Below are 57671 nucleotides of genomic sequence, written 5' to 3' on the forward strand. Positions count from 1 at the left end.
AGTGGTGTTACTGGGTCATGGCCAGGCTGGGAGGATGGAAGCCACATGAAAAGAGAGCAGGTGTTATCACCCTCCACCGCGGATACATGGAATTCTGTAAAATCTTCGATGGGTGGATGCTCGCGCAAAAATTTGTGTCCTAATCGTAGCCTTAGACGTAGAGGGGCAGTTGGATATATAACTGGCGGCCTAAACTGATCTGCTAAACACTAGCGTTGTCGGCTTTGCCTCCCACAGCCGTGCGTCAAGGCACATGGCGATGTTGCGCAGGAAAGGCCTTCCCGCCGGAAGTACCTGTATATAACCTTTGCGGCATTCCACAAAGCCATCCTCAGCTAATGGCTGAAGACGAACGAGCGCATCCACAAAATAATCTTCCTCTGTCTTGCTCCAGGAGGTGTGCAGACGGCACATCAGGTTCAGGATGTGCCGCCTGATGCGGCTATCTTCCTGTGTTAGCTCATGGCCTTTGAAAATTGGCAGTTGACCTGTGGCAACAGCTGCTTCGTAAGCTTCCACCTCCTTTATATTCTGCATAAAGGCAGTACCGGTATCAGAGATGCTGGAGGCACCCAAGCCAATAAGAAGTTCTGTGTGTCGGGGTGTGTAGCCCATGAAATTGCGGTGCAGTCTGCCCTGTTGCGCGGCAACATATAGTTCATCCTCCGGCAACGCGAAATGGTCCAGGCCTATTTCTACATATCCGGCTTCTTCCAACAGGTTACTGCCTAACTCATATAAGCCGCGCTTCTCAGCTGGCTCCGGCAGGTCGGCTTCAGAATAGCGGCGTTGTGCTTTGCTTTTCCAGGGCACATGGGCATAACTGTAAAAAGCGATGCGCTCCGGGCGCAGTTCCTTTACTTTCTCAATGGTATGGCGCACGCTGTCAGCAGTCTGGTAGGGCAGGCCATAAATGATGTCACCGTTTATGGAAGTATAGCCGATGGCGCGGGCGGTGTCGAACGTCTCTTTTGTCTGCTCAAAGCTCTGGATGCGGTTAATGACAAACTGCACGCTCGGGTCAAAGTCCTGAATGCCTACACTTAGTCTTCTGAATCCGAGATCATACAGTACCTGAAGCTGCGATGCGTTGGTGGCGTTTGGGTGCACCTCCACGCTAAACTCCGCCTCAGGAGTTATTTCTGCCTTGCTAAGCAGGGACTGAAGCAGTTTTTTTAGATTTTCGGCGCTGAAGAAGGTGGGCGTGCCGCCGCCAAGGTGCAACTCCGTAATGCGCGGCTTCTCCCCAAACGCCGCTAGGTACTGGTCCCATTCCTGCAGCAGGGCCTGCATGTAAGGCTCTTCTACCCCGTGGTTTTTGGTGATGCGTTTGTTGCAGCCGCAGTAGGTGCACAGTTGCTCACAGAAGGGCAGGTGCAGGTATAAGCTGATGCCCTCGGAGGTGTTGGTTTTCTGGAAAGCCTGTTGCACATGCTCCAGCCAGCGTTCCTGTGTAAGCGGGGCATCGTCCCAGTAAGGCACGGTGGGGTAGCTGGTATAGCGTGGCGACGGCACATCATACTTGGCCAGCAGCGCAGCAGGGGCGGTATATGTAGGGACACAATTCATATTTTCTCTCTTCATCCTTGAATTTCTATGTGCAAAATTCGGTTGTGCAAGGGAGACAGGAAATGATTATTGTCAGCTAAAAGCCCTCTTTTTCGTGACTTTTAGCATAAACCTGTGTAATTTCACAAGATTTGCTACAAAAACTGTGTTTTTGATATATGAGATTAACCACACCAACACTACTACTGGATAAGAAGAAAACCTTGAACAACATCAGGAGGATGGTGCAGAAGGCTAAGGAGAACGGCGTCCGGTTGCGTCCGCATTTCAAAACGCATCAGTCGGCGCAGGTGGGCGCGTGGTTTCGTGAATATAACGTTGATGCCATTACAGTATCGTCTTTAAAAATGGCCCGCTATTTTGCCAACCAGGGCTGGAAAGACATTATGGTGGCATTTCCAGCCAATGTGCTGGAGATGGACAGCATGAATGAACTGGCCGCCCACATCAAGCTACATGTGCTGGCTGTAAACGTGGAGACGGTGGAGGCGCTGGCCATCGGCCTGAAGCACCCAGTGCAGATATGGGTTAAAATAGATACTGGCTATCGCCGCACGGGTGTTCTGGCGAATGACCATAAGGCCCTTGATACTATCATACAGAAGATAAAGGAAAGCGATAAACTACAGTTCGCAGGTTTTGTGGTGCACGATGGCCATACCTATAAACAAACGGACGTTTATGCCATTCAAACCATACATAATACTTCGGTATACCTCCTGCAATTACTCCGGGAGCGTTATATCGGGCAGTTTCCGAACCTGCAGCTCTCTATCGGTGATACGCCTTCGTGCAGCATTCTGGATACACTGACCGGAGTAGATGAAATCAGGCCAGGTAACTTTGTTTTTTACGATGTGATGCAACAGCGCATCGGCTCCTGCAGCTTCGATGATGTTGCCGTATGTATGGCCTGCCCGGTGGTGGCCAAACACCCCAACCGTGGGGAAATTATTATTTATGGTGGCAGCGTACATTTCTCTAAAGATGCGCTACCGCTGGAAGACAGCTCGGTGATATATGGCCGCGTAGTGGAGTTTACGAACGATGGCTGGACAACTCCGGTGAACGGCATCGACCTCGTGTCGCTGTCGCAGGAGCATGGCGTTATAAAAGCCTCCCCTGAGCAATTTGAGAAATACCACATTGGGGATATGATCGGAATTCTGCCGGTGCATTCGTGCCTGACAGCAGACTTGATGAGGGGCTATATGACAACTGACGGTGAGATACTGGAGCATCTGTCTGGGGTGCCGCAACGGGAACTGGAAATACTGTAAACGTTGAGCCGGAAGGGAAAATCTACAGCAGACGATGCCTGGGGTGCTATTCCAAAGCAGCCTCCCAAACGTGTTATCCGTGCTAAGCCAACAGCTAAAACTGCCGTTAAGCCCGTGGGCAAGCCCAGGCCCAGATTAAAAAAGAATTCGCGGCCGCCGTCGCCCTATAAGTTCTGGATAGGAGTGGCGGTGCTGGCAACGCTGGCGCTGGTAGTGCTTTACGTGGAGTTTTTTGTGGAGAAGCCCAAGCCTGCCTGGCCTGAGGGCTATAGTGTGTATGGTGTAGATGTGTCGCACTATCAGCGGGAGATTGACTGGCAGCAGGTGCGGGAAAATGAAGTTACTTTCGCTTTTGTAAAAGCGACGGAAGGCAGGAGCTTAAAGGACAAGCACTTCCAGGATAATTGGAAAGGTGCCGGTGCAGCAGGTATAATGCGTGGAGCTTATCATTTTTATCTGCCTTACCTCAAGCCAGAAGTGCAGGCTGAAAACTTTACTTCCACGGTTACACTTGCGCCGGGAGACCTGCCTCCTGTGCTGGACGTGGAAGTGCGGGGCAGGCAATCTGTGGCGCAACTGCGCAAGGACCTGAGGGTATGGCTGACGCAGGTGGAAAAGGCCTATGGCGTCAAGCCTATCATTTATACCGGCTATTATTTTTACAAAGATTATCTGGCCGGGCATTTTGATGAGTATCCCCTCTGGATTGCACATTATAAGGTGCCGAAACTAAAGCTTGAGAAGAGCGATACGCTAAAGCTAGCTTTCTGGCAGCATACCGATGAAGGTGCCATCAAAGGCATCACCGGAAAAGTAGATTGCAATGTGTTTAACGGCAGCATGCGTGAGTTACGCAGTCTGCGGATAAAGCAACCATCCCTATAACAGAAAGAGGCGCTATCATGTAGCGCCTCTTTCTGTTATAGGGGGTGTAGGTGAAGGCTTACAACTGAGTTAAATAAGCTATATACGCTGCTCTCCGTTTGCCCTTCTTAGTCCTACTGGTGTTTGAAATTTAGTATCTGCCTTCAGAGCTCCGGTCGCGGTCGTCGCCACGATCACGGTCAAAGGTGCGTCCACGGTTGCGGCTCGCCAGGTAGTTATTGTCAGAACTGACAAAGCCCTTGTTGAAATTTCTGTCGCCGTAGGCGCCGTCGCGGTTGCTGGAGCCATACTCGTTTTCTGAGCTTCGGTTATAGCCGCTACCCATGTAGCTGCCTTCAGACCCGCCAAAGTTAGCCGAATTATACCTGTCTGAGCCATAGCTGCCTCTTTTGTTGCTGCTACTGTAGCTGCTGTTACCTTTATACGATCCACTACCGGAGTTATAATCGTCCTGGTTAAAATCGTAGCGCCCCTGATCTGAACCCTCGAACCTTCTGGAAGTATCGGAGCCATAAAGGTCACGGCTTCCTGAAGAGGAGGACTCATTTCTGTCATTGCCCCGGCTTCCACGACGGTCATGGCCGAGGAATCCTCTGTTCTTATCATTGTCAGACTTATCCCTGTCCCTGTCCGGGGTATAGTTAGAGCCGCGGCTTGGGCTGTTCAGGTTACTCTGTCTGGATTGGTCTGGTGAGCCCACTCCTTCGTAGTAGTTGTAGTCTTTCTGATTAGAGTCATAATTTCCGCGATTGGTATTCCGGAACCCCCTGGTGCTGCCAGAGCCATACCTATCATTGTCTGAGCCATGGCTGTCGTAATCGCTCTGGTAGCCATAAGCGCGGTGTCCGCTGGGGCTGTAGCCACTGTCGCGGGCTTCACTAGGGTTGCCCATGCCGCTCACAAAGTTGTAGTTGGTATCTTCAGTACCGTAGTGGCGTTGTGCTATATTACCCGCTCTGGAAGTGCCGAATCCCTGGGCGCCGCCATAGCTACCCATATTGCCGTAGTTACGGGAGGTGCTATAGGTGCCGTATGTATCTTGGTTAGCAGTGTTGCGGGAGCCAGCCATTTCGTTGCCCTGGTTGCCCCAGGTACCGGAGTGTCCCTCGTTGCCATAGCCACCGCGTGCAGAGGAGCCATAGTCGTCGAAGCGGTAATTGTTGTCTCTCTCAGGATGGCGGTAACGTTCAGAACGATGTGTCTGGAAGCCACGGGAATTGTCCTGGCGATCATTTTGGTTTCTGTTCATAGCTTTTTTGGTTTAGTTACGGTAAAAATAAAATGTACCATTTCTAACGAAGAGAAACATGAGTAGTTTTAAGAGAGGGTATTAATCATGAAATTCCGCAGTTTCGAACGCTGTGTAACCTTGGCTGCCGAAAGGATGAATTGGCCCTGGAAATGGTATAGTATTGTCTCTTCACCTCATAGGTAAGAAGTTTGACATTAGTTGAATGTGTTCTCCTCTTTAGGAAAGTCGCCATCTTGTTAACTCACCCTGCTTAACCTAGCCGCTTTATTTTTTTTGAGATTCAGCTGGTTCTGATTTCAGTATCACGCTATCCCACCAATTAGCAGCTTGTGTGGTTGTTTGTTCCTTCAGGTTAGCTTTTTCATCAGGCCTCACTAAATAGACAAAGGCCTGATCTCCTAAAAAGATAAAACTGATGGAAACGATGGCTGCAACAATCGTAATAAATATCGCTACATGCCGGATAACACTATAAAAGCCGTGCCTTGTGCGTCCGAACCTTTTTCTGATAGGTTTTAATACAGGTTGCAGCGAGGGCGCCTCCAAGAACTTTCTGTTAAAGAATGCTAAAATCTGTTCCTGCCCAATCAGGACCACACTGCCAAGAATTAAGAAGTTTACCAAGGCAAACATAGTCATCATTTGCACATAAGGATTATGGAATAAATAGCCATAAGTGCTCTGGTAATAGTAGATGGCCCATAGGGTCAGGACGCAAACGATTATGTTTGGTAAACTAAGTATAAAATTGTTTTTCGGCTTATCATCTTTGGGAGTAGGAATATAAGGTACCTTTATTCTTAGTATTGAATATACCAGGCCGAGGCAGAAGACCCACCAGGTGCCAGTGCGGAGAATCCCCCCAAATAAATGAAACCCGTTTTCCTTTTTTTCAAGCAGCCACCGTTGGGCATAGTGCCTGATACAGATAGAAACACAGAAAAACGGACCAAACATGACGAGGAATTCCCCCAGGGAAACATACCAGGGAAACTCCGCCAGCACCAATGATAAAACAGGTATCAGGAAGTCGATTAAGTTGAAAACACCAAAGAAGTAGTAGAGTGGTAGCGTCAGGTAGTGTGTTTTCTGAGCCCAGGTAAAGCTGCTGAATAATTTAGGATATACCGTAAAGAGCAACTCGAAAGTACCACGCGCCCATTTTATTTGTTGTTTGTAATAAGATGCCAGTGTGGCAGGGACAAGCCCACGTGTCAAAATTTTTGGAACGTACACAGACTTCCAGCCTTTCGCATGCATGAGCATGGCAGTGTGCATATCCTCCGCCAGTCCTGCGGCATGGCCTCCAATTGAATCCAGGGCCTCCCGCCGGAAGGTGCAGTTAGCTCCGATGGCCTGTACGGTTCCATAGCTGTTCATGCCCATCATGATGGGGCCATAGAAACTGTAAGTCTGCTCTGCAGCCCCATAGGCAACAATGCTTTCCTTGTTATTGCTGTATGCCTGTACTACCTGTACAAAGCCTATCGCCGGATCTTCGAAGTAAGGCAGCACCTCATCCAAAAATTCAGGCGCAGGTACATGGTCAGGGTCCAGAATCAGGCATATATCGCCGGTGGCATGCTGGAGTGCGTTGTTTATATTGCCGGCTTTGGCGTCTATCTTTTCAGTACGGGTAACATGGATTACCCCAAGGCGCCTGCAAACTTCTTTTAGTATTGGGTCATCTCCCTCATCGCACAAGTAAGACGTGTGTGGGTAACGAATTTGCTGTATGGCCTCCAGTGTATTGATGATCATGCTGTGAGGCTCTCCTGGGTAAGAGGTAGTAAATACATCCACCGTGAAGTCGGTTTTTAAGTCGGGCTTCAGGGGCTTGCTCACATTAAAGTAATGATACCACTCATGCAATGTACGCAGCAGCTTGAATCCGAGAGCGGTGGTCAGCATCCAGTACAGGGGCGCATACCCTACATGGCTGTCATCAAAAAACCAAAAGAGGAATATAAACAGCGTGACAAGCCCCAAAACGATCATGATGCGTATGGTCGTTATCTCTTTGCGCTTAAGAGATTTATCAGGGCCAATTATGTTTTTTTCCTTCTGGTATTTTGTATACATATACATCGTGTAGATGCAAAGATAAAGATCTAGATTGTAAGGTGTCACATTCTACCTCACGCAGCATCCAGTGGAGGTGAAGAATCCTTTTTAAAGGAACATGCTCCCCGATATACTCATACCTAGCTTCAAATGTTTTAATTGTAAAAAGTTGGTTGGTTTAGTGCGTTCCTGTACAGTTCCATTTTTCTCCTGGATTTGAATTCATTCTAAAAGAGTCACATTTCCATTCTTTATTAGAAAAGCTTCTATACTTTATGAATGTGTTTTTTTTATTGCCACTGGTTAATTCTTAACCAGTTGTGGAGAGCGTGCAAACGTGACAGAAAAGTACGGAGTAAGGGAGGAAAGGTATAAACTGTTAAAGAAGCTGAACAGTTTATACTGCTGCGCAATGGAGAGCCCTACTTCATAAAGGGAGCGGGAGGTTATACAAACTGCAAGGCACCGGTAAAAGCCAATGCGCTCATGCTGGATGGCGGCAGTGTGGTTGGGTGAGGTAACAGGAACAGACAATGCATTTTAATTACTATATGGGGCATGATTTTTACATAGATAGCTTTCCCAGAAAAGCCCTGAAAGAAGAAGCGCTTTCTTCATTTAGAGAAAGAAAGCGCTACATAATTTACAAAATCATCTATGGTATAAACGGGTACTTCGTCCGGAATAACAATACTGTATTTCTTTTCGACGGCCAGAATAATATCCACCACATCTACTATATCTATACCATATTCCCATAGGCCTTTATCGGGGGACAAAACACTAGAGTCAATATGCTTTAGCCTACCTACAATGTTGGAAACAGCTTTCAGGATAGTATCACGCGTTATGGAATTACTTGATACACTTATCATAATTATAAAATTTAAATCTATTGCTAGCCTGGTATATCAGTAATAATTCCCCTTCTACACCTGAAATGCTATTCCATGAGATAGACCATTCCAGATATAGAAGGGGAAATTATTTATATTAGAAGCGACGCACTATGCATGAGTCATTTTCTGCTCTTCGAGCATTGCGGTCTCGTGCTCCAGTTCCTCTATTGTCTTTTCTTCCAGTTCAATTACTGTTTTCTTGTCCCAGCCAAACTTAGCCAGTACGCGGTCGAACAGGTAATAGATAACTGGCACCACAATCAGCGTCAGGAACATGGAAGAGCTCAAACCACCGATCAGGGCCCAGGCCAGGCCGTTTTTGGTAGCAGCCACTGAGCCACCTGCCAGGGCAATCGGCAGCATACCTATCACCATGGCCAGCGTCGTCATCAGGATTGGGCGGAAACGGATTCTCACGGCCTCAGTCAGCGCTTCTTTCACTTCCACACCTTCTGCTTTCAGGTTATTGGTAAAGTCGACCACCATAATCGCGTTTTTGGCAACCAGACCGATCATCATGATGATACCCAGAATAGAGAAAATACTCAGCGATTGGGCAGCCAACGCGAGTGCAAGCAGGGCACCGATAATGGCCAGCGGAATAGAGAATAATACCACCAGCGGGTACACATAAGAATCATACAGCGCCACCATAATCAGGTATACAAAGATGATAGAGGCTAACAAGGCTATACCCAATGTGCCAAAACCTTCGCTCTGGTTTTTCAGGTCACCGCCAAACTCAACACTCACACCTTTCGGTATTTCCACCTCTGCCATCTTCGCCTGGATATCAGCACCCACCGAGCCAGACGGACGGCCAATTACTTGGGAGTTCACATTTACAGAAGTTACGCGGTTGTAACGCTCCAACTGTGACGGACCAGTTGACTGGCGTATATCCGCGAACTGCGCCAGGCGCACCAGTTGTCCCTGGTTGTTCACGAAAGGCAGGTTACCAATATCGTTTACGCTGCGGCGGTCAAACTCATCCAGGCGGATGTTGATGTCATAGTCTTCAGTGCCGGAGCGGAACGTAACGTCGCTGTTACCGCTAAAGGCCAACTGCATACTGGCACCCACGCTTTCTAGCGAAAGACCAACATTCGCCATTTTGTCACGGTCCACTACCACTTCAATTTCAGGGTTACCACCTTCCACTGAAGTCTCCACGTCCACAGTGCCATCCACATTTTCTGCAATCTGCATCACCTGCTGCGAGAAAGTCATTACAGAATCCAGGTTTGAGCCGGAAATGATGATCTGAATAGGAGCCTGTGCGTTACCCACCAAACCTACAGGTACCGGCGTTACTTCCACATCTGGAATTTTACTTTCGATGTCGGCTTTGGCCTGGCGGCTGAACTGGTTTGTGCTGAAAGCGCGCTCCTTTACATCTACCAGCGTTACAGAAACATCCGCTTTATAAGCTGTATTCTGGCCAGCCTGTGCCGATGAAGTGGTACCGACGGTGGTGAATATTTTCTCTACTTCAGGTATGGTTTGCAGATATTCCTCTACCTGGCGCGTGGCAAAGTTAGTTTGCTCCACTGTGGCGTTCTTCGGAAGCTCCAGCTGTAAACTCACTTCTCCGCGGTCGCCGGCAGGTATAAACTCTGAACCGATAAAGCCAAATGGCACCAGCATGAACGAAGCAACGAGCATAACAAGTGTCACGGCCAGCGTGATAAACTTATGGTTAAACGCCCACTTCAAGGTAGCAGTAAAGCCATCTATAATTCTATCCAGGAAACGCTCAAACGAAAGTATAAACCTTCCAAAGATGTTCTTGTCCGAAATATGCTCCAGGCGAGAGAATCGGCTGGCCAGCAGTGGAATCAGGGTAAAGGCCACGAACAGGGAAACCATTGTTGCTACGGCTACCACCACCGCAAACTGGCGCAGGATATCTGACACCAGACCTGTTGAAAGTGCGATTGGGATAAACACTACCACAATTACCAGTGTAATGGATGTTACGGTAGCCATGATTTCGCGAATACCATCATAGGCAGCCTGGGCTGGTTTCTTACCCATCTCCATGTGGCGGTGAATGTTCTCGATTACCACAATGGCGTCATCCACCAGGATACCCACCACCAGCGAGAGCGCCAGCAACGACATTAGGTTTAGCGAGTAGCCCAGCAGGAACATGGCTATAAAAGTGGCTACAAGAGATGCCGGGATAGAGATCATAACAATCACGGCGTTGCGGAGCGAGTGCAGGAACAGCAACATCACGATAGCCACCAGTATAACCGCAATAAATAAGTCGTGTATTACAGAGTCAGCAGCTTCCAGTGTGAAGTCAGAAGAGTCGCTGGCAAGGTTGAAAGTCAGTCCTTCAGCAGCATAGGTTTGTTCCAGTTCAGCCAGCGTTTCTTTCGTCAGGCGGCTAACTTCCACAGCGTTGGCATCAGACTGCTTCTGTATCGTGATACCTACCGATGCTTTACCGTTAATGCGGTTCAACACCTCAGTATCCTTCTGGGTATCCTGCACCTCGGCCACATCAGCCAAACGAACGATGCCGTTCTGGTCTTCGCGGAGGATGAGGTTGCGCAGTTGGTCCAGCGACTCGTACTTACCAGCCAGGCGGATCTGCGTCTGACCGCTCTCCTGTTTAATCTTACCGGTTGGGAAGTCCAGGTTCGAATTGCGGATTTTCTGCTGCACCTGCAGAATAGAAAGGCTATAAGCCTCCAGCTTATTGGCATCTACGTTCACCTTTATTTCACGCTCCTGACCACCCAGTACTTTAATAGCCGCCATACCCTGTATGCGCGACAACTCAGGTTTGATTTTTTTATCAATAAGGTCATAAAATTCTGTAGGTGACATATTGGCCGTAGCCCCCATTTTAATGATAGGCAGGTCGTCCAGGTCAAACTTATTTAGCGTTGGCGCATCCGCATCTTCCGGTAGTCTGGCCAGTATGGTGTTAATCTTCCGCTGCGCCTCCTGCAAGCTCAGGTCCACGTCAGTGCCCTGGTTCAGGTTGATCACGATCATGGAAAAGCTCTCCAAGGAAGTGCTTTTCATCTCCTTCACGTTTTCCAGCGAGGCAAGGGCATCTTCGATCTCCTTCGTCACGGAGTTCTCCACCTCGTTAGGCGATGCACCCGGGTAAATGGTACTCACGGTGAGTACCGGCGGGTTGAACTTCGGCAGCAGCTCGTAGTTAAGCGATTGGTAGCTGACAAGCCCGAGCAGCGTGAGGACAGTAAAAACCACCACCACCAGGGACGACCGCTGTATAGATAATTTGGTTATGTTCATTTTCTGGTTTTCTCTTTAAAAGAAATTGTTCTTGTCTTGATTTAAAGCGCTGTCACCTTCATGCCTTCGCGCAGGTTAATCTGGCCGCTTTGTACAATCTGCTCGCCCGGCTGCACGCCATCCAGTATCTCTACCTGGTCTTGCGTAACCGTACCCACTCTTACCTGGCGGAGGTAAGCTTTCTGATCTTTCACCACATAAACACTAGGATTCTGGATGCTGCCTACAATGGCCTGGCGAGGTAATAAAAGAGCATCGCGCTGCTCTGCCGCCTCAAAGAACGCAGTACCATACATACCGGCTCTCAGGTTGTTGTTAGCGGCGTTTTTAACTTCCACTTCCACATCAAACTTCAGGGTTGGGTCAGCCTGAGCAGCAATGGCTGTAACTGTTCCTTCATATTCCTGTCCGGAACCTGCATCTGCTTTTACAATTACCTTGGCACCTTTCTCCACCAGCAGCACTTCGCTTTCAGATACTTTTACTTTCAGCTTCAGCTTGTCCACGTTCACGATATCATAAAGTTTTGTTCCGGGGTTCAGGAAAGAACCGACTTCCACATAAATCTCGTTGATTTCGCCGCTGATGGGAGCCGTGATACGGGTTTTGTTCAGACGCTGGCGTGCAGCTACCAATTGGCCCTGCGTTGACTTAGCGGCCAAACGGGCATCTTCCAATTGTCTTTTGGTGATGGCATCGCCGGCAGCCAGGTTCTCAAAGCGCTCCAGGTCTCTCTTTGCTTTCTCGGCGTTGGATTGTGCTGTAGCCAGGTCGGCAGCCATTGTATTGTTCTCTACCTGCACCAGCAGCTCGCCTGCTTTTACTTTATCTCCTTTGCGCTTTGCAACGGTCTGAATCTGCCCCTGCGTTTCAGACAAAAGCGTCAGGCTTTGAATAGGAGCGAAGTTGCCCTGTGCAGTAAAAGACTTGTCCAGCTTCGCAGTTTTTATTTCGGTGATAGTAACCGGAATCGCATCGCTTTTTATTTCTGCTACTGCGGCCTTTGCTTCCATTTGCTCTTTATTGCTCATTAGCTTAAAGCCGATAGCACCTAAAATGGCAATAACAACTACAATATAAATCAGCTTTTTCATTTCGTTATTTTAAATACTAATTAATAAGTGTTTTTAATTCTCCTGTTGCCTGCAGGTAATTCAGCTGGGCAATTTTAAATTTCAGTACTTCGTTGTTGAGGTTGGTTCTTGCCTCCCTGAGCTGCACCTCTGCCTCGAGCAGGTCAGTCAGTGGGGAAAGTCCTTCCTTGTAAAGCTGGTTAGTGGTGTCGTACACGTCCTGCGCCAGCATCACGTTTTGATTCTGTGCCTGTATAGCAGCCTCACTGTTTTGCAGCTGGCTAATTGCGTTTGTCAGGGTAGCCGCTGTGTTGGTGTTGAACTTGTCGAGGTCTTCGTCCAGCTTTTTCATCTCCAACTGCACCTGCTTTGCCTGCGCATCTTTCTTGAAGCCGTCAAAAATCGGGATGTTGAGCTGTAAGCCTACCACAGAGGTTTTGAAATAAGGAATGCTGTTGTCGAACAACTCGTTACGCTGCGTCTGATAACCATACTGCCCGTATGCAGCCAGGGTAGGATAGTAGCCTGCTTTGATGTTTTTCTCCTGCAGGGCTGTCAGTTGCTTCTGCGTGTTCAGTAACTGGAACTGCGTTTTATTTGTAGAGGCAGTCGCGGCATCCACTGTTCCTGGCATTACTTTCTCGAGGGAGATAGTGGCGTCCTGCAACTCGATTTCCTGCTCCAGCGGCATGCCGATGAAGAACTTCAGTACATTTTTCTGCTGTTCGAAGGCCGTGCTCAGGCTTTGCCGCTGGGTCTTCAGGTTAATTCTGCTTACCTGAATCCGGTTCACGTCTACCTTTTTCACCAGGTCGTTCTCGTACTGCAGCTGCATAATTTTCTCCAGTTGCGTCAGCCTTTCTAGGTTCGCCTCAATGGTGTTAAACTGCTCTTTTGTCTGCAGTGTCTGCAGGTAAGCCGCGCTAATGTTGTAGACCAAATCTTCCTGCACCATTGCTGCTCTTAGTCGGTACAGGTCTTGTGTGGTTTTGGCAGCCTGAAGGCCTACAAAGTAAGATTGGTTAAAAAGTAGCTGCGTGAACTGTACATTGCCCTTTACATTGTAGTCTTTACCAAACTGCACCGGAATATCCGTGCCGGGCTGGCCAGCCAGTTCACCCGGTAAGATTTGTGTTGGCAGTGCCGGAAAATAATCCAGGCCACCACTCGCCGTTACCTGCGGAAGTCCCACGCTTTTAGTTTCCCTAATTACCTGACGAGCAATCTGCTCATCATAAGATGCCTTTTTGATGTCCTGGTTGTTACTCAGGGCATACTGGATGCTTTCCTGCAGCGTCAGTTCCTTCACCTGTCCGGTGACCGGTGCCTGTGCAAAGGCGGGCGTCATCCAGGTAAGCAGCAGTCCGAGTGCTAAATATTTCTTAATCAAGGTATTTGTTTTTATGGTTTTTAACTATTTAGTAAGTTCTGAATTTACAGAACTGCAATGGCAAAAAAATTATTCTTTTTCCTTTCTCCAGTTCTCAATCAACTCAGGTAACTGCTGTTTCAGGTAATCCAGGAAACCAATAAAGTCTTTGAGTTTGACGTCATATTCCGGATTTTCTCTTTTCCTAACTTCCAGCACACGTTTCAGCAGGTTGTTGAGCCCGCTTAGATCTTCCATTTTCTTATTGAACAGTTCGCGCCAGTTGGAAGATCTAATCCTAAAGTATCGCTTTCTGTCTCCTGAGAAGGTAGTATAGTCTATATGCCCTGTGTTAAGTAGCATGTTCAGCGCATTACTTGTGGCGCTCTTGCTGATATTAAGTGTTTCACTGATCTCGTCAAAAGTAAGCTCAGGCTTGTCAGATACCAGCAGAAGCCCCATAACACGCGCTACAGCAGGCTGGAAACCGTTGTTTTCGTGGTAGATACCGATTTCTTCTATCAGTTCTCTTTGTTTCTCGCTTAAGGCCATTTATATATCTGTTACTAATGAAGAACGCTGCAAAGGTATATGTTAGTTTCATTAGTTCATAATTTGCAGAACTAAAAAGTTGTTTTTTCTATAATCCAGATATAGCCCAGGAACAGGCATCGTAACGCAGCAGTGCAGGCTGTTGAAAGTGTGATATTTACACTGTAAGAGTAAGGTTTTAATCTTTCATATTCAGAATGCCGTAGTATGAACTTAATGTTATCTAAAGATTTGTACTTAGTGCAAAATTTATACTTAGTATGAAGTGTAAATATACCTATATTAACGAAAAAAGTGTCACGGAGACAAATTGCCTTCAGACACTTGAAGGTGTTAATTTAATTATATAAATGAAATTCAGCTTATGTCCAAAACATATAACAGGTGGTATCACCCTTATGATTCAAATGACAAATATACCCGTCGTGTTGCTTACTTCTGCATGGAGTATGCTATCCATCAGTCTCTTAAAATTTACTCAGGTGGCTTAGGCTTTCTGGCTGGATCTCATATGCGCAGCGCCTTTGACCTGCGCCAGAATGTTATTGGTATCGGAATGCTGTGGAAGTACGGATACTACGATCAGGAGCGAAACGAAGATCAGAGCATGCGCCCGCATTTTACCCAAAAGTATTACAGCTTCCTGCAGGACAGCGGCATTACCGTGCGGGTGGTTGTGAACAATCACCCGGTGCTGGTGAAGGCATTGGTGCTGAAGCCAGAGGTTTTCGGAACGGCTCCTATTTACTTTCTGACAACGGATGTTCCCGAAAACGACCACCTGGCCCGCACCATCACAAACCGCCTGTATGACCCTGAGCCGAACGCCCGTATTGCGCAGAGTATTGTGCTGGGTATTGGCGGAGCCAAAGTGGTGGAGGCCCTGGGTGGAGCCGAGGTTTATCATATGAACGAGGGCCATGCCCTGCCGCTGGCGTTCCACCTGTACCAGGAGTACGGACAGAAAGAGGAGGTGCGCCGCCGGATGGTGTTTACCACCCATACCCCTGAAAAAGCCGGTAATGAGGAGCATGATATTCAGATGCTTCACAACATGAGCTTCTTTAACGGTATAACGTTAGAGGAAGCACGGGACCTGACAGGTACCACCGGGCATATGTTCAACCATACCCTTGTAGCCCTGCGCCTCTCTAAAGTGTCTAATGGGGTATCACAGTTGCATGGGGAGGTAGCACGCGATATGTGGTATGGCAACGAAGGCGTATGTGAGATCAAATCCATCACCAACGCTCAGAATGTGCCATTCTGGATGGACAAGCAGTTGTGGGAAGCGCAGGAGCGCAATAAAGACATGACCATGCAACAGCGAAAAAAGGAGATGAAGCGAAAACTTTTCGATGTAGTGGCGGATCAGACAGGCAAGATTTTTAAACCGGATGTGCTCACTATTGTCTGGGCCAGAAGGTTTGCTGCCTACAAACGCGCCGACCTGCTGGTGCGGGATATGGAGCGCTTTCTGAGACTGGTGAACAAAAGCGACATGCCGGTACAGGTTATCTGGGCAGGTAAGCCTTACCCTTTCGATCTTAATGCAGTAAACACGTTCAACAAACTGGTGTACATCTCCCAAAAGCAGGACAATGTAGCCGTGCTGACAGGCTATGAACTTGGGCTGTCGCGGAAACTGAAGCATGGCGCTGATGTGTGGCTGAACACGCCACGCCGCCCACGGGAGGCTTCGGGTACGAGTGGTATGTCAGCCGCTATGAACGGTGCCGTCAATTTCTCGGTGCAGGATGGCTGGCTACCGGAATTCTCCCGCCACGGAGAAAATAGCTTTGTGCTGCCGATTGTGGATACGTCCTTGCCTGATGATCTGCAGGACGAGGAAGACTATAACAACATGATGCGCATACTGGAGCAGCAGGTGATACCGACCTACTACCGCGACCGGGAGCGCTGGCTACGGATTGTAAAGCAAAGTATGCGCGATGTTATACCGGCTTTCTCTTCTGACCGAATGGCGCATCAGTATTATGAATTGATGTATAACTACCAAATGAGAAGCTGATGTTGAGAATCAAGGACAAAACATTAAAGCCGCTGTAGTATGTTCCCACTAACAGCTGCATGATCTAGGAGTTATTATAAAAGAAAGAGCCGTTCCGGATTTCCGGAGCGGCTCTTTCTTTTATAACAGGACTGAAAGTTTACCTTAAACTTTGTTTGGAATGCGCTGCAGCGTGGCGAGCAGGAAGTCCCAGTACTTCTGCACAGAGCTTATCTGTACTTTTTCGTCAGGGGAGTGGGCGCCGCGAATGTTGGGGCCAAAAGATATCATTTCCATGCCTGGATAGTTTGCTCCCAGTATACCACACTCTAAACCAGCATGGCAGGCGTTTACATCCGGTTCCCCCTCAAACTTGGAGCGATACAGGTCGCGCATCAGTTGGATGATAGCGGCATCCGGTTTAGGCGTCCAGCCCGGATAGGAGCCACTTAACTCTACAGAAGCGCCTGCCAGTTCCAGTGCACTTTGTATAGCCTGCGCCAGGTCTGTTTTCTCACTGTCCACGGAACTGCGGGTAAGGCAGAGAATAGAGTAATTACCGTCCTTTACCAGTACACGGGCCACGTTATTTGATGTCTGCACCAGGCCCTCTATATCGGGGCTCATGCGATAGATACCATTTGGGCAGGCGTAGATGGCGCGCAGCAGTCTACTAGTAAAATCTTTTTTAACTACCTGGGCCGGAACTTCTGCTGCCTCTGCCAGCACCTGCAGCTTTGGATCTGTGGATTTATACTCCTGCTGCAGCACAGCAGCCTGTTCTTTCAAAAAAGCCTCAAAATTTGCTTTGTCTCCCTCTGCTACGGCAACGACGGCAACTGACTCCCGCGGGATAGCATTACGTAGACCTCCGCCGTCAATGCTGCCCACACGCACATCAAACTGTGAAGTAGCTAGGTACAGCAAACGGTTCATCAGCTTGTTTGCGTTTCCCCGGCCAAGGATAATATCCATGCCGGAGTGGCCGCCTGTGAGGCCTTTAGTGCTGAGCCTGTACCCTGCCATGCCTGCCGGAGTGCCTTCCTGCGCGTATGTTCCTGAGGCGGTAGTATCTACTCCGCCTGCGCAGCCGATGGTTAGTTCCCGGTCGTCTTCTGTGTCCAGGTTCAGGAGGATACTGGCGTTCAGTAAGCCACCTTTCATACCCAGGGCACCTGTCATCCCTGTTTCTTCGTCTACTGTGAACAGTGCTTCAATGGCTGGGTGTTGTATGTCTTTGGAGGCAAGAACAGTCATCATGGTTGCCACGCCAATGCCATTGTCAGCGCCCAGCGTCGTGCCTTTTGCCTTTACCCAATCATCCTCCACATACATTTCTATTCCCTGCGTTTCGAAATCAAAGTCTGTGTCTGCATTTTTCTGGTGCACCATGTCCAAGTGACTTTGCATCGCCACTGTCTGCAGGTGTTCCATACCAGGTGTAGCAGGCTTTTTGATGATGACGTTGCCGGTTTCGTCTTCGTAGGTTTCCAGGCCAAGGCGCTGGCCAAAGGTCTTGATAAACTGAACTACGCGGGCTTCTTTTTTGGAGGGACGTGGTACAGCGTTTAAGTCAGCAAAGTTCTCCCAAAGTGCTTTGGGCTCGAGGTTGCGTATTTCTGAGCTCATTTTGTGATTTTTATTTGTTTTGCACGGCATCTGCCGCCGCTGCCATAAAGTTACACATTTCAGAAATAAATACGGGAGTAGCCTTTTGCTCCTGCTTTACAATAATGCTATCAACAAACAGCAGCTTCGCTAATGTTGCCTTGTACTTTTATAGGTGGTGGCGTGGGTGTATATTTAGGGCTTTACATGCATACACTATACTTCATTAGCGAAGAGAAGAACCATGGCTGTACAAAAAAAAGTAGGTGTTGACATTGGTGGCACGCATATTACAGCAGCACTTGTTGATTTGGAGAAAGGCACTCTGCTGGCGGATAGCCTTATACGGGAGCACGTTGATGCGAAGGGAAACAAGGCTGACATTATTCACAGCTGGGCACAGGGGATAAGAAACGTAACAGGAGGTAGTACGCCAGAAGAACTGCGGGTAGGCATCGCCATGCCAGGTCCTTTTGATTATGCCGAAGGTATTTCCCTGATGCAAAACCAGGATAAGTATGATGCGCTGTATGGCATAAATGTGAAGGAGCTATTAGCTGATGCACTGCAAATGCCACCTGCACATTTTCAGTTTATGAACGATGCTGCCTGCTTTTTACAAGGCGAGGCTTTCGGTGGGGCCGCAAAAGGAGCCGAACGTGCAGTTGGCCTGACGCTGGGCACCGGATTAGGTTCAGCTTTTTACCGTGACGGAATGGCTGAAGATGCTGCACTCTGGCGTTCCCCTTTCAAAGAAGGAATTGCCGAAGACTACCTTAGCTCCAGGTGGTTCACGAAGCATTACTGTTCCCTCTCCGGAAATGAAGTCAGTAATGTGAAAAGCCTGGTAGAGCTTTTGCCGTCTGATGCGCTGGTGCAAACTGTATTCAATGAATTCGGGCAGCACTTAGCGCAGTTCCTGCTCCCTTACATGGAGCGAGAGAAACCAGAGGTAGTAGTGATAGGAGGGAACATCGCGCAGGCCCTGGACCTGTTTGAGCCTGCGCTACTGCAAACGCTTGTGTCACAAGGAATCACCGTTCCTGTAAAACAAGGGGAGTTAGGAGAAGAAGCAGCTTTAATTGGCGCAGCATGCCTTTGGAAGTAACCCTTCATGTGTAGAACTTCTCTGGACGAAATAAAATAATAAATACCTAAAATATACATCCATAAACATGGCGCTGACCTATAACCGGATAGTAGTAAAGATTGGCTCAAACGTACTGACGCAGGACAACGGTATGCCGGACCTGGCACGGATGCAGCACCTAGTAGAGCAGGTGTCCCAAATTAAAAGCCAGGGCAAGGAAGTCATTGTGGTGTCTTCGGGAGCAGTGGCATCAGGGCGCAGCCTGATAAAAGTATCCGAGAAAGCCGATGCAGTTGCTAGTCGGCAGTTGTTGGCTTCTATTGGGCAGGTAAAACTAATCAACACGTACTCTGAAATGTTTAGTCATTTCAAATTACTGTGCGCCCAGGTACTTGTTACGAAAGAAGATTTCCGCGACCGCCTGCATTACCTGAACATGCAGAGCTGCTTTAAAATCCTGCTGCAGAACAACGTTATTCCTATCGTCAATGAGAACGACGTGATATCAGTTACCGAGCTGATGTTTACAGACAATGATGAGTTGGCCGGGCTTATCGCTTCTATGCTTGATGCTGATGCTTTAATCATCCTTAGTAATGTGAACGGCATCTACAACGGCGATCCGAAAGATGAGAAATCAGAAGTTATCCGGGAGATTGCCTCCGGCACCACTGGCTTTGCATCTTTTGTTTCCACGCAGCGGTCGCAGTTTGGGCGGGGCGGCATGATAACGAAGTGCCATATGGCACAGAAAGTGGCGCAATTGGGCATCGCCGTGCACATAGCCAACGGTAAAACTGAGAACATCCTGCCCAAAGTGCTGAACGAGGAGGTGGTAAACACGCGCTTTATTCCAAAGAAAACAGCATCGGGCAAGAAAAAGTGGATTGCCCATTCAGAACATTCTGCCAAGGGAAAAGTGCTGGTAAACGAAGGTGCCCACGCAGCCCTGACCTCCTCCAAAGCCACCAGTTTGCTGCCCGTGGGCATCATCCAAATCATCGGTGACTTCCAGAAGGGCGATATCATTAAGCTGGTGGATGAACAGGAAAAGCCGATTGGCCTTGGAATTGCGGAGTATGGCTCGGACAAAGCACTGGAGCGTGTAGGGCAGGTAAACCAAAAGCCCCTCGTGCATTACGATTATTTGTTTCTGACTCCTGAAACTTCTTAAGCATCAGGAGTATAGTGCTATGATGAAGGAGCCTGCAACTCCTTGGGTGAATCTGGTAATTTATATAGCAGGTATGGCGTTGTACCTTTATAACAACGCTGGAAATGGTATTACCTGGAATCTGAGGCACCGCTTTGTTGCGCTACAACATTCCGTTCCAAGCTATCCAAGCGCTGTTTAATGTTGTCGGCTGCCATGGCAAAGGGCATGAGAATATCATCTGGTTCACTATTCCTTAGCCGGAATTCGCTTTTGGGATTTGTTGCGGTTACAATTATTTTCCCTTCATACCCTGAAGCCCGAAGTTTCTTTATCATGCTCCGGGAGAGCTCCACGTCCGGTACTGTGTTGATAATATAGTCAGTGTTCTGGTACGGGAGCCTGTCAAATATTTCCGGATCTTCCAAATCTCCGTATTCCACATACTTTCCCTGCTTTCGCAGGTTTTCTACCACCTGTGGGTCAAAATCAACGCCCATTGTCGTGATACTATGCTTGCTCAGGTTGTTGGCTATTGAATTTCCAAATCTTCCGAGACCAATCACAATGGCTTTAATAGGAGGCTGTTGTTCGGTTCCTATTTCACTCTCTCTGTATGGGTTTTTTCGCTCAAACACCTGTAGCAAAGGAGCCATCCAGCTATACAGTATGTGGGAGTATAGAATCATATAAGTGGATAAGCCGATGGTAATAAGACCAACCAGTGTGATTAAGCCAACAATCTCGGCGCTGATGTGGCCTACCTGATATCCCATGCCTGCAAAGATGAGGGAGAACTCACTGATTTGCGCCACCGTAAGCCCTGCCAGAAAGGAAGTTCTCTTCGTATAGCCCATCACGCCCATAATAACAAGTACAATGATGGGGTTTCCGATGAGTACAAAGAAGGAAAAAATCAGTGCGGCCGGTACCTGCCCTCCTAAAGCAGAAAGGTCGAGTGTGGACCCGAGGTTGATAAAGAAAAACAGAAGAAGAAAATCCCGCAGGCTCACCAACCTGCTGCTGATGGCTTCTCTGAATGGTGTTGAAGCAAGGCTTACACCTGCCAGAAACGCACCAACTTCGCTGCTGAAGCCCATGAGTTCACTTACAGAAGCTAAGAGTATGGCCCAGGCAATAGAGAACAACGTGAGCAGTTCCTGCGACCTTGCCAGAAACGCACTTGTCTTCGGGATAACCCACTTCATCAGCAGGAATACAGCAACCCCCAGGATAGCACCGTTCAGGAAGGTAAGCGCAAAGTCCTGCAAAAGAGATTCTTCGCCACCTTTGCCTAAGGCAGAAAGTATAACCATGACTAAAATCACCACCAAGTCCTGTACTATCAGAAAACCGATCGCTATCTGCCCGTGAAGGGAATCGATTTCTTTTTTATCTGTAAGTAGCTTTACGATGATGATAGTACTGGAAAAGGTTAGGGCCACGGCAATATAAAGGCTTTGGAGAGCCGGAAAGCCCAGGGCCAATCCTATCACGTAACCTGCCGCTGAAGTAAATACAACCTGCCCAAGCCCGGTAAGCAAAGCTACTCTACCGGTTGATTTTATAAGTTGAAGATCCAGTTTAAGGCCCACAATAAAGAGAAGTAGCGCAATACCGATTTCGGCGAGGAGGTGGATTTTATCTTCTGAATGTATGATGTTCAGCACAGATGGCCCTATGAAAATTCCCAGGGCAATAAACATCACAATAAGTGGTTGCCGGAGGAGTTGCCCTAAGCTTCCAGCAGCTGCAGCCAAGAACAGAATGACAGCAAACTCAAGAAAAGGGTCACTGGTAATATCTGCTAGCCAGTTCATGACGGAAGAATGATTAAAGGTGAACTTGCATCATGCACGAGCTCATTGATAAAAAACTCCCTGAATAGGTGATCAGATAAAGCCCTGGAACCTCTCTGGGCCACTAGCACCCCATCTTCCTGCTCTATCATATAGGCTTTGACCAGCGCAAAAGGGTCATTGCCCTCAAAGAGGCGGCTTGTGACAGCGGCTTGTTCTGAAAAAGAATCTTCCAGTTTTGCCAGGTGATAGGTCGCCCTTTGCCGATCATCATCTTTTGTTAGTACAGAAATGAAAACCAAGGCTTTTATTTTCTGTCCCATCAGTTGTAGAATTTGCCGCAGGTGAGTGGAGCTGAACGCGTAGTGATAACTGACGGCAACATGTAAGGTCAGGTGCTTAAACTCATGTATCTTTTTAGGTATAGCTACAACAGGAGTAATGGTTTGCTCCAGAAGTTTCAGTATAGTGCTTCCAATAAAAATTCGCTTTAGTACCCCATTGCCTTTCAATCCGGCAAACAGCAGTTGCGTATGATGCTTCCTTACAAGCTTTTGGATGGCGGAGGTAAAGCTTGCTATGGAGATGTGCACCCTTTCAGGACGGATAGGCTTACCTGTAACATCCTCATAATCGCGTTGCAGCTTGTTAAAAGCTTCTGATCTGGAGCCGGCTTCTACCTGTTGCCTTACCTCCTGGTTTGCCATGGCAGGAATATACGCAGCCTCCAAGTTATGAAGCAAATGAACGTCAGCTCCTGTCCATAGGCTCCACTGGTGGGCAACCCGGAGTGCCTGCCGGGCATAAGAAGAGAAGTCATAAAGAACTAAATAGCTATGTGTCATTGTGAAATATTTTTAGCAGGTCTTCATAAACCGATCTACAGATTATCTTTCATGCTGTGTGGCTGACAACCCCAGACTGACTGTCTTGCGTCCGCCCTTTGCAATGGCGTGCAATGGATATAGCGTGTGAGTAGACAGCGGGTGTTTGCTGATTTATATTATACGACGTGTTGCTAAATTTATATAATGATTAAATCTATTTATTCCTTACTTGGTGCTTCTGAATTTATAGCTTGTTCAAACTTTGTTTTTGACAGCGGAAATGCATGATCTTAGGTTCTTACAAAGCTATTTTTTGAGTGTAATAGCATTGCTATTACACTCAAAAAATAGCTAAAGTCAAGTGCTGAAAGCGCGCATTTGCAGCTCACAATATATAATTTAAGCAGCAGCGCTCTTTTAATGCTATCAATGTATCAGACTTGAAGAGCTTTATCTAAAGAAAGAGCCTCCCAAAGAAGCTAGGTGGCTGAGCTATCAGGGGTGTGCAGCCACCCAAACTTCACCATCTTCAAACACTTCTCTTTTCCAGATGGGAACGGTTTCTTTAAGGGTGTCGATGGTGTAGCGACAGGCATCAAAAGCAGCAGCACGGTGGGCGGCCGCTACAGCAATTATTACCGGTACTTCGCCTACCTGTAGCACGCCGGTGCGGTGATGGATGAGGAGTTTCTGAACAGGCCACTTCTCTAAAGCCTGCTCAGCAATCTTCTGCATTTCGTTCAGGGCCATTTGCCTATATGCCTCAAACTCGAGGCGTGTCACTTCCTTGCCTTTCGTAGCGTTTCGTACAGTGCCAATAAATACATCAATGCCGCCGCAATCCGGCGACATTACCCAATCGATACAGGAGGAAATGTCTAAGGGTTTATCTGAAATCTGGATATCAATCATGTGCTGCTTTGTTAACCGCCGCTAACAGGTGGAATAATGGCAATTTCATCGCGTTGCTGCAGGGCGTTGTCGGCTACGGCATACTCGTTGTTTACGGCAATCATAAAAGAAGCCAGCTTTGCCAGGCGTGGATATTGCTCCTCCAGTTCTGCACGCAGTTCACCCACTGTGGCGTCGCTTGTTAGTTCTACCTCAACCGTTGAGCCTCCTACAATCTCTTTTGCTATTCCGAATGCTAAAACATTTACCTTCATCTTCGATGCTTAAATTCAACTCAAATGTTTATATAATACTTCGATACCCGCTACAAAAATAAGAATAGCTGTCATACGTCTTATTACGAGCGGGTTAAACTTCTTTATAGCCATACGAGAACCAAGCTGTCCCCCGGCAAATACTGCCACACATAAAAACAAGATGAGGCTGTAATTTAAGGTGGAAGGCAATTGCGTCAGCTGGCCTGCTATACCTGAAATAGAGTTCACCAGTATAAAAACGCTGGCTGTCGCTGCAATGCGCTTAGGGGTGTCCCAGCCACTCAGGTTCAGGAGAGGAGACAGGAAAATGCCCCCGCCAATGCCAATCATCCCAGACAAAAAGCCGATGCTGCCGCCCAAAGCGCCGTCCCGTGCATAGCTTGTATTTCTTTGTTTCTTGCTTTCATGCGTCTCCTGAGGTCGTTTCCTGAACCACAGCAAAGCTGCCGCGGTAAGCAAGCTACAGCCGAGCAGCACATAAAAAGTATGCTGTTCGATGCGTAGCATCGCACCTGCAAACGCCATCGGAATACTGGCAATGGCTAGCGGAACAATCTTTCGCCAGTTCACCTGCTTGTTCTTGATAAAGAGAATGGTGCCACCTGTTACAACTACTACGTTGCATAGCAGAGCAATCAGCCGGAGTTCTTTAAAAGGCAAGCCATAGAGAGCTAGTATGGCCAGATAACTGGAACCGCCGCCAAAGCCAACAGAAGCATATACAAAGGCAATGACAAAGAAAAAGAGCATGAGCTCCCAATGCAGCATTACTGTTTCTTTAATGTAAAAGGCGGTTTACGGCCCGTGTCTCAGGTTGAAGACTTTAAATTAATCAACAGGCGTCTCATTCGCCAAAGACTGGCGAAATGTTTTGCTGAATACTTCATTTATTATTTGGTGCTGCGCATATATGGTGAGTGGATTTTTTTGCTTAGTCACTCATACATGTTATGTAAAACCTTATTTAATTGACTTTAGTCCCAGCGGGACGACCTGTTGATAGCCTTCTAATCTATAAGCACCTCTAGCTCCAGCGGAGCGGTTTGTTTGGGTCATATTTACAGGTCGCTCCGCTGGGACTAAAAAAGAATCTAATTTTTTTTTATCAACAGGTCGTCCCGCTGGGACTAAAGACGCAGTATATGGGATGAGGGAATAAATCATTTATTTATTCAGTTATTTAAAACTGATTTTATCTTGGGAAACACTAATTCGAGCTAAACTTTAAGATGGTGGCGATGCCTATTCTGAAGCCAAGTTCCTGAAAGTTGCGGTCGTGGAAAGAGGCAGCTGCCTCTATTCGTAAAACTCTGAATACATTGTCTAGGGAATAGCCCAGTTCGTAGTAATGTGGGGAGCTGCTTGTTTTGAGGTAATTGAAGAATATGTTTTCTTTTATGCCTGTAAAACGCACCTCCGGTATCTGCGTGAGCAGAAACTTGCGGAATTGAAAATGTGTGTGGCCTGAAAAATAACTGTCCTTGGTGCTGAAGTTGTAGTAGTCCAGCAACCTGAAGGCGCCTGCCGGTCTTAGGCTGCTCAATATGGTGCGGTTGCCGTCGAAGTGCTCGTAGTCCATAAAGTACATGCGCTTGTTATTCAGAAAGGCACCGCCGCGCAATTCAAACTCCAGCCTGCCCCGCACACCAACAGAGATACCATGGTTTACTCCCACTTCCAACTGGTCGAAATTCACGTCGCTGCCCAATACGCCCGATATACCTTTACGGTACATGAGCAAGAATTCCGGCGACTGCTCCAGGAGCGGTACCTTTTTGCCGTTGTACAGGCGGTAAGCCGTGCCGGGCCGGTAGCTGACATTAACTTTTAAAATAAGCGCTTCGTTTGTTGGAAAACCAGTGTCATTTAACTCAATGCTTTCCGGTAAGCTTGGCGTCATAGGCCTTTCTTCTTCAGAATAAAATAAGCTATAGTCGATGTTGTTGTACAGTTGCGATCTCCTGGCCCACTCCAGACTTCCGCTGAACTTCAGGAAAGGGGATGCTTTGTAATCGTACCCTGCCCCAACGTACAGTTTCTCATAAAGCTTCATATAATTTCTGCGAAACAGGAGCGTGCTCAGCGTATTAATATGCGGATGAATAGGATTCTCCTCATTAAACTGCTCCACAAATTTACCTCCCTGCACATAGAGCATACTGACTTTCTCGCCCTGCTTTACCTGGTGCGAAATGCGTGTTTTGGCATAAAAGTTTTCACTCGCAAAGCCATAACGCACAACAGGTGCTATTTCAAAAACACGGCGCAGGCTGTCGTAGGAATGGCGGAGCTTGCCGCCCATATTCACGTTTACGCCTTCCACGGTGTTATAAAATACGTTGATGAGGGTAGGGTCCAGCGACAGGCGCGTTCTGGGGGAAAGGTTGTAGCTGCCGCCCATGATTAAATCAGCGGGGTTAAAGCTTTTTTTCTTAATAACGCCAGTTGAGTCTTTGCCCGTTAACCTGGCCGACTGCACCTGCGCCAGGGAGTCGTCGCGCTGGTAGCCTTTGACTTCTTTTACGCTTAGCGGCACCGGACGCTCCTGCGCCCAGTAACTGGAGTCGCGTTTAAATGCCATCGAGTCTACTTTAACGCTTCTTTCGCTCACTACCTCAGGGTTCTCCCGCTCTTTAAGTGATTCTTTCTCGTACTCTACTATCATTTTCCGGAACTGCTTGCGCGTCAGTTGGTCCTGGTTCGCCAGCAGTTCAATGGGTTTGTCTTCTTTGGCGGGTTTGATAGCCGCAACAGATTCGGGCACTTCCTCTACCTTCTCATCAATGATTTCGGTTTTTGCTAGTAGTTTCTGGTTGAGTTCTACCTTATAGTTAGAAATGGAGGCGAGATACTTAAACTCTCCGGCAAAGCCCATCACCTTTCCGGAAAAAAGGTACTGGTGCGTAGTAGGCAGCCAAACAGCAGGGGCCACCTCTGCATAATTTTGTTTTATAGAAATAGGAAAGCCCATCAGGCTGGTCTTCAAATCGAGGCTGTGTATGGCCCAGTAATCTTCTATGATATAAATGAAGCCCTCGAAAACATTGTCGCCCCGGGAGCGCGGCGTAACCTTTATTTTGTTTACTGTGATATTGCCCTCATCAAAATTGCCGACATACTCAAACTTATAGTAGCCAAAAGCAGCCCGCGACAAAGGGGACACTGCTTCTCCGAACTCGTCGTTGTAAAAGCTAAACATTATATAGTTTACAGGGGAGGGGGAGCCTTTGTCATCGCCGGAGGTACGCACAGAGAGAACCCTTTCTTCTACTTTGTTAGGCTGACTAAACTTAACCTGCCGAACCGACTCATGGGTATAAGCCTCGTTCAGCTTTACGCCCTCATCTTTTAACTTCTTTTTCAGGAAGAATGGGGCGTTGGTGAGCTGGCCGGTCCCTTTTATGTACGCCTTCATCTGATAGCTGTCGTACTGCAGCAGGTGAAACTTCTTTTTGGCTATGGCTTTGCGCATGATAGTATAAGCCGGGTCTTCGCCCTTGCCTTTCACCTGCACTTCCTTCAGCGCAAACGTCTGGGCCTTCAGTTTGAAGTTCAGTGTCTGCCACTCGTTTTTTACTTCTACCTGCACCTGCTGTGCTTCATAGCCTATGTATTTTACCTGTACTGTGTGGGTGCCAGCCGGTAAGTTAAGTTTATACTGGCCGTTAGCGTTGCAGGATGAGCCATTCTTGAGGTTTACAATAAAGATGGTAGCAAACGGAAGTGGTTCTCCTTCCTGGTTCATCACGGTACCTTCTATCCCCTGCGCAAAAAGCGGTACCTGTAAAAGTATAAAGGCAGTGATGAGAAGGAGATATCTGGTTAGCTCTGTTTTCATGTGCTGGTATATGTGGGCTTTGTGATGAAGCAAAAGATATCTGGTCCCAAAGTGAAACAACATCTATGTTAAGGTAGATGCAATAAAAAGCCACATGGTTGCATGGAGGAAGGGAGTTGGCAAACAGAAATGCCTTCTAGAGCATCAACACTTATTACTGACAGATTGATGCTTTATGGTTAATTATCTTTACTTAAAACCAACAGCAGGACTTTTAGCTCTCTAATTGTCCTGCTGTTGGTTTTCTTTTATAGTATGATTCGGGAGGCTGTCTCGCAAAAAACTACTTCTTCTTTCTTACCTCTGCTACCTGCGCAGGTGTAACAGCAACTTTAGCTTTATTGCCAAAGTTGTTCTGCACGTAGTTCAGTACATCGGCTATCTGCTCATCGGTTAAATGGCTCTGTGCAGGCATGACCATGTTATAAGTTTGGCCGTTTACAGTTACTTCACCGCTTAGCCCGTGAACTACCACACCTACAGCGCGTTTCTGGTCTTTCATCAGGAAATCAGACTTCGCTAATGGAGGGAAAGCACCTGGTATGCCTTCTCCTGTGGCCATATGGCAGCTTTGGCAGGTCGTGCTGTACACTTCCTTTCCTCGTTTCACACTTGCCGTCAGGTCATCCTGCGTCGTAAATAAGTAGCCACTCGTAACGAAGGCAATCAGTAGTAAACTCTTCAACATATCTTTAAGATTAAGCAGCTAAAATAGGCATTTCTATATTTTTTCCCATAACCTTACAAAAGAAAAAGCCGCCGGAAATTTACGCTCCGGCGGCTTTCTTATACATAGACTTGAGAGAGCTGATACTATACCTGCTCTTCTAAAACTCTTTGCTATTGCTTATAGAACCTGGCGACATAGCCACCACCCGGTGCCATTGCTATTTTCAGCTTTCGGTCTTGTGGTACATCGATGATTTCGCGTTTGTAGTCAGAAGCGTTTCTGTCGGCATTTACACCATCTTTGAAAACCTCTGCTTTGTAATTTCCATCACCCAGAAAAGAAAGGTCGAGCACCATCTCGCGTGGTGTCCAGTTTGTGAGAGCACCCACATACCACTCGTTTCCCTTTCTGCGCGCAATAGCAACATGTTCTCCTATTTTGCCATCAAGGGCAATCGTATTGTCCCATACTTCCGGAACAGCGGCCATGAAAGTGGTGCTTTCCTGCTCTTTCTTATAGTTGGTAGGACTATCGGCCAGCATGTTTATCGGGGATTCGAATATGACATATTCGGCTAACTGGCGGGTACGGGTACCCTGGCTCATCGGCTCCGAGTTGATGGGGCGGTAGGTGCTGCGGGTAGCATTTCTCATCGCACCCTGCGTATAATCTATCGGGCCAGCCAGCATGCGGATAAACGGCATGGTGACATCGTATGTTACTTGATCCACTTCAGGACTTGACCACTTCATCTGCTCCAGGCCATGTACACCCTCAAAGTTAATGACATTCGGATAAGTTCTTTGAAGCCCGGTTGGTTTGTAGGCACCATGAAAGTCCATCAGCAGCTTGTGTCTGGCTCCCGTTTCGGCAGCACGGTATAAAAACTCTACCATTTCCTGATCGTCGCGGTTCATAAAATCTACCTTGAAGCCTTTCACGCCCATGTCAGAATAGTGCTTGGCTATGTTCTCCATGTCGCGGTCAAATGCATAGTAACCTGCCCAAAGGATAATATCTACATCTTTCTGCTTAGCATAAGCAATAAGCTCTTTCAGATCAATTTCCGGTACCACCTGCATCAGGTCTGCCTGCAGGTTTACGGCCCAGCCTTCATCCAGAATCACATACTCGATGTTGTTTTCAGCGGCAAAATCGATGTAGTGCTTATAGGTTTCGTTGTTGATGCCCGCCTTGAAATCTACTCCTGTAATGTTCCAGTCGTTCCACCAATCCCAGGCTACTTTGCCCGGCTTTACCCACGAAGCATCTTTGATACGAGATGGCTCTGCCAGCTTGTATACCAAATCGCTATCAGCCAGTTCTTTGTCTTCTTCTGCAATCACTATAGCGCGCCACGGGAACTCACGCGTGCCTTTAACTTTAGCAATGAAGTTCTCTCTTTCCTTCACCAGCATTTGAAGCTCGTTATGGCCACCCTGCTCCACTTTTTTTGGGTAAGCAGGAAACACGCCTGACAAAGAAGTCTGTCCGTTTTTATTCAGCAGATACATGCCTGGGTAGCTTTCGAGGTCTACCTCCGTGATAACTACTGTCTTACCATTTGCCGCCTCTACTGCAAGCGGCAGGAAGGCTATGCGATTTTGGTCAAGCTTAGACAGGGAGCTGTGGGTATAGGTGTTTTCAAAGGAGTTGTCAAACTGTTGCTCAATGGTTGGGTTTTCTATCTGCTCCTGCTTTACATAAGGTACAATGGCCGTATAGTCTTTATCAAAATTGAACGTGGCTTCTTCGCTCTGTACATTAAAGTCCTTGCGTTTAGAAGTGGCGAAACGATAGGCAACTCCATCATTATACGCACGGAAAATCACGCTGTAATCGCCTCTCAAGTTCAGCACCAGCTCATTGTAGTTATCCTTGATTTCTGCTCTTTTATAAACAGGCGTCTGGATCGTCTTATCAACAGTGTTTCGCTTGGCGTTTCGCAGGCGTGGATTTGCTCCTAATGTTTCACCGTTTGTGAGTTTCATCGAAATTGGAGACGGCGCAATCATCTGGTCGCCTTCGTGCGTGACCGAGTAAGTGATTTTATCATTTAGATCTACTGTTGCTTTAATCTTACCGTCGGGTGACTGAACAGTGTGACTTTGCTGTGCTAATGCGGCAAACTGGCCTATCGTCATCAGCAAAACAAAGAGAAAGAATCTGTGTTTCATGGTTCCTGATTTATCCTTATAATTTTTTCGTACTTAAAGATAAGGTTTGAAAACGGAAGAAACCATTAACAGGAAGTATTCTCTCAATGGCTGTAGGGTATGGAGGAAATTTTTTCAGTCACTCTGGAAGAAAAGTGGACAAAATGATATGAGGTAAGTTATATATGTTGGAAATATACTTTAACCAGATAAGCCGCTCTAACACATGTTAAAGCGGCTTATCCGTTTATTTAAATCTATACTTAAAGCTTAAGCTTTTTTCCAGTGCCTTTCTATATATCCCGCTCTTCCGGAACCAACATTGTAGCGCTGGTAATGGGATGGATTCTTTTTGTAATAGTCCTGGTGATAATCTTCTGCCGGGTAAAAAAGCTTAGCCGGTAATATAGGCGTAACAATCGATTTATCGAAAGGGCCGTTTTCGTTCACTTCTTTTTTAGATGCCTCTGCCTGTGCTTTCTGCTCTTCGTTGTGGTAAAAGATAGCAGTCTGGTAGGAGGACCCGCGGTCGCCAAACTGTCCGCCAGCATCGGTAGGATCTATCTGTTGCCAGAAAATTTCCAGTATTTCTTTGTAAGAGATTTTGCTCGGGTCGAAGGTAATCTGCACGGCCTCATAGTGGCCGGTGGTATCAGAGCATACCTGCTCGTAGGTTGGGTTTTCTATTTCGCCTCCTGTGTAGCCTGACACCACTTTTTCTATACCTTCCCATTGGTCAAACGGCTTTACCATGCACCAGAAACATCCGCCTGCAAAGGTTGCCAGTTCATATTTATTTTCTTCCTGATTCATATGTCTTTTCAATTTAAGTCTCTCTTCTTTTAACTGAAATTGACCTGTAAAGTTTATTCCGGGAGGTGTAACAACATTTGAAAGTATTGCAGCTCTTGATCAGCCCTTCTTTATCTATTCTCTCTCTTTCTCTTGTAAAAAGTTTCCAGCGGATACAAAAGTACACCTTGATAAGTATCACATCGGGAAGTGACATTCATCATTCTTTGCCCCGGTGTGGCTATCTATTTTTGTATACTAACAAAATAGAATTGAGATGGAAGCCGCACTCCAAACCAATATTCAAACATGCTACCATTGCGGGGACTCCTGCGTGGAAGAGGTAGTTGAAGCACATGACAAGACTTTCTGCTGCACGGGCTGCAAAAATGTATACGAACTACTGGAAGAGAATAACCTTTGCGCCTATTATAACCTGGAGGAAAATCCAGGCATCACAGGCAAGAAGCCTATAGCTGAGTTCCGCTTTGCTTACCTGGATGATGCCGGGGTGGAGGCGCAGCTAATAAGTTTTAAGAACGATGCTATCTGTAAACTCACGTTTTATATTCCGCAGATGCATTGCAGTTCCTGTATCTGGCTGTTGGAAAACCTATTTAAGCTAAACCAGGGTATTTCTGAGTCTACCGTTAATTTTCTCAGGAAAGAAGTATCTCTGACTTACTTTCACCAGAAGACTTCGCTTCGCGAGGTGGTACAGCTGCTGGCGCGTATCGGGTATGAACCCGAAATAACGCTGGCTGATACGGATGGTAAAAAAACAAGCAAGCCGGACCGTAGCATCATCTATAAACTCGGTATTGCAGGATTTTGCTTCGGCAATGTGATGCTGCTTGCTTTCCCTGATTACCTGGCCCTGACGGAAGGGCTGCAGCGAAGCTTCGGCTCCTTTTTTGGCTACTTAAGCTTTATGCTCTCTTTGCCGGTTTTCTTTTACAGCGCGCGCGGGTTCTTTACCTCCGCACTGGAAGGCATAAAGCAGCGCATGGTCAATATTGATATTCCTATTGCTACAGGTTTGCTGGCGCTGTTCTTTGTAAGCACCTACCAGGTATTTACCGGAACCGGGCCCGGCTACTTCGATTCTTTTACCGGGCTGGTCTTTTTCATGCTGATTGGAAAGTACTTTCAGCAGCGAACGTACGACACACTTTCCTTCGACAGAGACTACACCTCTTATTTCCCGGTATCCATTACGGTGCTGAAAGAAGATGGCGAAGAAGCATCTGTCGCTGTGCGTAACCTGAAAGTGGACGACCGTATCCGCATCCGTAACCAGGAGCTTATACCTGCCGACGCTATCCTGTTGAGAGGCACTGCTCTGATTGACTATAGCTTTGTTTCCGGAGAGTCGGAGCCGGTAGAGAAAGTAGTGGGGGAGGTGATTTACGCTGGTGGCCGGCAGGTCGGGGAGAGTGTGGAACTGGAGGTGGTGAAAGAAGTATCGCAGGGCTACCTGACGCAGCTCTGGAACAATTCCGTTTTCTCAAAAGACGAAACCCAAAGCGTGGGCACCTATGCCAATATAGCGGGTAAATGGTTTATCATTGTCACGCTTATTGTGGCTGCCGGTTCACTTGTGTACTGGGTGCCGCGCGACACAGACATGGCCATGAAAGCATTTACCTCCGTGCTCATTATTGCCTGCCCTTGTGCATTGTCGCTCGCTACGCCCTTTGTGCATGGCCACACAATGCGGGTGTTCGGGAAGAACAAATTTTTCCTTAAAAACACGACTGTCGTAGAAACACTGGCCAAAATAGACACGGTGGTGTTCGACAAAACAGGCACGCTGACAGAGCCAAGTGCTGCTGAATTAACCTATACAGGAAAGGCACTAACCACAAAGCAGGAGCAAAGTATAAAATCTGTTTTACAGCACTCCACGCACCCGCTCAGCCAGCGTATTTTCCAGCATTTGAAAGGAGAAACAATACCTGTTCATAATTTCCAGGAGGTTGCCGGTAAGGGGCTGGTGGGAGAGGTAAACGGACAGCTGATTCGCATTGGGTCTGCTTCTTATATAGGTGTGCCTGCTGATAAAAGCGATGCGCTGAAAACAACGGTCTATGTATCAATAGATGGGCTTGTGTTCGGCTTCTATGCCTTTCATAATGTTTACCGGCAGGGGCTGAAGTCCATTCTTCAGCAGCTGCACGATAAGAAGCTGGCAGTGCTTTCAGGAGACAATAATCACGAGGAAGCAAGGCTAAAGACAATGTTAGGCGAAGACGCGGCGCTGAACTTCAATCAGTCGCCGGTGCAGAAGTTGGAGTATATCAGACAGCTGAAGCAGGAGCAACACCGGGTGCTGATGGTGGGTGACGGCCTGAACGATGCAGGAGCGCTGAAACAGAGCGATGCCGGTATAGCCCTCACCAATAGCATCACGAACTTCTCACCGTCCTGCGACGCCATCCTAGACGCCACCGCTTTTGATAAGCTGAGTACCTTTCTGAGTTTTTCAAAGAAGACCATGAACATCATCCTAGCTACTTTTGCGGTGTCGCTTATCTACAACGTCATTGGTTTAACACTGGCAGTGCAGGGGCTCTTTTCACCTATTGTATCCGCCATTCTGATGCCAATCAGCTCGCTTAGCGTCATCCTGTTTGCAACCATGTCGGTGAAAATCTCAGCCAGAAGGGCGGGGCTATAGCATAAGACCTTGCAGCGTACGCAGCTCCTGCGAGCGTCTGTGGTGGCTACAGTGCAACAGCCTTTGGCACAGACGCTCACAGGTCTGAAAGACGCTGTGAGGTCTTTAGAACCAGAGTAAATTACAACTCTCTAACTTTCTAACTCTAACTCCATCAGCCATGTATATTATCTTTTTAATGATAGCAGTCAGCATAACAGTAGCGGGCCTATTCCTGGGAGCTTTCCTCTGGGCTGTCCGCTCCGGGCAGTACGACGACGATTACACGCCAGCTGTCAGAATGCTTTTCGAGAATGAAGTAACAGACAACAAAAAACCCGAGCCGAAATCAAAAGCCTAAATCCGCAATGACCTCACAGCGTCTTCCAGACCTGTGAGTGTCTTATTAGCTATGAACCACAGCACCCACACCAGGTATAGCTTACACACTGGCACCTGCAACGCAGCCTCCTACTGACCACAATCACCCCTGAAAATGACATTCATCATCCTTTCTCTGCCGCTTCTTTAAGAATTTTGAAGAGTTAAAAGAAGCAAAAATCAACCAACACATATACCAACACTTTAATAAAATGGAGGACACCGCACATGTCAACTAATCTAACTGAAGTCTTAGGAACTGCGCCCGACCGGGTTGTTCCGAAAGTCACAGATCGGGGCGCAATCGATACGTTCTTTTATGACAACAAGATTGTTCGGGATTTTGGTATCGCCACCGTGTTCTGGGGTATTGCCGGTATGCTAATTGGAGTTATCATCGCTTTCCAGCTGGCAAACCCGGATGTGAACATGGGTACCCAGTATACCACGTTTGGCCGCGTAAGGCCCCTGCACACCAACGCTGTAATCTTCGCTTTTGTGGGTAATGCTATCTTTATGGGTGTGTATTACTCGCTGCAGCGCCTTTGCAAATCCCGCATGTACAGCGACTTGCTTAGTAAAATCAACTTCTGGGGCTGGCAGCTGATTATTGTGGCTGCCGTTATCACGCTGCCGCTGGGTATCACCACCTCGAAAGAGTATGCTGAGCTGGAGTGGCCAATTGATATTGCTATTACACTGATCTGGGTGGTGTTTGGCTGGAACATGTTCGGAACCATTGCCAAGCGCCGAGAGAAGCACATGTACGTAGCCATCTGGTTCTACATCGCCACCTTCCTGACAGTGGCTGTGCTGCACATCGTGAACTCATACGAGATGCCGGTTAACTTCCTGAAGAGTTACTCCGGGTATGCCGGTGTGCAGGATGCGCTGGTGCAGTGGTGGTACGGCCACAACGCAGTGGCGTTCTTCTTAACAACGCCGTTCCTGGGCCTGATGTACTACTTCCTGCCAAAGGCTGCGAACCGCCCTGTATACTCTTACCGCTTGTCAATCATTCACTTCTGGTCGCTGATATTTATTTATATCTGGGCTGGCCCGCACCACTTGCTTTATACTTCCCTGCCGGACTGGGCACAGTCACTGGGAGTAGTTTTCTCTATCATGCTGCTTGCACCGAGCTGGGGTGGTATGATTAACGGTTTGCTGACGCTGCGCGGTGCTTGGGATAAAGTGCGGGAGGAGCCAGTACTGAAGTTTATGGTGGTTGCGATTACTGCTTACGGTATGGCTACTTTCGAAGGGCCAATGCTGTCTCTGAAAAACGTGAACGCCATTGCTCACTTCACTGACTGGATTGTGGCACACGTACACGTGGGAGCGCTTGGCTGGAATGGCTTCCTGACATTTGCCATGCTATACTGGTTGTTCCCACGCCTTTACAAAACACAACTACATTCTAAGAAGCTGGCGAACGCACACTTTTGGTTAGGTACGCTGGGTATTCTTTTCTATGCGATACCGATGTACTGGGCTGGTTTTACACAAGGTTTAATGTGGAAACAGTTTACAGCGGAAGGAACACTGCAGTACTCTAACTTCCTGGAGACCGTGCTGCAAATCGTGCCGATGTACTACATGCGCGGTGTGGGTGGTATCCTTTACCTGGGTGGTGTATTCCTGATGGTGTACAACCTGTACAAAACCACTCAAACAGGTAAGCTGGTTGCAAACGAAAAAACCGAAGCACCTGTTATCGTGCCTACTGTATCTAAAAACGCCGGCCACTGGCACAGCTGGATTGAGAAGCGCCCTATGCAGATGGCCATCTGGGCAACAGTAGCCATTCTGATTGGTGGTCTGGTAGAGTTTATCCCTGCCTTCGTCATCAAATCTAACGTACCGACTATTGCCAGCGTGAAGCCTTATACTTCGCTGGAGCTTCAGGGGCGTGACCTGTACATTAAAGAAGGCTGTGTGAACTGCCATACCCAAATGGTTCGACCGTTCCGCTCTGAAACAGAACGCTATGGCGAGTACTCGAAAGCAGGTGAGTTCGTGTACGACCACAACTTCCTGTGGGGCTCCAAGCGAACCGGTCCGGATTTGCACCGCATAGGCGGCAAGTATCCGAACTCCTGGCACTACCACCACATGCTCGACCCTACATCAATGTCGCCGGGTTCTATTATGCCAGCATACCCGTGGTTGTTTGAGCAGGACATTGACTTGAGCACGACACAGGATAAACTGCAAGTGCTGAAAAAGCTGGGCGTGCCATACGAAGACGAGTACATCGCCAATGCAAACGAAGAGCTGATGGAGCAGGCGAAACAGGTGACAGCAGACCTGGCAAAGGAAGGGCTTGAAGTAAGGCCCGAAGCAGAAATCGTGGCCATGATTGCCTACCTGCAACGCCTGGGCACAGACATCAAAGTAAAATCTGAGGAATAATAAAACGACACAAGTATCACGTATCACGACACACGATCAAAAATAATGTCATTAAGTCGTGCTGCATGATTCGAGATACGTGATACGAGTGTCCCAAAAGATAAAGCCATGTATAAAAACGTTTTGCAAGCCATTGATGGTATCGAAATATACCCGCTCATCTCGTTTACTATCTTCTTTGTGTTCTTTCTTGGGTTGATTGTTTATGTAGCACTGATGGACAAGAACTATGCGCAGACGATGAGCAGCTTCGCATGCGAGAACGAAGACGAAAACACCACACCTGAAGAAATAAGACAATGATTTCGGCAAAGCAAATTTTCGGAAAAAGTAGCCTGTCCCTTTTAGCAGGTTTGCTCCTGATGTCAGGCAGCGCTGCGGTGGCGCAGGACGCTGTGGAGGGTAAAAAGTTATTTGAAGCAAACTGTACGGTTTGCCATAGTATAGAGGCTGATATAGTTGGGCCTGCCCTGAAAGATGTGCACAAGCGCCGTGGGGATGAATGGCTGGTGAAGTTCATTCAGAACTCCCAGGAGCTGGTGAAATCCGGTGACAAGGACGCAATTGAAGTCTTTGAGAAGTTCCACAAGGTGCCGATGCCAAGTTTTGCAGGCACTCTTTCTGAAGAGGACATTACGAATGTAGTTGCCTATATAAAAGAGGCAAGCGATGTGCCTGCTGAGGCAGCTGTAGCACTAGTAACTACAGGTGATGACCAGCAGAGTGAAATGCCCATGGTAATGCCGTCAGAATTAGCGGGCGAGGAGGTCACTTTCCTGGATCTGCCGCCTGTACTGCTGTTTACTTTTGTACTGGCAGGGGCTGTTGTCCTGTTAATCATTGTTGTGCTGGTGACAGTGTTCCGCCTGTTTGTGCCGATGCTCGGAGACTCTATTTATAAGGAGGAATTCCGCAGTTCGTTTGCAGGACGCGTGTTCTTCCTGATGCGAGGTGACACGACCTTAGTTACAGGTAAAGCGAGAGACGAAATTCACTCTCACCACGACTTTGATGGCATACAGGAATACGACAACGACCTGCCACCCTGGTGGAAAACCATGTTTTATGCGACTATTGTGTTTTCTATTGGCTATATGCTGCACTTCCACGTGTTTAAAACCGGAGCGTTACAGGCAGAAGAATATGAAATGGAGATGGAGCAGGCTGCTATACTGGCCGCTATGACACCTGATGATCCAAATGCGGTCACTGATTACGAAGTCATGACAGAAGCAACTGCCCTGGAGAGCGGTAAACAGACCTACATTCAGAACTGTGCTGCCTGCCACGGGCAGAACGCCGAGGGTACAGTTGGCCCTAACCTGACGGATGAATACTGGCTGCACAGCGGTGATGTAAACGACATTTTTAAAACTATAAAATACGGTGTGCCGGCCAAAGGCATGGTGCCGTGGCAAGGTAAACTTACAAAAGACCAGATGCTGGAAGTGTCCAGCTACATACTGTCTCTGCAAGGCTCTAACCCTGAAAATGCCAAAGAACCACAAGGGGAGAAAGAATGATGTGAAGTTGAGTTGATTTAAAGATTTGGGGATGGAAGTCCTTTGGATTTGCAGGTGTTTATATAATTGCCTGCAAATTTTTTTTGTTTTAGATAACTGACATTAAGCAAGAGTCCCAGCGGGACGACCTGTTGATAGAAAATATACCCATGGCTTTGTTAGCTCCAGCGGAGCGACCTGTTAAAGGTATCTTACAGGCCGTTCCGCTGGAGTTAAGAACGGTTTGTGGCTTGCTGGAACTGAAAAACAGATCATAAACTGGTGTTGCGTAAGGTCAGTTCGACAAGCCTCAGCCGGGGCAGCTTCAATAAGCTACTACCAGTGATCACAATCACTTCTATTGATGACGTGGGTCATCTTAAAGTAAAGGCAATTTCGGGAATTTTGTCATAGCAGATTACACTAATCACTACGTTCTGATTTTCAACTTAATTAACAGGCAGGACTAATATCCGCACAAATTATCACTGCCATGGCAAATAAAATACAAACGGCTCCCGACGATTTCCGGGACCATATAGCAACTGTAGATGAAGAGGGTAAACGCGTTTGGGTATACCCTAAAAAGCCGAAGGGCAAACTATATAATTACCGCAAATATGTTAGCTACTTTCTGCTGACTTTACTTCTTGCAGGTCCCTTTATAAAGATCAACGGCTTGCCGCTGCTCATGCTGAATGTGGTAGAGCGCAAGTTTGTGATATTCGGGGTGCTGTTCTGGCCACAGGATTTCTTCCTGCTGGTGCTGGCGTTCCTGGCGCTCGTGGTCTTTGTCATACTTTTTACCGTGGTGTATGGCCGAGTGTTCTGCGGCTGGGTTTGTCCGCAAACCATCTTCATGGAAATGGTGTTCAGGCGCATTGAGTATGCGATTGAGGGGGATTACACAAAGCAGAAAGCGTTGGCTAAAATGCCCTGGAACACAGAGAAAATTCTGAAGAAGGGATCTAAGGCGGCTGTTTTTCTGCTGATTTCTTTCCTGATAGCAAATGTCTTCCTGGCTTATATTATTGGCATTGATGAACTGAAGAAGATTGCGACAGAAGGCCCGGCCAATCACTTAGCAGGCTTCGGCTCTTTGCTTGCTTTTACGGGTGTGTTTTATTGGGTATTTGCATCTTTCCGGGAGCAGGTTTGCACCATCGTGTGCCCTTATGGTCGCCTGCAGGGTGTAATGCAGGACAAGAAGACGGTGACAGTAGCCTACGACTATGGCCGTGGCGAACCACGCGGCAAGCTGCGCAAAAAACAGGTGCGGACCGAGGGCGACTGCATCGACTGCCTTCAGTGCGTGCAGGTTTGCCCCACCGGCATCGACATCCGCAACGGTGCACAGCAGCTGGAGTGTATCAACTGTACCGCCTGTATAGACGCCTGCAACGACATCATGCGCATGATTGACAAGCCGGAAGGATTAATTCGCCACGAATCAGAAGAAGGCATAGCAGAAGGTAAAGAATGGAAGTTCTTCACCACGCGCGTGATGGGCTACACTGCCGTGCTGGTGGTGCTGCTAACAGCGCTCACCGCCTTGCTCTTAACCCGCGACGCAGCGGAGGCTACCATACTCCGCACGCCGGGCCAGTTATACCAGCAGACTGAGCAGGGGCAAATCAAAAACCTGTACAACATCTCTGTCATCAATAAAACGAACAATGAAATGCCCCTTACCCTAAAGCTGTTGGATATGGAAGGAACGGTAAAGGTGGTGGGCAATGAGCTGGTGCTGCCAGCACAGGGAATAGCAGAGGGCGTTTTCTTTACAGAGATTCCGAGGGATCAACTAACAGGCCTGAACTCCGAGATAGAAATAGGGGTGTATCATGGCGATGAACTCATCACAACACAGGATACCAAATTTCTTGGCCCGGCAAACTGAAAGTGAATGGCTGTTCGGTTGCAAGACCAGAAAAAGCGCAGGTAATGTGACGCGAAAAACGAAAAAAGAGCAACGAATAACGACACGAATATGGTAACTCAAAATAAAAATAAAAGCTTCACACTTTGGCCCTATGCCATCATCGCAGCTATTGTGCTCTTTATGGGGTATATCATTTTCTTTGTGGTGCAGGCCATGAACCAGGATGTAGACCTGGTGAGCAAAGATTACTACGAGCAGGAAATTGCTTTCCAGGACCACATTGAAATGGTGGGGCGAACCAAAGCTGTTGGTGATGTGGTGATAAACTACAAGCCTGAAAGCCAGGCCATCCTTTTACAACTGCCGAAGAGCTTTGCAGGCCAGCAAATTACTGGTCGTGTGAATTTGTTCCGGCCATCAGATGACAAGTTGGATCAGGAAGTGCCGCTGCAGCTTGGCCGTGACCTGAGCCAGCTGGTGGAGACTGATAACCTTGAGAAGGGGCTTTGGAAAGTGCGTGTGAATTTTAGCGCTGGCGAAGAGACATATTATACAGAAGAAACCATCCAACTGAAATAGCCATGATTTGGGCAGGATTCTTATTTGGACTGGTTGGCAGTTTCCATTGCGTGGGGATGTGCGGCCCTATAGCAGTGGCCTTACCATTTGTCTGGAGCAGCGGCTGGCGTTATTACGCAGGCCGCCTCCTGTACAATGGGGGGAGAATTGTTACGTACACTGCCTTAGGAGCCTTGGCTGGTGCTTTTGGGCAATCATTGCAGATGGCAGGGCTGCAGCAAACAGTTTCTATTGTTTCCGGCATTCTTATATTACTCTTGCTGGTGTTACCGGCGGCATTGCAAGGCAAAGCTGCCAAAGCGGTAGGCACAGATAAACTGATGATTTGGGTGCGGCATAAGCTGGGTTATTTCTTTCAGAAAAATTCCCTGGGAGCCTTATTCATGGTGGGGCTGCTGAACGGCTTATTGCCCTGCGGTTTCGTTTATATTGCGCTGGCAGGTGCTATCAGTGCGCCTGGCATTGAAGGCGCCATGCTATACATGGCCTTGTTCGGCCTGGGCACACTCCCGCTTATGTTCCTGGTGTCTTTGTCAGGTAAACTCATCAGCCTGAAGCTCCGCAGCACTTTTAGTAGAATGGTGCCTTACGTGGGCATGTGCCTTGCCATTCTTTTTATAGTACGCGGACTGGGCTTAGGTATCCCATACCTCAGCCCGAAGGTAGCCCACACAGCAAGTCATACAACAGAAATCACCTGCTGCACAAAGCCTGAGTAGTGCTGTATGGGCATCTACTAAAGAAATGTTCCGCTGGGACTTGTTGTGTTACAGCAGTATAGGGTCACAGCATACTTGTGCTTTCATACTTATCCTATTCCTGCTCAAGCCGCTAAAGGCAAATGTGATCATCCAAAAACTGATAAATGTCATTTTTTTGGATGATGTCCGTCAGTTTATGGATTACAACAGAAAAGTAACTTTACTACCGGAAAATGAAAAGCTATGAGCATGAGCAATACACTAAAAAAAATCCTAATCCCGGTAGATGTAGACAAACCTGCGGAGAGCCTGCTGTTGCTTAGCTACGCAGGGCAGTTTGCAGCAGCGTTTAGTGCAGAGCTTTTGTTGTTGCACCCCTCTAATACGGCAGCGTTAACTTTTACCCAGCAGACCAGGAGAGTACAGTTGCTGCGGGCGATGTGAGAGCGGGTGCTTGGCAAGGTGCCAAAGTTCAAGGATTACGTGCCCTTTGAGTGTGTCGTGCGGCCGGGAAACCTCCATGACTGTATAAAAGACGTTGTTCTGAGTGCTTCTGTTGATCTGGTACTGATGCAGGCTGATTCATTGCCCGACCCAGCCAAAGCAGCGCATGCCGACCACGCAGCACAGGTAATGGAGCAGGTTGGTTGTCCCCTGATGGTGGTGCCTTCCGCTTTGGCTTACAAAAAGATAAAGCATCTGGTGTTTGCAACAGACTTCACCGATCGTGACCCGAAGGTGTTGGCGCAGATAAACGGATTCGCCAGACAGGCTGGTACCCTACTCACGCTGGTGCAGGTATATAGCAAGGCTGAGCGCGCGCAATTAAGCAGCAGGAAGGCAGCCATACACGAGGTGGAGGAGCAACTAAAAGGAAGTAATGTTCGCTTTAAGCTACTGGAAGAAGAGGATATGCTGGAAGGGATAGGTGATTTTGCAGAACGTGAGGATGCCGATATGCTGGTACTGGCTACCAGAGACAGCTACCTGATGCAGCGCCTGTTCAGCAAGGCTTATGTCAAAACCATGGCCTATCACACCCGCATCCCGCTGCTAACATTCAGGCAACTCAAGAAGAAGCCATGCTCGGGCTGTTGCACAAGCTGTAGGAAGCACGATGCCCACCATCCGGAAATCAAATTTGAGGAAGCAGGTATAAACATATAATATTTTTCTGGGGAGCCATCAGGTGTGTACACCTTTATCAGAGCGGGTGGCACCTGCCGCCAATAAAAATAATAGCCCGTAATTTGTTGTTTGCGTTCACAGATCCTGTTTCGAGTGTGGAGCAGGATCTGTACTTTGTTTAGGCAGTTACATCTGCTCATAAACCGCACGCCAACATTTGACAATGCCCCGTAGTTGCTTATCTTTAAACAAAAGCTTAACAGTGATAGAAGATAAAGAAAATCCTTCCTACAGTTTAGAGAATGCAATGAGGCTGAAAGCCATCATTGATACGGCCATTGACGGCATCATCACCATCGATCGAAAAGGCATCGTAGAATCAGTAAACCCGGCTGCTGCGCAAATCTTCGGTTATCAGCCGGAAGAGATAATAGGAGAGAATGTTAGTATGCTGATGCCTGAGCCTGACAGAGGTCTCCATGACAGCTACATAGAGAATTATCACCGGACGGGTGTTGGCCAGATTATCGGAAAGGGAAGGGAAGTGCTTGGAAAGAAAAAGGACGGTACGGTTTTCCCTTTTTTGTTGAGTATAAGCGAAGTAAAGCTGCAGGATAAGCAGATATTTACAGGTATTGTGCATGATATATCCAGCCTTAAACAGGCAGAGGCGGCACTGCGCGAAAGTGAAAACAAGATAAATTCCATCATCCAGGGAGCAGTTGATGGTATTATAACTATCGACACGCGAGGCGTTATAGAGATGGTGAACCCTTCAGCTGCCAGGTTGTTCGGCTATGCGACAGACGAGCTATTAGGGAAGAGTATCAACGTGCTGATGCCTGAGCCGGACCGCAGCCTGCACGACAGCTATATGCACCACTACCACGTAACAGGGGAGAAGCGTATCATCGGCATCGGCAGGGAAGTAACGGGTTTGCGAAAGGACGGTACTATCTTTCCTTTCTACCTCAGTATCAGTGAAGTGGAGCTGGCAGACCGTAAAGTGTATACCGGATTTGTGCACGACATTACGCAGCAGAAAATAAACGAAGAACGCCTGCGTCGTTATGCTGCCGAACTGGAGCGCAGCAACCGGGAACTGCAGGACTTTGCTTATGTGTCGTCGCATGATTTGCAGGAGCCCTTGCGGAAAATACAGGCTTTCGGCGACAGGCTGGTGACGAAGGAGTACGACAATCTCAGCGACCAGGGAAAAGATTACGTGGACCGGATGCTGAATGCGGCTTCCCGTATGCAGAATCTGATAAACGACCTGCTCAATTTCTCAAGGGTTACTTCTAAGCCCAAGTCTTTTGTGAAGGTCAGCCTCGACACCATCCTTTCTGAAGTTATTTCTGACCTGGAAGTTACCATAGAGCAGACCGGCGCTGTCATTAACCGATCGCCGCTGCCGGATATTGAGGCAGAGCCCACACAGATGCGGCAGCTGTTTCAGAATTTGCTGAGCAACGCCATCAAATTCCATAAAGAGGCTGTAAGCCCTATTATTAATATCTATGCAAAAAATCTGCAGCGAAAGGCGCACCTCACCGCCACACCCGGCGATGAAGTAACCGAGATATATGTAGAGGATAACGGCATTGGCTTCGACGAGAAATACCTTGACCGGATTTTTAATATCTTTCAACGGCTGGAAGGCCAGAAGTATGAAGGTTCCGGAATTGGCTTGGCCGTTTGCCGCAAAATTGCTGTCCGGCACGGGGGCGATATCACGGCCACCAGCCAGGCGGGAGTAGGCACCCGGTTCATCATCACCTTAGCAATCAAACATCCAGAGGAATAATCACACGGAAATGTCAGACAAGAAATCGATTATCATACTTATTGCCGACGACGATGCCGAAGACCGTATGCTGGTCGGGGATGCGCTGGAGGAAAGCAGGTTAAAAAATAACGTCCATTTTGTGGAAAACGGGGAAGAACTGATGGACTACCTGCACCACCGCGGTAAGTTCAACGACAAAACGAAATACCCCACGCCGGGTTTGATCTTGCTGGATCTCAACATGCCAAAAAAGGATGGCCGGGAAGCGCTTAAAGAAATAAAAGAGGATGAGCATCTGCGCCTGATTCCGGTGGTGGTACTCACCACTTCCAAAGCAGAGGAAGACATTCTCAGAACCTATAACCTGGGTGTCAGCTCTTTTATCACCAAGCCCGTAACTTTTGCCTCGCTCGTGGATGTGATGAAGACGCTCAGCAAATACTGGTTTGAGATTGTGGAATTGCCGAAACTGTAGAGAAAGCGGGATAAAGGATGAAGGACAAAAGAAAAGCGCAGGCTATAGTGAAAGCTTATATGCGGTAAACGCTGCCATAGTTACTTTCAATGGTATTGCTTAGCCTTTTATCCTGTATCCTTTGTCCTTCATCTTGAAATCTTTTGTCAAAAATTAAACATGCCAGATAAAACGCGCATACTGCTGATAGATGATGACGAGGATGATTACATCATCACCAGGGATATTATCGATGATATTCCTGGGCGTCATTACCTGCTCGAGTGGACGTCTTCTTTCCATGATGCGCTGAAGATAGTAGAGGAGAAACGGCATAATATCTATCTGGTTGATTACCGTTTGGGTGCCCATGATGGCCTGGAACTGATTACAAGAGCTGTAAAGGAGGGCTGTTCCGCACCTTTCATTCTGCTCACGGGCCAGAGCGATCGGGAAACAGATGAGAAAGCCATGCGCGCTGGTGCGCTCGACTACCTTGTAAAGGGCACCATCAGTCCGAATGAACTGGAGCGCTCTATCCGCTACAGTATCGAACATGCTAAAAGCCTGGCTGTTATCCAGCGTCTGAATACAGAGCTGGAGCAGCGCGTAAAAGAACGCACACAGGAATTGGGCACAGCCATACAGAAGCTGGAGCGTACCAACAGGAGCCTCTACGAAGCGGAGCAGGAGGTGCGGAAGGCCCTTCAGAAAGAAAAAGAGCTGCATGAACTCAAGTCAAGGTTCGTGACCATCGCCTCCCACGAGTTTCGTACTCCCTTAAGCACAGTGCTTTCATCGGCCTCGCTCATCGGAAAGTACAAAACGACCGAAGATGATGATAAACGAATAAAGCACGTGGACAGGATAAAATCAGCCGTCAGTAACCTGACGGGCATCCTGAACGACTTTCTATCCATCAGCCGGATTGAGGAGGGCAAAATCTATAATGTGCCAACTGTTTTTGATCTGAAAAACTTTGCCATGCAAGTAGTGGAGGAGGCCCAAGGCGTACTGAAGTTAGGGCAGCAAATCCATTATCAGCATAACAGCAGCCAGACAACTGTTTGTGTCGATAAGCAGTTGCTACGGAATATTTTATTTAACCTGCTTTCCAATGCCAGTAAATATTCCGCGGAGCACCAGCAGGTTCATTTCACATCTACTATCACAGGAGGTGAAATTATTATTACAGTGCAGGACGAGGGTATAGGTATACCTAATGCTGATAAAGCACACTTGTTTACGCCTTTCTTCCGGGCGCAGAACGTGACGAACATCCAGGGGACAGGCTTAGGACTGAATATTGTTAAAAAGTATGCAGACATAATGGGTGGAGCTTTAAGTTATGAGAGCGAGTTAGACCAGGGCACCACCTTTACCATTACACTTCCACAAACCACCGAACCATGAAAAAGATATTGCTGATAGAAGACAACCAGGAAATCCGGGAAAACATAGCCGAGATACTGGCTCTTGCCAATTATGATGTGTTAGAGGCCGATAACGGCAAAGTAGGGGTTGAAGCGGCGAAAAAGGAAATTCCGGACCTGATTATCTGCGACATTATGATGCCGCAGTTAGATGGCTATGGCGTATTGCGCATGTTGGGAAGCAACACCGCAACGGCAAGTATTCCATTTATTTTCCTCACGGCTAAATCGGAGAAAGAAGACTTCAGAAAAGGGATGAACTTGGGTGCAGACGATTACCTGGTAAAGCCTTTCGATGATCTGGAACTGCTTGATGCGGTGGAGATGCGCCTCAAGAAGAACGAGGCTCTGAAAGCAGGATTCAGTAAAGATGCGGAAGGTCTGAATGAGTTTATACAGGAGGCGAAAGGGCAGGAGAATCTTGAAAAGCTGACAACAGATAAACAGAAGCTTCAGCTCTATAAGAAAAAGCAGCCCCTGTTTTCAGAGGGCAATTATCCCAACGCGCTGTACTTCCTGAACAAGGGAAAGGTAAAGACATATAAATCAAACGAAGAAGGGCGAGAGTACATCACCAACCTTTACAAAGACGGTGACTTTATCGGCTACCTTGACCTGATAGAGGACAAAGCCTACCGTGAATCGGCCATGGTGATGGAAGACTCTGAGATTTACATCATCTCCAAAGAAGACTTTTTCCTGCTCCTGCACAACAACCGCCTGGTAGCAAATAAATTCATTAAAATACTGTCTGATAACTTAGCTGAAAGAGAAGAACGCCTGTTAAAGCTGGCATATAATTCAGTGCGCAAACGTGTGGCCGAAGCGTTGCTTTTTGTTGAGAAACAGTATGCCAATGATCCGGACAAAATATCGCAGGTTGTAATTTCACGAGAGGATTTAGCCAACATAGTAGGTGCCTCCAAGGAGACCGTTATCCGTACGCTAGCCGACTTCAAAGACGAGAAGCTCATCGATAGCCAGGGAAGTAAAATCAGCATATTGAATGGAGAAAAGCTTAGGCGCATGCGCAACTAGCTATTTTTATTAGTAGTGCGCTTATTATGTTAAGTAATAGAACCTTTTAAATTTTTTAAAGCGCCTCAAGCGAATTTCGTTTGGGGCGCTTCTGTTATTACTCAGTATGTTGTAGCGCCTGTATGCTGCGAGGTAAATTGCTATACGGTTGAGGCCAAACTAATCAGAAACAATTGCGGTGCTCTTAACAGACTCTTCGTATAACAAGGAGCCACTCATCTGTACTTATCTTATCCAAGCAATACGATATGTCAACTAAGTCTGATTCTTTTGCGGCATTCGCCAAAGGAGGCGGTATTCTAGGTAAAGGGCTGATTGCTGGTTTTGCCGGCACTGCTGCCATTACAATCTCAAATGATAGAAATGAGTATCACCAAGAGGAGCATGAGCGATGCACCGGCTAAAGTAGGTGGCAAAGCCTTAGGTGTAGCGCCAAGAGGAAAAGTCGAACTTGAGAAAGAAAAGACGAAGCCCCTGACGAACTAAAAAAGGAGGTAGAGTCGAATAAGGAGCAGTTTGAGCAGCTAATGCATTTCGGCTATGGTACCGGTTGGGGAGTAGCCCGCAGTGCTCTTAATTTGGCTGACATAAGAGGTGTACGGGCTTCCGTAATTCACTTTGGTGCTATCTGGGGAACTGCTCAGATCATGCTGCCTGCCAATAATGCGGCAAAGCCGATAACGGAGTGGTCGGCCAAGCAAATAGCTATTGATTTGTTACACCACGCGGTGTATGCCTGTGCTGCAGGGGCTGTATACGATGCCATGAAAGAAGCTGAACCTGGCAAGAAGAAAAAGAAAGATAAGAAGAAGAAAAAAAGCAAAAAATAAGGTAGACTAATAAAAGGTTCAGCACGAGATAAGACGTAAGCTGTTTCCTTAAGATGCTATCATAGAGTCGCTTAAACACTGTTTAGGCGACTCTATTTATTTTTTATACTCAAGCTAAGAGCGTAAACATGGAAAAACTATTGATAATGATGATTAAATAAATTTTTATACTCAAAATTGTAATAATTTACATAATAAATTAAACTAATATGATTAACTTCAGTAGCTCAATGTGTTTAAAAATTGTCATTAAAACTGATTCGGCGGAAAAGGGAACATGAACTTGCCTGCCGATATCAGGTCGATCTTTAATTCTTGGTATGGTGTGACTGTAAAGTAGGGCAAACTGGACTATATCTACATGAAGCCCGATTTTTAGGTTGCTTTTGGATGAGAAGGAATGTTTTGAGACAGATTGTATATAAGACGAATATGCAGCATCTTTTAAACCACATCGTTTTTCTGGTTTTAGTTTTATGTGCAGCATCTCCAGGTTATCTGCAGGCGCAGGACCTGACCTTTGTTAAGGTTCCACTGTCCCGCGAAAACGGGACAGGCCTTATTGCCGGCATTACCCAGGATAAGGAGGGGTTCCTATGGTTGGCTACCCACTCCGGCCTGCATCGGTATGATGGTTATAAGCAGGTTACCTATATCAACAACCGGTACAACAAAAACTCTTTGGCAGATAACCGCCTGGAGTGTATTCTGGCCGATCGCAAGGGCATACTCTGGATAGGAGTATGGGCGAACGGGTTAGACAGGTTTAATCCCAAAACAGGGAAGTTCACCCATTTCCGGCATGACCCAAAGGACCCAAAAAGCCTGAGCGATGACTTAGTTACCTCCCTATTGGAGGACAGGGAGGGGAACATATGGGTAGGCACGCATAGAGGCATGAATTTATTTCATCCTGAAACGGGCACATTTACCCGCTACCAGCATAATGCAGCTGATCCAGGAAGTATAAGCGATAACAAGGTCAGGGCGATTTACCAGGACCGGCAAGGCACTATATGGGTAGGAACAGGCAGCCCCTGGGAGTCAAAGCCGGGAGAAGGGGGCTTGAACCGCTTCAACTCAAAAACCGGCACTTTTGAACGTTTCCTGCACGATATTTCTAACCCCGAAACGCTTGCCAGTAACTGGGTGAGGGCTATCTATGAAGACAGCCGTGGTATATTTTGGGTGGGTACCTTCGGAGATGGCCTGCACCAGATGGACCGGGAGAAAGGTACTTTCACACGCTTCCCTTATGATGCGCAGCACCCGGAGAAACTAAGCCGCCCTTACATCGACAAAGAAAAGCAGAATGATGGCATTAACATCATTCACGAAGATCATGCCGGAGCTATCTGGATTGGGACCTACGACAGCGGCTTAAACTGGTATAACCCTAAGACAGGAAAAGTAACACAGCACAGGAAGAATGCGCGGAATGCTGCCGGTTTAGATGATAACAACATTTGGGCTGCTTATAGCTCCAGGGAAGGAGGCCTCTGGTTTGGAACTGCCAATGGCAACCTGTTCCGGCTTGACCCTCACCGCCACCGTATTCCGCATATCGAAACCGGTTCCGAAGTATACAGTTTTTTTGAGGACCCCGCAGGTTTTATGCTCATCGGAACCTCGAAGGGCCTGTTAAGGGAAAACCTGAAAAGGGGCCTTTTCAAGCGCTATCTGCAAATGGCCTCAGATTTGGCAAGTATAAGCAGTGATACAGTCTTTACCATTTATAAAGACAGGGAAGGTTCAATTTGGTTAGGAGGCGCCAGTGGAGAGATCAGTAAATATAATCCTTACACCGAGCGGTTTACGCGTTATCAGCATGATGAAAAGGACCCTGCCAGCCTAAGCGCCGGGCCAATCTACGCGATGCTGGAAGACAGCCAGAAGAACTTTTGGATAGCTACTGGGTTCGGTCTTGACAAAATGGACAGGGCAAAAGGCACTTTCACGCACCATCAGCACGACCCCAACAATCCTGCAAGCATCAGCCATAATAGTATCACGTCAATTCTGGAAGACAGCAGAGGATTTCTGTGGTTAGGAACCCGGTTTGCAGGGGGCATCAACCGGTATGACGTTCAAAGCGGAACTTCAAAAAAATACCTGTTGGGGAACAACATTGCGAAGATTTTCAAAGACTCTCAGGATATTATCTGGGTTGCTACTGAATCCTCCGGTATATATTACTACAAGCGGACGGCCGATGTTTTCATACCTTTCAATTTAAATCAGAGTGAAGACATAGTCCGAATAAAGGACATCCTGGAAGATGACCAGCAAAATCTTTGGTTTAGTTCTAATGAAGGGCTGCTGAAGCTCAACAAAGACAGGAATAATGTGCTTTTACTAAGCGAACCGTATGGTATTTCGTCGGCATCCCTGGCTTTTCAGGCAGCTTATAAAGATCGTGGTGGTAAACTCTATTTTGGAAACAACAACGGATACTACGCTTTCTTCCCGCAACAGTGGCATCCGAACAGGCATCCGCCGCTTGTAACGCTTACAGGGCTGCGCCTGTTCGACAAGCCTGTTTTACCTGGTGAAAAAAGCCCTCTTAAAGCTCCCTTGAGTGACATCAGTGCAATAGAGTTTGGCCCTGAACAGAATGTTTTTTCCTTTGCCTTCACGGGTATACATTTTATCAATCCGGAGCAGAACAAATATTTGTATAAGCTGGAGAATTATGACCACGACTGGCGTAGTTCCAAAACAGAGCGTGTCGCTTCTTATTACAACGTGCCGCCTGGTAAATACAGGTTCCGTGTAAGAGCCTCGAATAGTGATGATGTGTGGGCTGAGAAAGCTATTGCCGTAAGAGTGAAACCGCCTTTCTGGAACACGTGGTGGGCCTATGCCATCTATGGCGTCATGTTGCTGGGGTTTGTTGTGAATTTTAACCGTTCACAGCGTCAGCGGCTTATCAGAATAGAAAGGCACCGGGCCAGAGAACGAGAACTGGCCCAGGCCCGTGAAATTTCAAAAGCCTATAAAGAACTGAAAAGGACGCAGGCACAACTTGTACAGCAGGAAAAGCTCGCTTCGCTTGGTGAGCTAACGGCAGGTATTGCCCACGAAATTCAGAACCCCCTGAATTTTATAAACAACTTTGCTGAGGTGAGCTCCGAACTGGCCGAAGAACTACAGCATGAGTTTGAAACCGGGGAGATAAACGAAGCAAAAGCTATTGCGGATACCATTAAACAGAACCTGGACAAGATAAAGCTGCACGGGCAGCGGGCCGATAGAATAGTGAAAGGTATGCTGCAACACTCCCGCACCAGCAGCGGCCAGAAAGAACCCACTGATATAAATGCTTTGGCTGAAGAGTACATGCAGCTATCTTACCATGGCCTGCGGGCAAAAGATAAAACCTTTAACGCCACGTTGCAGAAAGATTTTGGTAACAGGCTCAATAATGTAGTAGTAGTGCCGCAGGAACTAGGCCGCGTTTTGCTTAACCTGTTTAACAATGCCTTCTATGCTGTGCAGCAAAAGATGAAGACTGTAGGTGGTGACTATACACCCAAAGTGGCGGTAAGTACAAGCCGTAAAGAACAGTGTGTGGAGATAAGAATAAGAGACAATGGCGGAGGAATGACAGAGGGAGTGAAAAAAAAAGTGTTTCAGCCTTTCTTCACCACCAAGCCCTCTGGCCATGGAACCGGTCTGGGGCTCTCTCTTTCCTACGATATTATCACCAAAGGCCACGGTGGAGAAATGTATGTTGAATCAGTAGAAGGGGAGTATACAGAGTTTATTATTCACCTGCCTGTCTCTGTGATCGCGGCACCAAGCCCAGTAGCTTTATAAATTCCTGATGTGATGAAGTGAGCAATAAGGCTATTCCTGTCGTTCTGCCTGTTGTTTTGAGTTGCTCTACTTTAGAGTTACTAAAGGGTATAACTTCTGCAAGGAAGCCGCTTAAGCTGCTGTGCAGGCAGGTTTCGATGTATAAGGGGTAGATTACCAATGGAAATTCTTTCCTTTTCCTTCTGAATTTCCTAAATTGAGTGTATACCCACCTTATCTCTGAAAATTATGGAGCTTCAAGTCAATGGCATAAAACATACCGTCAGTGCCTGGTCTGAAACAAGCCTGCTCTATGTGCTGCGCGATGAACTGGACCTGACGGGCAGCAAGTATGGTTGCGGGGAAGGACAATGTGGCGCCTGCACCGTCTTAATGGACGGCAAAGCAGTTCGCTCTTGCCGTGTGCCCCTCAGTGCAACTCAGGGAAAGCAAATTACTACGATAGAAGGGCTGGAGAAAGAAGGGCAGTTACACCCTGTGCAGGAAGCCTTGCTGAATGTGGATGTTTTCCAGTGCGGGTATTGTGCGCCGGGCATGATCATGTCTGCTGTGGCCTTACTGGAGACTAATCCCCAGCCGTCTGAGGAGGAGATTGTGGCGCATATGAATGGCAACGTCTGCCGCTGCGGAACATACCCCCGTATCGTCAGGGCCATAAAAGAAGCTTCGAACGCATAAGCAGGTAAGGCAATGAAAAAAGAAACGGACACAGATATAAAATCAAATCAGGAGCAAAGCCAGCCTTCGCCGGATAACGGCAACCAGTTTAGCAGCAGCAGGCGCAGGTTCTTTAAGCTCTTAGGCGGTGGTATCGCTGTAACTTTTGTGCTGCAGGATGCCTTTGCTTTTTTGGCTGACCCAGAGAATACTGCTGTACTGCAACAGGCATCGCCGAAGGAAGTAGGGGCCTGGATTCATATCGGGGAGAACGATGTGATTACGGTGTATACTGGTAAAGTAGAAGTAGGGCAGAACATCCGCACCTCGCTGGCCCAGGTGGTGGCCGAGGAGCTTCATGTGCCGATGGCCTCTATTACTATGGTCATGGGTGATACCGATCTCACACCATATGATGCCGGTACTTTTGGCAGCCGATCCACACCGAGTATGGGGCCGCAGCTAAGAAAAGCTGCCGCTACAGCCCAAGCCATGTTACTCGATATGGCAGCAGAGCAATGGAAGGTAAATATAAGTGCGCTTCGGGTTGCTGATGGGAAAGTCATCAATACAAAAAACAATAAGTCGCTAAGCTTCGGGCAGATTTCTAAAGGAAAGCAGTTATTGAAAGAAATATCTGATAACACTTCTTTAACTCCCACTGAGAAATGGAGAGTTGCCGGTACATCAGTGCCTAAAGTGAACGGGAGAGATTTGATTACCGGCCGCCACAAATTCGTTTCCGATTTAAAACAGCCTGGCATGCTTTACGGAAAGGTGTTGCGTGCTCCCGCTTTTGGAGCAAGCCTTGCCACCGTGGATCTGTCTGCTGCCAAAGCAATGCCTGGTGTGGTAGTGGTGCAGGAAGATGATTTTATAGGCGTTGCTGCTCCTGACGCGCCAACAGCTGCTAAGGCAATTGAAGCGATAGAGGTAAGCTGGAACAAAACACAGCAGCCCTCCCGCTCCAATATTTTTGATTACCTGAAGCAGCATGCTACTGATGGGCGCGGAGGAAGAGGCAGTGCTGAGAAAGGCAGCATAGCACAAGGTATGGCAGCAGCTGACAAAAAGCTGGCAGCTACCTATAAAGTGGATTACATTGCCCATGCCCCTATGGAGCCGCGTGCTGCTGTGGCACAATGGGAGAACGGTAAACTGACCGTCTGGACTGGCACGCAGCGCCCGTTTGGGGTGCAGGATGATCTGGCCAGCAAGTTTAATTTACCAAAAGAAAAGGTGCGGGTGATAATGCCTGATACCGGATCAGCTTACGGTGGTAAACACAGCGGGGAAGCAGCCGTGGAGGCGGCACGGCTGGCAAAGGCAGCACAAAAACCAGTCAAGCTCACCTGGACCCGTGAAGAGGAATTTACCTGGGCATATTTCCGCCCAGCAGGTGTAATAGAAGTGAGCAGCGGTGTAAAGAACGATGGTATCTTAACTTCCTGGGAGTTCCATAACTACAATTCAGGTCCTTCCGGTATACGGACGCCTTACGAGGTGCCCAACCAGCAGATACAGTATCACCCGGTGGAGTCGCCGCTATATCAGGGCTCTTACCGGGGGCTGGCCTCTACGGCGAACATATTTGTGCTGGAATCGCAGATGGATGATCTGGCGAGCCTGGTGAATATGGACCCGCTGGAGTTCCGGCTGAAAAACCTGCAGGAACCTCGGCTGAAAGCTGTTTTTGAAGCCGCGGCAAAAGGCTTCGGCTGGGGAAAGACGAAGCCCGCCCCGAACCATGGCTACGGCATAGGAGGCGGAACCGAAAAAGCAGGCTTCACCGCAACCTGTGCCGAAATAGCTGTAGACCCCGGAACCGGAGATGTAAAAATTGTCCGTATAACGACTGCCTTTGAGTGCGGAGCCATCATTAACCCGGAGCACCTCGATAACCAGATCCTAGGTGCCATTGTTCAGGGCCTAGGAGGAGCCTTATTTGAAGCCGTGGATTTTGAGAACGGTAAGATCCTGAACCCGCACTTCGCCCAGTACAGGGTGCCGCGCTTTAAAGACACGCCAGCTATTGAGATCATCACCCTCAACAGGAAAGATTTGCCTTCCGCCGGAGCCGGAGAAGCGCCCATCGTCGGGATAGCGCCTGCCATCCGGAATGCCATTGCCGATGCAACAGGCGTGCGGTTAAAGACTTTGCCTTTGGTGCCTGATGGGCTGAAAGCTAACTTAGGTGCTCCATAAAGTGAGAGGTCGCTCGCCAGGATGTTTAAGAGCGTCCATACTTCTGATAATGCTATGCCAGGCCCTTCAGGAGATCTCCTATGAGGTAGGCAAGCGAGGCTGCGGCACCTCCCAGTACCAGAGTTTCTAAGCCAGACAGGTACCAGAGCTTATCTACAAACCGGCTTTTAATAGCACCTATCGCAAAAAAGGCACCCCCTGTTCCAATACTGCTCCACAGGAAGGGGTTTGTGAATGGATACTGCGAAAGGTAATTCCATAGAAAAGGAGCTATGGGTATGAATCCCACCAGGAGGAAAGCTGTAAAAGTGGCCAGCGCTGCCCGCCAGGCCATTACTTGGTTCAGTGGCAAATCATACTCCTCCTGCAGCATCGTGTTTGCCCATTGCTTCTTGTTTGCGGTGATGATTTGAACGGCCTCCTCCAGGATGTCCCCACTGAAACCTTTGTTGGTGTAAATCTGCCGTATTTCTTCTTTTTCACCTTCAGGGTATGCCTCTATATGGCGTTTCTCTTCTAAGCGGGCTTTCTCCAGCAGCTGTTTCTCAGACCGGATACCCAGGAAATTGCTCACGGCCATACTAAAGCCATCCGCTACAAGGTTGGCCATTCCCATGATAATGATGATGTGGGTCGCTAAATCAGCACCCACTACACCCGACACCACGGCAAAGGTGGTAACGGCTCCATCTACTGCGCCATAGACAAAGTCTCTCAGGTAACTGTGCGATTGCCCCTGCGCCAGGCGCTGCCGTATCTTTTCGGGTGTATGCGAAGCTTTAAGTTGTTGCCGTAAGTCAACTTTCATGATGGGTATACATTGAGGAACACAGACTGAGGTGGAACTTAGGGTGCTTTTCCTCTGGAGTCAAAACATTTATGTAGATCTTGCTACCAGAAAACAATGCACTACAGACATGTCTGAACAAAAAAGTATCTGAATGCTGATAGCCGATAATAGAGAGTGTAAGTTGTTGCAGAATAGCTTTACACTAAAAACGGTAAAGCTATCCTGAACAATGAGTGTTTGAAGAAGCTATTTATCCTGGTTATACTTCATGCGTTTCTTTCTCTTTTTTAGGAGATGTTGCTTTAGTGGACTTACTGTTTTTACCCTGCTCTTTTTCAGCTGCCAGTATGTTCTCAACACCCTGCAGCAGCGCATCCGGATTAAAGGAGATGCTGTCGATGCCCTGCTCTACAAGAAACTTCGCGAACTCAGGGAAGTCGCTGGGAGCCTGTCCGCACAAGCCTACTTTTACGCCTGTTTCATGGGCCACTTGTATCACCTTACTAATCATGGCTTTTACAGCTTCGTTTTGCTCATTAAACAGCTCGCTGATAGTAGAAGAGTCCCGGTCGATGCCGAGGGTGAGTTGGGTAAGGTCGTTGGAGCCGATGGAGAAGCCGTCGAATATAGCGGCAAACTCTTTTGCCAGCAGCACATTGCTCGGTATTTCGGCCATCACATAAACCTCCAGCCCGTTTTCACCTCTCACCAAACCAGATTCCTCCATTTGCTTCAGCACCTTTTTGCCCTCCGCTATCGTGCGGCAGAATGGGATCATCAGCTTCACATTTGTCAGCCCCATTTCGCCGCGCACCATCTTCATGGCTTTGCATTCCAGTCCAAAGCCTTCGCGGTAACGGGAATTGTAGTAGCGGGAGGCTCCCCGGAAACCAAGCATCGGATTTTCCTCTTTCGGCTCAAACTGCTGTCCTCCAATCAGGTTGGCATACTCGTTTGTTTTAAAGTCACTCATGCGCACAATCACGTCTTTCGGATAGAAAGCCGCGGCGATGGTGGCAACAGATTGCGCCAGTTTCTCTACGAAGTAGTCTTCTTTGTTTTCGTGATGGTGCGTCAGGGCTTCAATCTGTTCTTTAACGGCTTCGTCTTTTAACTCGCTGAATTTCACCAAAGCCATCGGGTGAATCTGAATGCTGTTGTTGATGATGAACTCCAGCCGCATCAGCCCCACGCCTTCATTCGGATAAAAGGAAAGTTCAAAAGCCTGGTCAGGGTCACCAACTATTAGCATTGCCTTTGTTTCAGGGGTGCCCAGGGTCCCGAAGTCAAGTTCTTCTTCTTTCCAACTCAGCCTGCCATCGTATACCAAGCCGTTCTGACCGTCGGCGCAGGACACCGTTATCTCCTGCCCGTTATGGATAACTTCTGTGGCGTTTCCGGCACCTACCACAGCCAAGGCGCCCATTTCTCTGGCCACAATGGCGGCATGGCTAGTACGCCCGCCTTTGTTCGTGATAACTGCAGATACTTTTTTCAGAATCGGGTCCCAGTCCGGGTTCGTGATATCTGTAACCAGTATTTCGCCGGGCTGTAGCAAATGAGAGTCCTGCGGAGAGTTTAGCAGACGGGCTTTTCCGCTGATAATCCGGTGGCCGATAGCTTTGCCTAGGGCAAGCTGCTTTCCTGCTTCTTCTAGTGTAAAGGTTTTTCTGGTAAGCTGTCTTTCCTGTTGGCTGTGTATGGTTTCCGGCCTGGCCTGCACTATAAAAAGGGCTCCTGTTTCGCCGTCCTTTGCCCACTCTATGTCCATGGGGCGGCCATAATGCTCTTCAATCCGCACGGCCCACTCAGCAATTTGGTTTATTTCGTTGTCAGAAAGAACGTACATCTCCTGTTTCGGGGCTGGCGTTTCAATGTTGACAGTTGGCTGATCAGAATTGTTTTCTGAGTAAACCATGGTAATCTCCTTAGAGCCAATTTTCTTGCTCACAATGGCTTTCTTACCTTGCTTGTGTGTGGGCTTGAACACGTAAAACTCATCCGGATTCACGGTTCCCTGCACTACATTCTCACCTAATCCCCAGCTCCCGGTAATAAAAATAACCTTATCAAA

At 47.8% G+C, this 57671-nt stretch carries 44 protein-coding genes (1 of these 44 running past the window's edge); 24 read left to right on the forward strand and 20 right to left on the reverse strand.

Going from position 1 to position 57671, the window contains the following annotated elements:
- Positions 1–189: 189 nt before the first annotated feature.
- Positions 190–1569 (reverse strand): oxygen-independent coproporphyrinogen III oxidase, encoded by a 1380-nt coding sequence (gene hemN / locus E1919_RS06285; protein ID WP_162052509.1) that lies wholly within the window; start codon positions 1567–1569, stop codon positions 190–192.
- A gap of 158 nt (positions 1570–1727) precedes the next feature.
- Here hemN and E1919_RS06290 point away from each other — a divergent pair, with 158 nt between their 5' ends.
- Positions 1728–2849, forward strand: a complete 1122-nt coding sequence (locus E1919_RS06290; RefSeq protein ID WP_162052510.1) for an alanine racemase — start codon at positions 1728–1730, stop codon at positions 2847–2849.
- Positions 2850–2852: 3 nt separating this feature from the next.
- Positions 2853–3734 carry a glycoside hydrolase family 25 protein gene (locus E1919_RS06295; RefSeq protein ID WP_237144046.1) on the forward strand — a complete coding sequence of 294 codons (882 nt, stop codon included), beginning with the start codon at positions 2853–2855 and terminating at the stop codon, positions 3732–3734.
- Positions 3735–3864: 130 nt separating this feature from the next.
- Here the strand turns inward: E1919_RS06295 and E1919_RS06300 are convergent, their stop codons facing one another.
- The 7 genes from E1919_RS06300 to E1919_RS06330 form a co-directional block, all read right to left on the reverse strand.
- Complete coding sequence (locus E1919_RS06300) at positions 3865–4983, reverse strand: hypothetical protein (protein ID WP_162052511.1); 1119 nt, start codon at positions 4981–4983, stop codon at positions 3865–3867.
- A 267-nt stretch (positions 4984–5250) separates the two neighbouring features.
- Positions 5251–7068, reverse strand: a complete 1818-nt coding sequence (locus tag E1919_RS06305; protein ID WP_162052512.1) for a glycosyltransferase family 2 protein — start codon at positions 7066–7068, stop codon at positions 5251–5253.
- 596 nt (positions 7069–7664) lie between these two features.
- Complete coding sequence (locus tag E1919_RS06310; protein WP_162052513.1) at positions 7665–7925, reverse strand: phosphopantetheine-binding protein; 261 nt, start codon at positions 7923–7925, stop codon at positions 7665–7667.
- Positions 7926–8057: 132 nt separating this feature from the next.
- Entirely contained in the window at positions 8058–11228 is a 3171-nt protein-coding gene (locus E1919_RS06315) for an efflux RND transporter permease subunit (protein ID WP_162052514.1), read from the reverse strand.
- A 41-nt stretch (positions 11229–11269) separates the two neighbouring features.
- On the reverse strand, positions 11270–12322 hold the full coding sequence (locus E1919_RS06320) for an efflux RND transporter periplasmic adaptor subunit (protein ID WP_162052515.1): 1053 nt from the start codon (positions 12320–12322) through the stop codon (positions 11270–11272).
- 16 nt (positions 12323–12338) lie between these two features.
- Positions 12339–13691, reverse strand: a complete 1353-nt coding sequence (locus E1919_RS06325) for a TolC family protein (RefSeq protein ID WP_237144048.1) — start codon at positions 13689–13691, stop codon at positions 12339–12341.
- Between the two features lie 69 nt (positions 13692–13760).
- On the reverse strand, positions 13761–14222 hold the full coding sequence (locus E1919_RS06330; RefSeq protein WP_162052516.1) for a GbsR/MarR family transcriptional regulator: 462 nt from the start codon (positions 14220–14222) through the stop codon (positions 13761–13763).
- 364 nt (positions 14223–14586) lie between these two features.
- On the opposite strand from E1919_RS06330, the gene glgP reads away from it, so the two are divergent.
- Complete coding sequence (glgP, locus tag E1919_RS06335; protein WP_162052517.1) at positions 14587–16254, forward strand: alpha-glucan family phosphorylase; 1668 nt, start codon at positions 14587–14589, stop codon at positions 16252–16254.
- Between the two features lie 144 nt (positions 16255–16398).
- Here the strand turns inward: glgP and E1919_RS06340 are convergent, their stop codons facing one another.
- Positions 16399–17862 carry an aminoacyl-histidine dipeptidase gene (locus E1919_RS06340; RefSeq protein ID WP_162052518.1) on the reverse strand — a complete coding sequence of 488 codons (1464 nt, stop codon included), beginning with the start codon at positions 17860–17862 and terminating at the stop codon, positions 16399–16401.
- A 223-nt stretch (positions 17863–18085) separates the two neighbouring features.
- On the opposite strand from E1919_RS06340, the gene E1919_RS06345 reads away from it, so the two are divergent.
- Both E1919_RS06345 and proB read left to right on the forward strand, forming a co-directional pair.
- A complete protein-coding gene (locus tag E1919_RS06345) occupies positions 18086–18949 on the forward strand; it encodes an ROK family protein (RefSeq protein WP_162052519.1) in 864 nt (287 codons plus the stop codon).
- Between the two features lie 67 nt (positions 18950–19016).
- The gene (gene proB, locus E1919_RS06350) at positions 19017–20105 is read left to right on the forward strand and encodes a glutamate 5-kinase (protein ID WP_162052520.1); all 1089 of its coding nucleotides are present in this window, start codon (positions 19017–19019) and stop codon (positions 20103–20105) included.
- A 110-nt stretch (positions 20106–20215) separates the two neighbouring features.
- Here the strand turns inward: proB and E1919_RS06355 are convergent, their stop codons facing one another.
- The 9 genes from E1919_RS06355 to msrA all read right to left on the reverse strand — a co-directional run bounded on the left by E1919_RS06355 (position 20216) and on the right by msrA (position 31356).
- A complete protein-coding gene (locus E1919_RS06355; protein ID WP_162052521.1) occupies positions 20216–21904 on the reverse strand; it encodes a cation:proton antiporter in 1689 nt (562 codons plus the stop codon).
- Positions 21901–22728, reverse strand: coding sequence for a universal stress protein (locus tag E1919_RS06360; RefSeq protein ID WP_162052522.1), 828 nt, complete (start codon positions 22726–22728; stop codon positions 21901–21903). Before E1919_RS06360 ends, E1919_RS06355 begins: the two co-directional genes overlap by 4 nt.
- A gap of 477 nt (positions 22729–23205) precedes the next feature.
- Complete coding sequence (locus E1919_RS06365) at positions 23206–23622, reverse strand: molybdenum cofactor biosynthesis protein MoaE (protein ID WP_162052523.1); 417 nt, start codon at positions 23620–23622, stop codon at positions 23206–23208.
- An 11-nt stretch (positions 23623–23633) separates the two neighbouring features.
- Positions 23634–23876: a molybdopterin converting factor subunit 1 gene (gene moaD, locus E1919_RS06370; protein ID WP_162052524.1), complete on the reverse strand. Its 243-nt coding sequence runs from the start codon at positions 23874–23876 to the stop codon at positions 23634–23636.
- A gap of 15 nt (positions 23877–23891) precedes the next feature.
- A complete protein-coding gene (locus E1919_RS06375) occupies positions 23892–24647 on the reverse strand; it encodes a sulfite exporter TauE/SafE family protein (protein WP_162052525.1) in 756 nt (251 codons plus the stop codon).
- Positions 24648–25086: 439 nt separating this feature from the next.
- On the reverse strand, positions 25087–27717 hold the full coding sequence (locus E1919_RS06380; RefSeq protein ID WP_162052526.1) for a DUF5686 and carboxypeptidase regulatory-like domain-containing protein: 2631 nt from the start codon (positions 27715–27717) through the stop codon (positions 25087–25089).
- Positions 27718–28000: 283 nt separating this feature from the next.
- Positions 28001–28405 carry a c-type cytochrome gene (locus E1919_RS06385; RefSeq protein ID WP_162052527.1) on the reverse strand — a complete coding sequence of 135 codons (405 nt, stop codon included), beginning with the start codon at positions 28403–28405 and terminating at the stop codon, positions 28001–28003.
- A gap of 152 nt (positions 28406–28557) precedes the next feature.
- Positions 28558–30564, reverse strand: a complete 2007-nt coding sequence (locus E1919_RS06390) for a glycoside hydrolase family 97 protein (RefSeq protein ID WP_162052528.1) — start codon at positions 30562–30564, stop codon at positions 28558–28560.
- A 249-nt stretch (positions 30565–30813) separates the two neighbouring features.
- Entirely contained in the window at positions 30814–31356 is a 543-nt protein-coding gene (gene msrA / locus E1919_RS06395) for a peptide-methionine (S)-S-oxide reductase MsrA (RefSeq protein WP_162052529.1), read from the reverse strand.
- Positions 31357–31612: 256 nt separating this feature from the next.
- Here msrA and E1919_RS06400 point away from each other — a divergent pair, with 256 nt between their 5' ends.
- The 19 genes from E1919_RS06400 to E1919_RS06480 all read left to right on the forward strand — a co-directional run bounded on the left by E1919_RS06400 (position 31613) and on the right by E1919_RS06480 (position 54807).
- Complete coding sequence (locus tag E1919_RS06400) at positions 31613–34015, forward strand: heavy metal translocating P-type ATPase (RefSeq protein WP_162052530.1); 2403 nt, start codon at positions 31613–31615, stop codon at positions 34013–34015.
- A gap of 160 nt (positions 34016–34175) precedes the next feature.
- Positions 34176–34355: a cbb3-type cytochrome oxidase assembly protein CcoS gene (ccoS, locus tag E1919_RS06405; RefSeq protein WP_162052531.1), complete on the forward strand. Its 180-nt coding sequence runs from the start codon at positions 34176–34178 to the stop codon at positions 34353–34355.
- Positions 34356–34603: 248 nt separating this feature from the next.
- Complete coding sequence (gene ccoN / locus E1919_RS06410) at positions 34604–36790, forward strand: cytochrome-c oxidase, cbb3-type subunit I (protein ID WP_237144051.1); 2187 nt, start codon at positions 34604–34606, stop codon at positions 36788–36790.
- A 108-nt stretch (positions 36791–36898) separates the two neighbouring features.
- On the forward strand, positions 36899–37093 hold the full coding sequence (locus tag E1919_RS06415; RefSeq protein ID WP_162052532.1) for a hypothetical protein: 195 nt from the start codon (positions 36899–36901) through the stop codon (positions 37091–37093).
- Positions 37090–38313 (forward strand): c-type cytochrome, encoded by a 1224-nt coding sequence (locus E1919_RS06420; RefSeq protein ID WP_162052533.1) that lies wholly within the window; start codon positions 37090–37092, stop codon positions 38311–38313. The genes E1919_RS06415 and E1919_RS06420 overlap by 4 nt, the downstream gene beginning before the upstream one ends.
- Positions 38314–38785: 472 nt before the next feature.
- Complete coding sequence (gene ccoG / locus E1919_RS06425; RefSeq protein ID WP_162052534.1) at positions 38786–40192, forward strand: cytochrome c oxidase accessory protein CcoG; 1407 nt, start codon at positions 38786–38788, stop codon at positions 40190–40192.
- A 90-nt stretch (positions 40193–40282) separates the two neighbouring features.
- A complete protein-coding gene (locus E1919_RS06430) occupies positions 40283–40753 on the forward strand; it encodes a FixH family protein (RefSeq protein WP_162052535.1) in 471 nt (156 codons plus the stop codon).
- A gap of 2 nt (positions 40754–40755) precedes the next feature.
- Entirely contained in the window at positions 40756–41472 is a 717-nt protein-coding gene (locus tag E1919_RS06435) for a sulfite exporter TauE/SafE family protein (protein WP_162052536.1), read from the forward strand.
- A 231-nt stretch (positions 41473–41703) separates the two neighbouring features.
- Complete coding sequence (locus E1919_RS27500) at positions 41704–41898, forward strand: universal stress protein (protein ID WP_237144052.1); 195 nt, start codon at positions 41704–41706, stop codon at positions 41896–41898.
- An 18-nt stretch (positions 41899–41916) separates the two neighbouring features.
- A complete protein-coding gene (locus E1919_RS06440) occupies positions 41917–42621 on the forward strand; it encodes a universal stress protein (protein ID WP_237144053.1) in 705 nt (234 codons plus the stop codon).
- A 223-nt stretch (positions 42622–42844) separates the two neighbouring features.
- Entirely contained in the window at positions 42845–44389 is a 1545-nt protein-coding gene (locus tag E1919_RS06445; protein ID WP_237144055.1) for a PAS domain-containing sensor histidine kinase, read from the forward strand.
- Positions 44390–44399: 10 nt separating this feature from the next.
- The gene (locus E1919_RS06450; protein WP_162052538.1) at positions 44400–44846 is read left to right on the forward strand and encodes a response regulator; all 447 of its coding nucleotides are present in this window, start codon (positions 44400–44402) and stop codon (positions 44844–44846) included.
- A 159-nt stretch (positions 44847–45005) separates the two neighbouring features.
- Entirely contained in the window at positions 45006–46238 is a 1233-nt protein-coding gene (locus E1919_RS06455; RefSeq protein ID WP_162052539.1) for a hybrid sensor histidine kinase/response regulator, read from the forward strand.
- A complete protein-coding gene (locus E1919_RS06460; RefSeq protein WP_162052540.1) occupies positions 46235–47296 on the forward strand; it encodes a response regulator in 1062 nt (353 codons plus the stop codon). The genes E1919_RS06455 and E1919_RS06460 overlap by 4 nt, the downstream gene beginning before the upstream one ends.
- Before the next feature lie 363 nt (positions 47297–47659).
- A complete protein-coding gene (locus E1919_RS27900) occupies positions 47660–47782 on the forward strand; it encodes a hypothetical protein (RefSeq protein WP_262888699.1) in 123 nt (40 codons plus the stop codon).
- Between the two features lie 41 nt (positions 47783–47823).
- Entirely contained in the window at positions 47824–48126 is a 303-nt protein-coding gene (locus tag E1919_RS27505) for a hypothetical protein (RefSeq protein WP_237144060.1), read from the forward strand.
- A 432-nt stretch (positions 48127–48558) separates the two neighbouring features.
- Positions 48559–51945 carry a sensor histidine kinase gene (locus E1919_RS06470; protein ID WP_162052541.1) on the forward strand — a complete coding sequence of 1129 codons (3387 nt, stop codon included), beginning with the start codon at positions 48559–48561 and terminating at the stop codon, positions 51943–51945.
- Between the two features lie 228 nt (positions 51946–52173).
- A complete protein-coding gene (locus tag E1919_RS06475) occupies positions 52174–52623 on the forward strand; it encodes a (2Fe-2S)-binding protein (RefSeq protein WP_162052542.1) in 450 nt (149 codons plus the stop codon).
- 12 nt (positions 52624–52635) lie between these two features.
- Positions 52636–54807, forward strand: coding sequence for a xanthine dehydrogenase family protein molybdopterin-binding subunit (locus tag E1919_RS06480; RefSeq protein WP_162052543.1), 2172 nt, complete (start codon positions 52636–52638; stop codon positions 54805–54807).
- Positions 54808–54859: 52 nt separating this feature from the next.
- Here the strand turns inward: E1919_RS06480 and E1919_RS06485 are convergent, their stop codons facing one another.
- Together E1919_RS06485 and ppsA are read right to left on the reverse strand one after the other, a co-directional pair.
- On the reverse strand, positions 54860–55615 hold the full coding sequence (locus E1919_RS06485; protein WP_162052544.1) for a VIT1/CCC1 transporter family protein: 756 nt from the start codon (positions 55613–55615) through the stop codon (positions 54860–54862).
- 241 nt (positions 55616–55856) lie between these two features.
- A protein-coding gene (ppsA, locus tag E1919_RS06490) for a phosphoenolpyruvate synthase (RefSeq protein ID WP_162052545.1) crosses the window boundary here: on the reverse strand, positions 55857–57671 show its 3' portion. 630 nt of this gene lie beyond the right edge of the window; 1815 of the gene's 2445 nt are visible here — the last part of the coding sequence; its start codon lies off the right edge, out of view; it ends in the stop codon at positions 55857–55859.

Origin of the sequence: Pontibacter pamirensis (assembly GCF_010015475.1) — a bacterium.
Lineage (GTDB): Bacteria > Bacteroidota > Bacteroidia > Cytophagales > Hymenobacteraceae > Pontibacter > Pontibacter pamirensis.

Coding starts and splice junctions, on each gene's coding strand:
- hemN (WP_162052509.1), bottom strand. CDS start 1,569: ATGAATTGTGTCCCTACATATACCGCCCCTGCTGCGCTGCTGGCCAAG.
- E1919_RS06290 (WP_162052510.1), top strand. CDS start 1,728: ATGAGATTAACCACACCAACACTACTACTGGATAAGAAGAAAACCTTG.
- E1919_RS06300 (WP_162052511.1), bottom strand. CDS start 4,983: ATGAACAGAAACCAAAATGATCGCCAGGACAATTCCCGTGGCTTCCAG.
- E1919_RS06305 (WP_162052512.1), bottom strand. CDS start 7,068: ATGTATACAAAATACCAGAAGGAAAAAAACATAATTGGCCCTGATAAA.
- E1919_RS06310 (WP_162052513.1), bottom strand. CDS start 7,925: ATGATAAGTGTATCAAGTAATTCCATAACGCGTGATACTATCCTGAAA.
- E1919_RS06315 (WP_162052514.1), bottom strand. CDS start 11,228: ATGAACATAACCAAATTATCTATACAGCGGTCGTCCCTGGTGGTGGTG.
- E1919_RS06320 (WP_162052515.1), bottom strand. CDS start 12,322: ATGAAAAAGCTGATTTATATTGTAGTTGTTATTGCCATTTTAGGTGCT.
- E1919_RS06330 (WP_162052516.1), bottom strand. CDS start 14,222: ATGGCCTTAAGCGAGAAACAAAGAGAACTGATAGAAGAAATCGGTATC.
- glgP (WP_162052517.1), top strand. CDS start 14,587: ATGTCCAAAACATATAACAGGTGGTATCACCCTTATGATTCAAATGAC.
- E1919_RS06340 (WP_162052518.1), bottom strand. CDS start 17,862: ATGAGCTCAGAAATACGCAACCTCGAGCCCAAAGCACTTTGGGAGAAC.
- E1919_RS06345 (WP_162052519.1), top strand. CDS start 18,086: ATGGCTGTACAAAAAAAAGTAGGTGTTGACATTGGTGGCACGCATATT.
- proB (WP_162052520.1), top strand. CDS start 19,017: ATGGCGCTGACCTATAACCGGATAGTAGTAAAGATTGGCTCAAACGTA.
- E1919_RS06355 (WP_162052521.1), bottom strand. CDS start 21,904: ATGAACTGGCTAGCAGATATTACCAGTGACCCTTTTCTTGAGTTTGCT.
- E1919_RS06360 (WP_162052522.1), bottom strand. CDS start 22,728: ATGACACATAGCTATTTAGTTCTTTATGACTTCTCTTCTTATGCCCGG.
- E1919_RS06365 (WP_162052523.1), bottom strand. CDS start 23,622: ATGATTGATATCCAGATTTCAGATAAACCCTTAGACATTTCCTCCTGT.
- moaD (WP_162052524.1), bottom strand. CDS start 23,876: ATGAAGGTAAATGTTTTAGCATTCGGAATAGCAAAAGAGATTGTAGGA.
- E1919_RS06375 (WP_162052525.1), bottom strand. CDS start 24,647: ATGCTGCATTGGGAGCTCATGCTCTTTTTCTTTGTCATTGCCTTTGTA.
- E1919_RS06380 (WP_162052526.1), bottom strand. CDS start 27,717: ATGAAAACAGAGCTAACCAGATATCTCCTTCTCATCACTGCCTTTATA.
- E1919_RS06385 (WP_162052527.1), bottom strand. CDS start 28,405: ATGTTGAAGAGTTTACTACTGATTGCCTTCGTTACGAGTGGCTACTTA.
- E1919_RS06390 (WP_162052528.1), bottom strand. CDS start 30,564: ATGAAACACAGATTCTTTCTCTTTGTTTTGCTGATGACGATAGGCCAG.
- msrA (WP_162052529.1), bottom strand. CDS start 31,356: ATGAATCAGGAAGAAAATAAATATGAACTGGCAACCTTTGCAGGCGGA.
- E1919_RS06400 (WP_162052530.1), top strand. CDS start 31,613: ATGGAAGCCGCACTCCAAACCAATATTCAAACATGCTACCATTGCGGG.
- ccoS (WP_162052531.1), top strand. CDS start 34,176: ATGTATATTATCTTTTTAATGATAGCAGTCAGCATAACAGTAGCGGGC.
- ccoN (WP_237144051.1), top strand. CDS start 34,604: ATGTCAACTAATCTAACTGAAGTCTTAGGAACTGCGCCCGACCGGGTT.
- E1919_RS06415 (WP_162052532.1), top strand. CDS start 36,899: ATGTATAAAAACGTTTTGCAAGCCATTGATGGTATCGAAATATACCCG.
- E1919_RS06420 (WP_162052533.1), top strand. CDS start 37,090: ATGATTTCGGCAAAGCAAATTTTCGGAAAAAGTAGCCTGTCCCTTTTA.
- ccoG (WP_162052534.1), top strand. CDS start 38,786: ATGGCAAATAAAATACAAACGGCTCCCGACGATTTCCGGGACCATATA.
- E1919_RS06430 (WP_162052535.1), top strand. CDS start 40,283: ATGGTAACTCAAAATAAAAATAAAAGCTTCACACTTTGGCCCTATGCC.
- E1919_RS06435 (WP_162052536.1), top strand. CDS start 40,756: ATGATTTGGGCAGGATTCTTATTTGGACTGGTTGGCAGTTTCCATTGC.
- E1919_RS27500 (WP_237144052.1), top strand. CDS start 41,704: ATGAGCAATACACTAAAAAAAATCCTAATCCCGGTAGATGTAGACAAA.
- E1919_RS06450 (WP_162052538.1), top strand. CDS start 44,400: ATGTCAGACAAGAAATCGATTATCATACTTATTGCCGACGACGATGCC.
- E1919_RS06455 (WP_162052539.1), top strand. CDS start 45,006: ATGCCAGATAAAACGCGCATACTGCTGATAGATGATGACGAGGATGAT.
- E1919_RS06460 (WP_162052540.1), top strand. CDS start 46,235: ATGAAAAAGATATTGCTGATAGAAGACAACCAGGAAATCCGGGAAAAC.
- E1919_RS27900 (WP_262888699.1), top strand. CDS start 47,660: ATGAGTATCACCAAGAGGAGCATGAGCGATGCACCGGCTAAAGTAGGT.
- E1919_RS27505 (WP_237144060.1), top strand. CDS start 47,824: ATGCATTTCGGCTATGGTACCGGTTGGGGAGTAGCCCGCAGTGCTCTT.
- E1919_RS06470 (WP_162052541.1), top strand. CDS start 48,559: ATGCAGCATCTTTTAAACCACATCGTTTTTCTGGTTTTAGTTTTATGT.
- E1919_RS06475 (WP_162052542.1), top strand. CDS start 52,174: ATGGAGCTTCAAGTCAATGGCATAAAACATACCGTCAGTGCCTGGTCT.
- E1919_RS06480 (WP_162052543.1), top strand. CDS start 52,636: ATGAAAAAAGAAACGGACACAGATATAAAATCAAATCAGGAGCAAAGC.
- E1919_RS06485 (WP_162052544.1), bottom strand. CDS start 55,615: ATGAAAGTTGACTTACGGCAACAACTTAAAGCTTCGCATACACCCGAA.